The organism is Balneatrix alpica DSM 16621, assembly GCF_000619885.1.
Classification (GTDB): domain Bacteria; phylum Pseudomonadota; class Gammaproteobacteria; order Pseudomonadales; family Balneatricaceae; genus Balneatrix; species Balneatrix alpica.
Genome location: NZ_JHUZ01000001.1, coordinates 1 through 57,258, shown reverse-complemented (window position 1 = coordinate 57,258; position 57,258 = coordinate 1). Strand labels below are relative to the sequence as shown.

At 51.2% G+C, this 57,258-nt stretch carries 47 protein-coding genes and 1 tRNA gene; 19 read left to right on the top strand and 29 right to left on the bottom strand.

Going from position 1 to position 57,258, the window contains the following annotated elements:
* Window positions 1-482 precede the first annotated feature (482 nt).
* The 5 genes from Q334_RS0100240 to Q334_RS0100220 all read right to left on the bottom strand — a co-directional run bounded on the left by Q334_RS0100240 (window position 483) and on the right by Q334_RS0100220 (window position 4,218).
* A tRNA-Ser gene (locus tag Q334_RS0100240) sits at window positions 483-572 on the bottom strand.
* A 50-nt stretch (window positions 573-622) separates the two neighbouring features.
* Entirely contained in the window at window positions 623-1,534 is a 912-nt protein-coding gene (locus tag Q334_RS0100235) for a DMT family transporter (protein ID WP_081414281.1), read from the bottom strand.
* A gap of 81 nt (window positions 1,535-1,615) precedes the next feature.
* Window positions 1,616-3,256 (bottom strand): chaperonin GroEL, encoded by a 1,641-nt coding sequence (groL, locus tag Q334_RS0100230; RefSeq protein ID WP_027311450.1) that lies wholly within the window; start codon window positions 3,254-3,256, stop codon window positions 1,616-1,618.
* A gap of 55 nt (window positions 3,257-3,311) precedes the next feature.
* On the bottom strand, window positions 3,312-3,599 hold the full coding sequence (locus tag Q334_RS0100225; RefSeq protein ID WP_027311449.1) for a co-chaperone GroES: 288 nt from the start codon (window positions 3,597-3,599) through the stop codon (window positions 3,312-3,314).
* A 127-nt stretch (window positions 3,600-3,726) separates the two neighbouring features.
* Window positions 3,727-4,218, bottom strand: coding sequence for an FxsA family protein (locus Q334_RS0100220; RefSeq protein WP_027311448.1), 492 nt, complete (start codon window positions 4,216-4,218; stop codon window positions 3,727-3,729).
* 187 nt (window positions 4,219-4,405) lie between these two features.
* Here Q334_RS0100220 and Q334_RS0100215 point away from each other — a divergent pair, with 187 nt between their 5' ends.
* On the top strand, window positions 4,406-5,167 hold the full coding sequence (locus tag Q334_RS0100215) for an SDR family oxidoreductase (RefSeq protein WP_027311447.1): 762 nt from the start codon (window positions 4,406-4,408) through the stop codon (window positions 5,165-5,167).
* A 50-nt stretch (window positions 5,168-5,217) separates the two neighbouring features.
* Here the strand turns inward: Q334_RS0100215 and Q334_RS0100210 are convergent, their stop codons facing one another.
* Both Q334_RS0100210 and Q334_RS0100205 read right to left on the bottom strand, forming a co-directional pair.
* Window positions 5,218-6,465: an AmpG family muropeptide MFS transporter gene (locus Q334_RS0100210; RefSeq protein WP_027311446.1), complete on the bottom strand. Its 1,248-nt coding sequence runs from the start codon at window positions 6,463-6,465 to the stop codon at window positions 5,218-5,220.
* A gap of 91 nt (window positions 6,466-6,556) precedes the next feature.
* A complete protein-coding gene (locus tag Q334_RS0100205) occupies window positions 6,557-7,042 on the bottom strand; it encodes a YajQ family cyclic di-GMP-binding protein (protein ID WP_027311445.1) in 486 nt (161 codons plus the stop codon).
* 57 nt (window positions 7,043-7,099) lie between these two features.
* On the opposite strand from Q334_RS0100205, the gene Q334_RS17430 reads away from it, so the two are divergent.
* Window positions 7,100-8,020: a ketopantoate reductase family protein gene (locus Q334_RS17430; RefSeq protein ID WP_081414280.1), complete on the top strand. Its 921-nt coding sequence runs from the start codon at window positions 7,100-7,102 to the stop codon at window positions 8,018-8,020.
* Window positions 8,021-8,158: 138 nt separating this feature from the next.
* On the opposite strand, the gene Q334_RS0100190 is transcribed toward Q334_RS17430, so the two are convergent.
* The gene (locus Q334_RS0100190; protein WP_027311444.1) at window positions 8,159-9,052 is read right to left on the bottom strand and encodes a hypothetical protein; all 894 of its coding nucleotides are present in this window, start codon (window positions 9,050-9,052) and stop codon (window positions 8,159-8,161) included.
* Window positions 9,053-9,115: 63 nt separating this feature from the next.
* Here Q334_RS0100190 and Q334_RS0100185 point away from each other — a divergent pair, with 63 nt between their 5' ends.
* From Q334_RS0100185 to tdh, 3 genes are all read left to right on the top strand, one after another.
* Window positions 9,116-10,408, top strand: coding sequence for a hypothetical protein (locus Q334_RS0100185; protein ID WP_051527397.1), 1,293 nt, complete (start codon window positions 9,116-9,118; stop codon window positions 10,406-10,408).
* A gap of 118 nt (window positions 10,409-10,526) precedes the next feature.
* Window positions 10,527-11,717: a glycine C-acetyltransferase gene (locus Q334_RS0100180; RefSeq protein ID WP_027311442.1), complete on the top strand. Its 1,191-nt coding sequence runs from the start codon at window positions 10,527-10,529 to the stop codon at window positions 11,715-11,717.
* Between the two features lie 9 nt (window positions 11,718-11,726).
* Window positions 11,727-12,752, top strand: a complete 1,026-nt coding sequence (gene tdh, locus Q334_RS0100175; RefSeq protein ID WP_027311441.1) for an L-threonine 3-dehydrogenase — start codon at window positions 11,727-11,729, stop codon at window positions 12,750-12,752.
* A gap of 38 nt (window positions 12,753-12,790) precedes the next feature.
* On the opposite strand, the gene Q334_RS0100170 is transcribed toward tdh, so the two are convergent.
* The 4 genes from Q334_RS0100170 to pdhR all read right to left on the bottom strand — a co-directional run bounded on the left by Q334_RS0100170 (window position 12,791) and on the right by pdhR (window position 19,877).
* Window positions 12,791-14,176 (bottom strand): aminotransferase-like domain-containing protein, encoded by a 1,386-nt coding sequence (locus Q334_RS0100170; protein WP_035460424.1) that lies wholly within the window; start codon window positions 14,174-14,176, stop codon window positions 12,791-12,793.
* A gap of 78 nt (window positions 14,177-14,254) precedes the next feature.
* The gene (aceF, locus tag Q334_RS0100165) at window positions 14,255-16,186 is read right to left on the bottom strand and encodes a dihydrolipoyllysine-residue acetyltransferase (protein WP_027311439.1); all 1,932 of its coding nucleotides are present in this window, start codon (window positions 16,184-16,186) and stop codon (window positions 14,255-14,257) included.
* A 24-nt stretch (window positions 16,187-16,210) separates the two neighbouring features.
* Window positions 16,211-18,898 carry a pyruvate dehydrogenase (acetyl-transferring), homodimeric type gene (aceE, locus tag Q334_RS0100160; protein WP_051527396.1) on the bottom strand — a complete coding sequence of 896 codons (2,688 nt, stop codon included), beginning with the start codon at window positions 18,896-18,898 and terminating at the stop codon, window positions 16,211-16,213.
* Window positions 18,899-19,085: 187 nt separating this feature from the next.
* Window positions 19,086-19,877 (bottom strand): pyruvate dehydrogenase complex transcriptional repressor PdhR, encoded by a 792-nt coding sequence (pdhR, locus tag Q334_RS17425; protein WP_035460434.1) that lies wholly within the window; start codon window positions 19,875-19,877, stop codon window positions 19,086-19,088.
* A gap of 347 nt (window positions 19,878-20,224) precedes the next feature.
* Between pdhR and Q334_RS0100150 the strand changes: the two genes are divergently transcribed.
* The 10 genes from Q334_RS0100150 to Q334_RS17415 all read left to right on the top strand — a co-directional run bounded on the left by Q334_RS0100150 (window position 20,225) and on the right by Q334_RS17415 (window position 33,205).
* Window positions 20,225-21,298 (top strand): TRAP transporter substrate-binding protein, encoded by a 1,074-nt coding sequence (locus Q334_RS0100150; RefSeq protein WP_027311437.1) that lies wholly within the window; start codon window positions 20,225-20,227, stop codon window positions 21,296-21,298.
* Window positions 21,299-21,381: 83 nt separating this feature from the next.
* Window positions 21,382-21,912, top strand: a complete 531-nt coding sequence (locus Q334_RS0100145; protein WP_027311436.1) for a TRAP transporter small permease subunit — start codon at window positions 21,382-21,384, stop codon at window positions 21,910-21,912.
* Between the two features lie 3 nt (window positions 21,913-21,915).
* Window positions 21,916-23,304, top strand: a complete 1,389-nt coding sequence (locus tag Q334_RS0100140; RefSeq protein WP_027311435.1) for a TRAP transporter large permease — start codon at window positions 21,916-21,918, stop codon at window positions 23,302-23,304.
* A gap of 232 nt (window positions 23,305-23,536) precedes the next feature.
* A complete protein-coding gene (locus tag Q334_RS0100135; protein ID WP_051527395.1) occupies window positions 23,537-26,362 on the top strand; it encodes an FAD-binding and (Fe-S)-binding domain-containing protein in 2,826 nt (941 codons plus the stop codon).
* 71 nt (window positions 26,363-26,433) lie between these two features.
* Window positions 26,434-28,323, top strand: a complete 1,890-nt coding sequence (locus Q334_RS17420) for a methyl-accepting chemotaxis protein (RefSeq protein ID WP_035460422.1) — start codon at window positions 26,434-26,436, stop codon at window positions 28,321-28,323.
* Window positions 28,320-28,796, top strand: coding sequence for a universal stress protein (locus Q334_RS0100125; protein ID WP_027311433.1), 477 nt, complete (start codon window positions 28,320-28,322; stop codon window positions 28,794-28,796). The genes Q334_RS17420 and Q334_RS0100125 overlap by 4 nt, the downstream gene beginning before the upstream one ends.
* An 80-nt stretch (window positions 28,797-28,876) precedes the next feature.
* A complete protein-coding gene (locus Q334_RS0100120; RefSeq protein ID WP_027311432.1) occupies window positions 28,877-29,758 on the top strand; it encodes an AEC family transporter in 882 nt (293 codons plus the stop codon).
* A gap of 68 nt (window positions 29,759-29,826) precedes the next feature.
* Window positions 29,827-30,294, top strand: coding sequence for a hypothetical protein (locus tag Q334_RS0100115; protein ID WP_027311431.1), 468 nt, complete (start codon window positions 29,827-29,829; stop codon window positions 30,292-30,294).
* A gap of 98 nt (window positions 30,295-30,392) precedes the next feature.
* The gene (locus Q334_RS0100110; RefSeq protein ID WP_027311430.1) at window positions 30,393-31,415 is read left to right on the top strand and encodes a Fe(3+) ABC transporter substrate-binding protein; all 1,023 of its coding nucleotides are present in this window, start codon (window positions 30,393-30,395) and stop codon (window positions 31,413-31,415) included.
* A gap of 98 nt (window positions 31,416-31,513) precedes the next feature.
* Entirely contained in the window at window positions 31,514-33,205 is a 1,692-nt protein-coding gene (locus tag Q334_RS17415) for an ABC transporter permease (protein WP_051527394.1), read from the top strand.
* Between the two features lie 99 nt (window positions 33,206-33,304).
* Here the strand turns inward: Q334_RS17415 and Q334_RS17410 are convergent, their stop codons facing one another.
* Window positions 33,305-34,348 carry an ABC transporter ATP-binding protein gene (locus tag Q334_RS17410; RefSeq protein WP_035460420.1) on the bottom strand — a complete coding sequence of 348 codons (1,044 nt, stop codon included), beginning with the start codon at window positions 34,346-34,348 and terminating at the stop codon, window positions 33,305-33,307.
* 80 nt (window positions 34,349-34,428) lie between these two features.
* Entirely contained in the window at window positions 34,429-35,004 is a 576-nt protein-coding gene (ampD, locus tag Q334_RS0100095) for a 1,6-anhydro-N-acetylmuramyl-L-alanine amidase AmpD (protein WP_027311429.1), read from the bottom strand.
* Window positions 35,005-35,085: 81 nt separating this feature from the next.
* On the opposite strand from ampD, the gene nadC reads away from it, so the two are divergent.
* Window positions 35,086-35,913, top strand: a complete 828-nt coding sequence (gene nadC / locus Q334_RS0100090; protein ID WP_027311428.1) for a carboxylating nicotinate-nucleotide diphosphorylase — start codon at window positions 35,086-35,088, stop codon at window positions 35,911-35,913.
* Window positions 35,914-35,999: 86 nt separating this feature from the next.
* On the opposite strand, the gene Q334_RS0100085 is transcribed toward nadC, so the two are convergent.
* Window positions 36,000-36,338 carry a hypothetical protein gene (locus Q334_RS0100085; RefSeq protein WP_027311427.1) on the bottom strand — a complete coding sequence of 113 codons (339 nt, stop codon included), beginning with the start codon at window positions 36,336-36,338 and terminating at the stop codon, window positions 36,000-36,002.
* Between the two features lie 220 nt (window positions 36,339-36,558).
* Here Q334_RS0100085 and Q334_RS0100080 point away from each other — a divergent pair, with 220 nt between their 5' ends.
* Window positions 36,559-36,915 carry a phasin family protein gene (locus tag Q334_RS0100080; protein WP_027311426.1) on the top strand — a complete coding sequence of 119 codons (357 nt, stop codon included), beginning with the start codon at window positions 36,559-36,561 and terminating at the stop codon, window positions 36,913-36,915.
* A 333-nt stretch (window positions 36,916-37,248) separates the two neighbouring features.
* Here the strand turns inward: Q334_RS0100080 and Q334_RS19735 are convergent, their stop codons facing one another.
* The 8 genes from Q334_RS19735 to Q334_RS0100040 form a co-directional block, all read right to left on the bottom strand.
* Window positions 37,249-37,971 carry an HAD family hydrolase gene (locus tag Q334_RS19735; protein ID WP_027311425.1) on the bottom strand — a complete coding sequence of 241 codons (723 nt, stop codon included), beginning with the start codon at window positions 37,969-37,971 and terminating at the stop codon, window positions 37,249-37,251.
* Window positions 37,949-38,965 carry a diphosphomevalonate decarboxylase gene (gene mvaD / locus Q334_RS0100070; protein WP_035460418.1) on the bottom strand — a complete coding sequence of 339 codons (1,017 nt, stop codon included), beginning with the start codon at window positions 38,963-38,965 and terminating at the stop codon, window positions 37,949-37,951. The genes Q334_RS19735 and mvaD overlap by 23 nt, the downstream gene beginning before the upstream one ends.
* Window positions 38,952-39,836 carry a mevalonate kinase family protein gene (locus Q334_RS0100065; RefSeq protein ID WP_162157407.1) on the bottom strand — a complete coding sequence of 295 codons (885 nt, stop codon included), beginning with the start codon at window positions 39,834-39,836 and terminating at the stop codon, window positions 38,952-38,954. Before Q334_RS0100065 ends, mvaD begins: the two co-directional genes overlap by 14 nt.
* 22 nt (window positions 39,837-39,858) lie before the next feature.
* The gene (gene mvk / locus Q334_RS0100060; RefSeq protein WP_027311422.1) at window positions 39,859-40,854 is read right to left on the bottom strand and encodes a mevalonate kinase; all 996 of its coding nucleotides are present in this window, start codon (window positions 40,852-40,854) and stop codon (window positions 39,859-39,861) included.
* Complete coding sequence (locus Q334_RS0100055; RefSeq protein WP_027311421.1) at window positions 40,854-42,023, bottom strand: hydroxymethylglutaryl-CoA synthase; 1,170 nt, start codon at window positions 42,021-42,023, stop codon at window positions 40,854-40,856. The genes mvk and Q334_RS0100055 overlap by 1 nt, the downstream gene beginning before the upstream one ends.
* 8 nt (window positions 42,024-42,031) lie before the next feature.
* Window positions 42,032-43,063, bottom strand: coding sequence for a type 2 isopentenyl-diphosphate Delta-isomerase (gene fni, locus Q334_RS0100050; protein WP_027311420.1), 1,032 nt, complete (start codon window positions 43,061-43,063; stop codon window positions 42,032-42,034).
* Window positions 43,060-44,100, bottom strand: coding sequence for a hydroxymethylglutaryl-CoA reductase (locus tag Q334_RS0100045; protein WP_027311419.1), 1,041 nt, complete (start codon window positions 44,098-44,100; stop codon window positions 43,060-43,062). The genes fni and Q334_RS0100045 overlap by 4 nt, the downstream gene beginning before the upstream one ends.
* 128 nt (window positions 44,101-44,228) lie before the next feature.
* On the bottom strand, window positions 44,229-44,570 hold the full coding sequence (locus Q334_RS0100040; RefSeq protein ID WP_027311418.1) for a hypothetical protein: 342 nt from the start codon (window positions 44,568-44,570) through the stop codon (window positions 44,229-44,231).
* A 161-nt stretch (window positions 44,571-44,731) separates the two neighbouring features.
* Between Q334_RS0100040 and Q334_RS0100035 the strand changes: the two genes are divergently transcribed.
* Together Q334_RS0100035 and Q334_RS0100030 are read left to right on the top strand one after the other, a co-directional pair.
* Window positions 44,732-46,039, top strand: a complete 1,308-nt coding sequence (locus tag Q334_RS0100035; RefSeq protein WP_081414275.1) for a L,D-transpeptidase family protein — start codon at window positions 44,732-44,734, stop codon at window positions 46,037-46,039.
* Window positions 46,036-47,502 (top strand): M14/M99 family metallopeptidase, encoded by a 1,467-nt coding sequence (locus Q334_RS0100030; RefSeq protein ID WP_027311416.1) that lies wholly within the window; start codon window positions 46,036-46,038, stop codon window positions 47,500-47,502. The genes Q334_RS0100035 and Q334_RS0100030 overlap by 4 nt, the downstream gene beginning before the upstream one ends.
* A 63-nt stretch (window positions 47,503-47,565) precedes the next feature.
* Here the strand turns inward: Q334_RS0100030 and Q334_RS17400 are convergent, their stop codons facing one another.
* The 6 genes from Q334_RS17400 to Q334_RS0100005 form a co-directional block, all read right to left on the bottom strand.
* Window positions 47,566-49,248, bottom strand: coding sequence for a TolC family outer membrane protein (locus Q334_RS17400; protein WP_051527391.1), 1,683 nt, complete (start codon window positions 49,246-49,248; stop codon window positions 47,566-47,568).
* 11 nt (window positions 49,249-49,259) lie between these two features.
* Window positions 49,260-49,778 carry a response regulator transcription factor gene (locus Q334_RS17395; protein ID WP_051527390.1) on the bottom strand — a complete coding sequence of 173 codons (519 nt, stop codon included), beginning with the start codon at window positions 49,776-49,778 and terminating at the stop codon, window positions 49,260-49,262.
* 92 nt (window positions 49,779-49,870) lie between these two features.
* On the bottom strand, window positions 49,871-51,196 hold the full coding sequence (locus tag Q334_RS0100015; protein WP_027311415.1) for an HlyD family type I secretion periplasmic adaptor subunit: 1,326 nt from the start codon (window positions 51,194-51,196) through the stop codon (window positions 49,871-49,873).
* A 1-nt stretch (window position 51,197) separates the two neighbouring features.
* Entirely contained in the window at window positions 51,198-52,592 is a 1,395-nt protein-coding gene (locus Q334_RS17390; protein ID WP_245593638.1) for an ATP-binding cassette domain-containing protein, read from the bottom strand.
* Between the two features lie 19 nt (window positions 52,593-52,611).
* Window positions 52,612-53,349: a type I secretion system permease/ATPase gene (locus Q334_RS20495; protein WP_211249465.1), complete on the bottom strand. Its 738-nt coding sequence runs from the start codon at window positions 53,347-53,349 to the stop codon at window positions 52,612-52,614.
* A 215-nt stretch (window positions 53,350-53,564) separates the two neighbouring features.
* Window positions 53,565-57,258 (bottom strand): Ig-like domain-containing protein (locus Q334_RS0100005; protein ID WP_027311414.1); only part of this gene is annotated, 3,694 nt, incomplete at its 5' end.

The following is a 57,258-nucleotide window of genomic DNA, read 5'->3' as shown; positions in this document are numbered from 1 at the left end:
CGTTCAATCTGAGCCATGATCAAACTCTTCAGTTTAAATCATTCGACACTGGAATAAGTGTCTAAGCTTGGCTCAAAGACGCAATAATCAATTACTGAAATAATTCAATGAATTGAGGTATTTGTCTCTGAATATCTTTGGTGATACCAGGACAAACGCCCACACGAATTACCTGATCAAATTTTTAAAGAGCATCGAAACGAGGCGCACATCTTACCAGCCTCGATCCTGTTGTCAAGCACCGTTTTTGGCAGTGCTGAGTGATTCGAGAAACCAGGATCACTCTCTTAGCCTGACTGCTCTCGCTGATCACTTCAGACTCTTAAGAATCAAAAAAGTGTTTATTTATCAGTGAGTTATCAGTGCTAAGTTTTCAACCGGAGCCAACATCGCCGTTGGTGGAGGCGCATTATAGAGATCAGAAAAACTTCGTCAACTCTTTTTTGCCTCTCATTTTCAACGATCTTTAGGATGGTTGAAAATGGCGGAGAGTGAGGGATTCGAACCCTCGATAGAGTTTCCCCTATACACCCTTAGCAGGGGTGCGCCTTCAGCCTCTCGGCCAACTCTCCACAAGGCGCGCTACTTTATCAGTCTTTCAGATAAAAGCAAGACTAATCAACTAATTGGGCGTTTTCGTTGCTTTTACTCTCTTCGGCATTCCCAACCACAAGCTAGCAAGAATTACTCCGCCGCCCACCCAATGATACCAACGCATTAATTCACCCAGCAGCAGAATAGACACCAATACCGCCGCTACTGGTATCATAGCTGTGAACAGTCCCGCATACTGCGCAGGAACATCACGCACCCCCGAATACCACAGCACAAGGGAAATAACGCTAGCCGTTAAGCTGTAATAGATCATCCAGCCCCACATTTCTGCCGAAACGGCCAATAGATTGCTTAGCGTTATTTCACCCCAGGCCAGAGGCAAGAAGAGCAAAAAACCCAGCAAGTTGACTGCTAAGGCCATTTTCAACGGAGATAAACGATTACTTAGCTTCTTTGCAAAGATGGTATAGAGGGCTTCACCTGCAACCGCGATCAGAATCAAGCTATTGCCTAGTAAGGGCGCACTACTCTGCTCGCTACCATTCACTTGAGAGTTAAGGATAAGAGTCCCCACAATTGCCAGGACAATTGCTAGGACAATTTTTCCACGCAACACTTCACGCAGTAGTAGCCACGAAAAAATTGCCACCATCGCAGGCAACGTACTCGTCAAGATCCCCGCATTAATTGCCGAGGTGTACTGTACGCCGTACAACATACACAGGTGAAAAACAAACACCCCAAAAAAGGCCTGTAAGAATAAGCTGGCGTGCTCGCCTCTCGTCAAGCTCCAGTGCCGTGAATCAAATAAAAAAACCAACGGTAAGAGCGTTAGTACAGCAATCGCAAAACGCAAAATTGAAAACAAAAAGATACTGACTTCTGCGATGATGACTTTACCAAGAGCGACATTGGCACCGACCATCGCCATTGCTGTCATCAGCTTAAGCACAGCCCATCCTTTACGCTTAGCTTCCACAACCCTTCCTTACTGAAATGCATGCAAAAAAGAACCCTGCCGAAGCAGGGTTCTTTTACAACAAAGCTAGATAGCTCAGGCTTACATCATGCCCATGCCACCCATACCGCCCATGCCACCCATATCAGGTGCAGCAGGCTTCTCTTCAGGGATTTCAGCAACCATTGCTTCAGTAGTAATCATCAGACCAGCAACAGAAGCAGCCGCCTGCAGAGCAGAACGGGTTACCTTGGCAGGATCCAGGATGCCCATTTCGATCATATCGCCATACTCACCAGTAGCCGCGTTATAACCGAAATTGCCTTCACCCTGCTTGATCTTATCAACTACAACAGAGGCTTCATCACCTGCGTTAGCAACGATCTGACGCAGAGGCGCTTCCATCGCACGCAGAGCCAGCTGAATACCGATAGTTTGATCGTGGTTAGCACCTTCTAGACCTGCAACAGTGCTCAGCGCACGGATCAGCGCCACACCACCACCAGGTACTACACCCTCTTCAACGGCCGCACGAGTAGCATGCAGAGCATCTTCTACACGAGCTTTCTTCTCTTTCATTTCAACTTCAGAAGCGGCGCCTACTTTAATAACTGCCACACCACCAGCCAGCTTGGCCACACGCTCTTGCAGTTTTTCTTTGTCGTAGTCGCTAGTAGATTGCTCAATTTCACGACGAATTTGCTCAACACGCGCTTTGATATCATCAGCGCTGCCAGCACCATCAACAATAGTGGTTTCTTCTTTGGTCAGCGTTACGCGCTTAGCAGTACCCAGGTGCTCCAGAGTAGTAGTATCCAGAGACAGACCTACTTCTTCAGAGATCACGGTACCACCAGTCAGGATAGCGATATCCTGCAGCATTGCCTTACGACGATCACCAAAGCCAGGCGCTTTAGCAGCAGCCACTTTGATAATGCCACGCATATTGTTCACAACCAGGGTCGCCAGAGCTTCGCCTTCAACATCTTCAGCGATAATCAGCAGGGGCTTACCTGCCTTCGCTACACCTTCCAGCACGGGCAGCAGGTCACGGATGTTGGAGATCTTCTTGTCCACCAGCAGGATGTAAGGACTATCCAGCTCAGCAGACATATTTTCCTGGTTGTTGATGAAGTAAGGAGACAGGTAGCCGCGGTCAAACTGCATACCCTCAACAACATCCAGCTCGTTCTCGAAACTGTTACCTTCCTCAACAGTGATCACACCTTCTTTGCCTACCTTTTCCATCGCACGCGCGATGATTTCACCGATAGACTCGTCACCGTTAGCAGAAATAGTACCAACCTGCGCAATGGCTTTAGTATCAGTGCAGGGCTTGGCCAGGGTCTTCAGCTGCTCAACTACCGCTGCAGCGGCTTTGTCGATACCACGCTTCAGATCCATCGGGTTCATGCCTGCAGCCACAGACTTCAAACCTTCATTAACAATTGCCTGTGCCAACACAGTAGCAGTGGTAGTACCGTCACCCGCGTTGTCATTCGCTTGGGACGCTACTTCTTTAACCATTTGCGCACCCATGTTCTCGAACTTATCTTTCAGCTCGATCTCTTTGGCAACAGATACGCCATCCTTAGTGACAGTAGGAGCACCAAAGGACTTGTCCAAAACAACGTTACGGCCCTTAGGACCCAGAGTCACCTTAACGGCATCTGCCAGGATATTAACGCCCGCCTGCATCTTGGCGCGGGCAGATTGACCGAATTTAACTTCTTTAGCTGCCATAGTGATTAATCCTAAATCTGTCTTAACGTATTGAAATCAATGAGAGTGGCGACGTTTACTTCTCAATAACAGCGTAAATTTCGCTTTCTTTCAGAATCAGCAGCTCTTCACCATCAATTTTAACGGTGTTGCTGAAAGGCCCGAAAAGTACGATGTCACCAACTTTAACATCCAGAGATTGGAGCTCTCCATTCTCCAGACGACGGCCATTACCCACTGCAATTACTTCGCCCTGATTAGGCTTTTCCGCAGCGCTACCCGGCAGCACGATGCCACCTGCAGACTTGGTTTCTTCTTCTTTGCGGCGGACTACCACACGATCATGCAAAGGACGAATGTTCATGCTTTAGCTCTCCTGATAGACATCAACATAGTCTAACGTTTTTGACTTCCCGGAGTTTCACCGGAACCTTGGTTGCCAGCCAAGATGGGGACAGCCAAATACATTTCAACACCCAGCCACAAAAAAATTACTCTTTTCGTTCAAAATCACCCTCTAGGGTGTTTTGAGCATGAGGACGTGCTCGAATCTCTTCACGCCAAGACTCCGCTTGTGGCGCGGAAGCCGAGTCCTGCCCAAACGCATGACGCTGAGCAGAAGCGCCTCCCATCACTTTAACCCTTCTACTCAGCTGTCGAATCAATCCTTTTCGGATCCCTGGCAACATACAGAGCAACCCAAATGAGTCCGTCACTAGGCCTGGGGTCAACAACAATACTCCCCCCACTGCCAAGACAATGCCCTCTAACATCTCTTGAGCAGGGATCTCTCCATGGTGCAAACGTTGCTGTGCACGCAAGAGCGTATTAAGCCCCTGGGTACGAAGCATGTAAGCTCCCCAAATCGCAGTGAAAACAATAAGCCCAAGCGTTGGCCACAACCCCATCCACTGCCCAACCTGAATCAATAGGGCGATTTCAATAATGGGCATGGCGATAAATAGCGGTATAAGAATACGCATACATTCCGTCCTATAACTGACTCTCCCAGAATAAAAGATTGGTCTTTCAACGTCTGTTACAAATCCGCACCTCCGCCGTTACGTTTTAAGGCTTGGATTTAACCCAACCGCCCCATATGATGCACTGCACAATAACTAGAACTGGCGCTATTGATGTCGCTAACAACAAGATTACGGGAGACTTACTATGCAAGTGCACAATAACGTGATTGCCATAACTGGTGGTGCACAGGGGCTAGGTTTAGCCATTGCGGAACATCTTGCCCAACAGGGTGCTAAGTTAGCACTCATTGACTTAAATGCCGGCCAGTTGGAAGCTGCAAGTGCCAAACTGGCCGATTACCAAACTGAAATCCGCATTTATGCAGCCAATGTTGCCGATGAGGCTCAGGTTGAACAAACCTTTAATCAGATCCAACAGGACTTCGGTCAGCTGCACGCTCTTATCAATAATGCTGGCATCACACGTGATGGCATGTTCATCAAGGCAAAAGATGGGGTTGTCAGCCAGAAAATGTCACTTTCACAGTGGCAAAGCGTAATTGATGTAAATTTAACAGGCACCTTTCTCTGCGGCCGTGAGGCTGCTTGCAAGATGATTGAGAATGCTCAACCAGGATGCATTATCAACATCTCCAGCATCTCTCGCGCTGGCAACATAGGTCAAACAAACTATTCAGCGAGCAAGGCTGGGGTAGCCGCCATGACTGTTACCTGGGCCAAGGAGTTAGCGCGCTTTGGCATCCGCAGTGTTGCTATCGCTCCTGGTTTTATTGGTACTGACATGGTGCTCAGCATGAAGCCAGAGGCTTTGAGCAAGATTGAAGGAATGATTCCAGCAGGACGTTTAGGCACACCACAAGAAATTGCCCATACAGTGGCCTACCTGCTAGAAAATGATTATATGAATGGCCGTGTTATTGAAATGGATGGTGGTTTACGTTTGTAAGGGTATCAAGCTGGACTGATGACCTTTTAGTAATCAGTCCAGCTGCTGCACTATAGTTTTCGCTCAAGCTGCTGCCCCCAAGGGGCCACTTTGAGCAGTAGCAACATACCAGGCAACGCCAACACGGCACATAGAATAAAAAACCACGTCCAGCCTACTGCCTCAACAATGTATCCAGTGGTGGCGTTAGCAAAAGTACGAGGCAACGCAGATAGTGCGGTAAATAATGCAAACTGCGTTGCGGCAAACACAACGCTGGTTTCTCGCGCAATAAATGCTGTAAAGGCTGCGGTTCCTAAACCCACCCCCAAGTACTCCATACTAATCACAACTGCCAGCAGCCAAACATTTGCTCCTACTTCAGCTTGCAGAGCAAACCCTAAAATAGTGACCAGCTGCACTGCACCAAATATCCAAAGCGCTCGATTAATCCCCAATTTAAGCATCCACAACCCACCTAGAATCCCTCCAACAATTGAGGCCCACAAGGCTGAGGTTTTTGCAACAACACCTATTTCACTTAATGAGAAACCTAAATCAATATAGAACGGGGTAGAGAGTGCCGTAGCCATGTTATCACCCAGTTTATAGAGAAACATAAAGCTCAAAATAAGCAATGCAGCCTGCCAGTTGTTTCGAGTAAGAAACTCTCTAAAGGGTTCTACTACAGCCTGTCGCAACGTTCCCGGCACCTTAACTTGTTCATTAGGCTCCTTAACACATAAGGTCAAAGCAATCCCCAATCCCATAAAAGCTGCAATAATCATAAACACTTGATTCCAGGGCAAATGATCAGCCAAGATCAACCCCAGCGCACCAGGTACCAGCCCTGATACACGATACGCTTGTACATGAACCGAATTCCCCCACCCCAGCTCTTGCTCAGGTAGCAACTCACGTCGATATGCATCTAATACAATATCTTGACTAGCACTAAAAAAAGCCACTGCAAAAGCAACGTACGCAACAGACGCAATTGAATACTGAGGATTCAAAAATCCTATATAACCGATGGATAGTAACAAGCACAACTGGGTAATTAGCATCCACCCTCGGCGCCTCCCTAAAAAAGGAGGAATATATCTATCCATAACTGGAGACCAAATAAACTTCCATGTGTAAGGAAACGTCACCAGAGCAAATAGTCCTATTTCTTTAACACCAATTCCTTGCTTACTTAAAAATGCAGGTAGTAACTGAAACAAAACATACAGCGGCATACCCGAGGCAAAGCCAGTAAAAACACAAATTAAGGTTCGTTTATTAAATATTGTTTGCCAACGCTCACTGCCGAACATAAAGGCTACCCTTGACCTAACACCAAGATTGATACACTCATGGTTGCATATATAAAAAATGCGGGCATAACCCGCATTTCACTGACTACTATCAATCCCTAAAGTTAGTAAACTGCAAAGGCAGCTCAATGTCTTCAGCCGCACGCAACAACGCGATCACTTCCTGGAGGTCGTCGCGTTTTTTCCCCGTTACTCGAACTTGCTCGCCCTGCACTTGTGTCTGCACCTTTAATTTGGCGTCTTTAACCATTTTGCTGATTTTTTTCGCTAACGGCTGATCCAACCCCTGCTTCAACTTCACTGTCTGACGCGCACGTAAGTTAGCGACGACCACATCACCCACTTCCAAACAACGTACATCAATATTGCGCTTAACCAGCTTACTCTTAAGTACTTCCAGCATCTGTTGGAGCTGAAACTCCACCTCCGCCATTAACAGCACTTCTTCATCTTTCAGCTCAATATCAGAGTCCACCCCTTTGAAGTCATAGCGAGTGCTGATCTCACGCTTAGCTTGATCCACCGCATTGGTGACTTCATGCATATCTAACTCGGATACGATGTCAAAAGACGGCATACTAGTTTCCTTCGATACTATGGCTAAAAATTTTACGCATTCTACTGAATCCAGGATATGGCTCCAAATACCACACTATGGCCAATATTGGGCGCAGGCTCCATGGGCTGTTTATTAGCTTGCATGACTCCTCAACCTGCTAGCTTCTTGCTCCGCCCGGGGCAATCAGCTCCCAATCACATCATCTATACCAATGACCAACGAGAGCACCAGGTCACCTTAGGCTCCCTACCTGATCGGCATCCACCACTCTCCCATCTGATCCTGGCTTGCAAAACCTATGACACCCAAGCAGCGCTAGAGCCCTGGCTACCGATTATTGCGCCTGACTGTCAAATTCTTTGCCTACAAAATGGAATGGGGCATGAAGAGCGCATTCTTCCCTTACTCCCTAAGGCACAAATACTCTATGCCAGCATGACCCATGGGGCTTATCGCCTGGCTCCTTTTAGCGTTTTCCATGCAGGTCAAGGGCAATTACTATTTGGTAATGGACACCCTACGCCCTCTACACCCTGGCAACAGCTATGTAGTGAGCAATGGGCAATCCATTGGCGTGCTGATATTCACACCCTGCTCTGGCATAAGCTGGCTGTCAATGCCGTCATTAACCCCCTCACAGCCCTAAGCGGCGAAACGAATGGGCAGTTACTGCAGCAGCCCAGACTACAGGCCTGGCTCCTTCCTTTATGCCGGGAGATTGAAAGCGTGTTAATCACACTGAGCATTCCCCTTCCCCAGCAAGGTTTGCAACAGCTGGTTGGGCAGGTTGCCCAAGCCACCAGCGCAAATCGTTCATCCATGTTACAAGATCGACAAGCTAAACGAAGGACAGAAGTGGATGCTATTTTGGGTCACCTGTTACGCCAAGGACAACTGCATGGCCTGCAGCTACCGACATGCAGTTGGCTCGCACAGCAGTTACAGATATTACCTGCAGGAAAATTTTTAACGCCCTGGCCGCTGCCTCCCGGCTGATATGGATCAGTATTTTGCCTGACACTTCTTTGTAAGCTGAGTGCAGTCTAATCACTAAGAAGGAGAAGCATCATGGCGAAACACGGAGACAATCCACAAGGCTATCAGGAAACCATGTCCCCATGGGTGTGGATCCCGCTACTCCTGGTTGCCTTCATTCTCTGCTTGGCTCCCGCTTGGATTGCGATCGCTATGCTGTTCTAACCCAGCACTGTGTCTAGCTAAGCCGAACATGCGCTCCACACTGAGCAGGAGCGCATCCCCTCCCTCCTCAAAGTGTAAATAACCTGCTTCTAAGCTTGCCTCATCCGCGGGTAAAGGCTGTAGCTGCTCAGTGTGATACTCGGTAATTCCTTCAATTTGCTCCAGGCGTAACGCGAACCAGGGTTTAAGGCCGTCCTGGCTAAGATAAAGCAATACTGGGCGATCCAACTGACGAACATCATCTTGCAGATTATTTAATAAATGTTGGCAAAACTGTAAGTGAGTACGTTTAAGCAGGCGCCATTCAAACTCCAAGGCAGACAGCTGCTGCCCCTGGCGCAAGCTATCCAACTTGACCACATGCTCACCCAATTCGATTACTGCCTGCTGTAATGGCTGCCAATTTAACTCTATGTGGCCCGTTGCCTGCTGCCACCCCTGAATCAACTGCCCTAGTCTAGGTAATGGCAACGGTTGGTTGCCTTTCAGCTGTTGCTCTAGCTCTTGTCCATATTCCCGCAGCGTAGCCTGGGCGGCGCCAAGCTGTTCAGTCAAGGTCGACAGGGTTACACTGTCGCCACGCGCAAGTATGCACGCACTGTCATAGACTTTGACAGCCACGGAGCGAAAGTAAACATAGCCCAACAATGCCGCACCGCCCTGACCCAGCTGTACCTTGGGTAAATCATCGGCGATCGACAACACATAGCTCACATCAATCGCATAGCGATGGCGCCCTAAACGGAAAGTCAGCACTCGTTGGTTTTCCAGGGATGCTGCTTTGCCCAGATTGCGAGCCCGCGAGGCTCCGGTGGCTGCTTGACTCATAAAAGATGTCCGCTCCTTTGTCTGGGGCAAGTATAGAGTATCGGCCAGGGATTATCGTTGATCATGCGGAGTCTGTTCTACCCTCTTGTCACCTCTCCCCACGCACGTCAGCATGCCCTAGGGTGGCTGCTGGCTCTCATGTGGTTAGGCTACCTTGCCAGCCTCTTCACCTCCCTTAGCCTCTGGCCAAGCATTATTCTGGCTTGGCTAGCGCTCTGCCTAAGCTGGCCTTGGCTTGCCAAAAATAATCAACGCCAGAGCCTCATATTAGCCCTCATTGGCTTAGGCTGTACCCTCTGGGCTTACCAGCGTGGCGCCGTGCTAGAGCCCGCCAAATTGCTGGGTAATTACGTCCCACTCCTTTCTATGCTTGTGGCCGTCAGTTTCTTACGCCTACTCGGCAGTCAACGCCCACACCATAGCCCAGAGGGAGCCCGCGCCCTGCTAAGCACCTACACAGCGGTGCACCTACTAGGGGCCATCCTCAACTTATCCATTCTGGTGATTATGGGTGACCGGATGCAGAAACAAGGCCGTTTAACTCCTCTACAAGGGGTAGTACTCAGCCGCGGCTTTGCACTTGCCGCTTTTTGGTCGCCTTTCTTTGTAGCCATGGGGGTAGCCTTAGTTGCGGCTCCGGGTATGAACCTATGGCAGGTACTACCGGTAGGTGTCCTGATGGCCCTCGTGGCCACACTACTGAGCTATCTGCAGCTGAAAGACCACGCTCAAACCTTTAGTGGCTATCCACTGAGCCCCCGCCATTTACTGTTACCTTTTAGCTTGGCGACCTTGGTGCTGATACTGCATCACTTCTTTCCAGAGTGGTCTGTCATTCTGATTATTACCTGCCTGGCACCTGCACTGGCCCTGTGCTATGTCGGTTTACGTTATCGTTCTCTACAACCTATGCAGGAGCATCTACACAGCAATCTGGGAAAGATGGGGAGTGAGCTAGGCCTTTTTCTCGCCGCAGGCTTGCTTACAACAGGTATGAACATGCTCAGCCAAAGTGGCTTATTACGCTTACCCTTAACCACCTTTGGCGCCTGGGAGGCAGGACTGATCTTCCCGTTATGTCTGGTACTAGCTTGGCTAGGGGTTCATGCCATGATTACCATTGCTATTTTGAGCCCGCTGCTACTCCCCCTTCAACCAGACCCTAACTTACTAGGCATGCTATTCCTCGGCATCTGGGCGCTAGGCTCCAGCTCTTCACCGCTATCGGGCATGAATATGATGCTAGCCAGCCGTTATGCCCTCTCCGGACGGGCGCTCTGGCGGGCCAACGCACCTTTCGCTTTATTGCTCTGGCCCCTGTTCTGGCTGCTTCTTTGGCTCTATGAACAGCTGTAATAGCTGACACTCTCAGCAACTGGCGAACAAACTGTTATGGCAAATTAAGAAAAAACTGTATCTACTCAATAACAGTTGTCGCCAGTAGAGTGAAAGCAAGCCGTTAGGAGTACGCTGTATGAACGATGCTTTCTACACTCATATCCAACAACAAATCACCGACATCCAAGCCGCTGGACTCTATAAACAAGAGCGAGCTATCACCACTGCCCAGGATGCCGCCATTCAAACCAATCAAAGCGGCCGAGTGATTAACCTCTGTGCCAACAATTATCTTGGCCTTGCCAACCATCCTGTCCTCATCCAAGCAGCCCAACAGGCCCTGAGCGAATATGGCTATGGCATGGCCTCGGTGCGCTTTATTTGTGGCACCCAAAGCCTGCATCAACAGCTTGAGCAGGCGCTAAGCCAATTTTTGGGGATGGAAGACACTATCCTCTACTCCTCCTGTTTTGATGCCAATGGCGGGTTATTTGAAACCCTGCTGGGACCTGAAGATGCTGTTATTTCCGATAGTTTGAACCATGCCAGCATCATCGACGGCATTCGTCTGTGTAAAGCCCAGCGTTTTCGTTATGCCAACAACGATCTGGCTGATCTGGAGCACCAGCTGCAGGCGGCACAAAACTGTCGCTTCCGCTTGATCGCCACCGATGGTGTCTTTTCCATGGATGGCATCATTGCCAACCTCAAGGGTATTTGTGACTTGGCCGAACGTTATGATGCCCTGGTGATGGTGGATGACTCCCACGCGGTCGGTTTTCTCGGTGAACAAGGCCGTGGCAGTCATGAATACTGCCAAGTGATGGGTCGTGTCGATATTCTTACCGGTACCCTGGGTAAAGCCTTAGGGGGCGCATCCGGTGGCTATATCAGCGCTCGCAAGCCTGTTGTCGAACTCCTACGCCAACGCTCACGGCCTTATCTGTTTTCCAATAGCCTCGCACCAATGATCACCGCAGCCTCTCTGGCAGCATTACAGCTGCTGGAACAAGGAGAAGATCTGCGCCGTCAGCTTAAGATCAATACCCAATACTTTCGCCAGGGATTAGCTGCACTTGGCTTCACCCTCGTACCGGGAGAGCATCCTATTATTCCGGTGATGCTCGGCGATGTCGTGTTAGCCCAACAGATGGCGGAACAGCTGTTAGCCGAAGGTATTTATGTTGTAGGCTTCTCCTACCCTGTTGTTCCTAAAGGCCAAGCGCGCATCCGCACCCAGATGTCCGCAGCACTCAACCGAGAACAGCTTGATCAGGCCCTGGCCGCCTTTGCTAAGGTTGGCCGCCAACTCAAGGTCATCAACTAAGGAATTGCGATGAAAACCCTGGCGAAACTCCATGCTGCTCCTGGTCTCTGGTTACATGATGCACCGCTGCCAGAACTGGGGAATAACGACATCCTGATCAAAATTCGCAAAACCGCGATCTGTGGCACCGATATGCATATCTGGCACTGGGATGAATGGGCGCAAAAAACTATTCCTGTTCCTATGCATGTGGGCCATGAATATGTCGGTACGGTAGCAGCACTTGGCAATGATGTTACGGGCTTCCAACTGGGAGATCGTGTATCGGGCGAGGGGCACATCACCTGCGGCCTTTGTCGTAATTGTCGCGCTGGCAAGCGCCATCTGTGTCGTGAGACCTTGGGAGTCGGCGTAAACCGGCCAGGGGCTTTTGCCGAATATTTAGTTATTCCTGCCGAGAATGCTTTTAAGCTGCCGGATAATGTCTCCGATGATTTAGCCGCTATTCTCGACCCGCTGGGTAACGCTGCTCATACAGCGCTCTCTTTTGACTTGGTCGGCGAGGATGTACTCATTACCGGCGCAGGCCCCATTGGCATTATGGCGGCCGCTATCTGCCGCCATGTCGGCGCCCGCCACGTGGTAATCACCGACGTCAACCCCTACCGCCTCAGCCTGGCGGAAAAAATGGGGGCCACTCGGGCAGTGAATGTCAGCACCACGCGCCTGCCTGATGTTATGCAAGCATTAGGAATGACCGAAGGCTTTGATGTTGGCCTGGAGATGTCAGGCGTCCCTGCTGCTTTTCGCGACATGCTGCACCACATGAATCATGGTGGCAAAATCGCCATGCTCGGCATTCCCTCCCAGGAAATGGCTATTGACTGGAGTGAGGTCATCTTCAAGGGGCTGGTTATCAAGGGTATCTATGGTCGGGAAATGTTTGAAACCTGGTACAAAATGGTGGCCATGTTACAGAGCGGGCTCGACTTAAGCCCAATCATCACCCACCACTTCCCAGTGAACGAATTTGAGCAAGGCTTTGCAGTGATGGGCTCCGGCCAATCCGGCAAAGTCATTCTGGACTGGGAGTAAGCGCCAATACGGCCCACTCAGTCGCACTGGGTGGGCAATCACAATACCTGTTGCAATGCTCTGGCAAACTCAGGCCATTGGGGCGTCTTGACCGCCACACTCAAACGTAAACAGTGCTGAAAATGCTCGGTACCCGAAAACAAATGCCCTGGCATCACACTGACCCCTTGCTCCAAGAGACGCTGATACACCTGCATTGCATCCTGCGCTGAAGCAAGCTGCAACCACAGCAAAAAACCACCACGAGGCAATTGCCAATGCACAGGTAAATGTTCTGCTGCCAAGGCCTCCCCAGCAGCTTGCATTTGCTGGCGATAACTACGACGAATGCGTCTTAAATGACGATCATACTCACCACGAGCAAGGTATTCGGCGATAACCCGCTGCGATAGCGCATGCCCCGCTAGAGCGGTTACCGTAAACAAACGCTGTAAAGTCGCTTGAAAGCGTCCTGCCACCAACCATCCCACCCGGAAACCAGGGGCAAGAGTCTTAGAAAACGCACTGCAATACAGTACCCACCCCTCTCTATCCCAACTTTTTAGTGGACGAGGACGGCGACTACCATGGGTAAGATCGCCATAGGTATCATCTTCAATCAACGGAATCTGTGCTGCACTTATCAACGCCACTAAACGTGCTTTAGCTTCATCCGGCATCAGACTGCCGCTTGGATTGGAAAAGTTAGCGGACACCACACAGGCTTTCACTGGCCACTGGCCCAAGGCTCGCGCGAGCGCCTCCACATCTAACCCATCCTGGGGATGACAGGGAATTTCCAAGGCTCGTAGTCCCAATGCCTCAATCGCCTGGAGTAAGCCATGATAGGCAGGGGACTCAATCGCTATAATGTCACCAGGCTTAGCAAGCGCCCGCAAGCAAAGGCTCAATGCCTCCTGGCACCCCTGGGTAATCAGCACATCCTCTTTATCAATCTGACAGCCCACCAACTGCATACGCTGGCTGATCTGGCGACGCAGCTCCTCATCTCCCGGCGCAAAGGCATAGTCCGTTAATAAAGAAGGTTGCTCACGTAAGCAGCGAGCACTAATACGCTTTAATGCATCCAAGGGCAAATAACAGGGTTCGGGTACCGCTGCCCCCAAATGCATTAACCCAGGCTGATGTGACTGCTGCAATACTCGACTAATCAGTGCATAACGCTCCACAGCAGCTGGAGCAGGCTCCGTTTGCTGTTGGATTTTAGGCAATGACAATGAGCGGGCACGTACGTAATAACCAGAGCGAGGCCTGGCCTCAATCAGCCCTTGCGCTTCTAATAGCCCTAAAGCTGCCAGGGCAGTACTGAAGCTGACCTGCCATTCTTGATGCAAGCGCCTGACAGAGGGCAATCGCTCCCCCTCTACATAAGCTCCAGACTGAATTGCTTTAGCCAAACGCTCGGCCACTTGTTGATAGAGCACCCTTTCCTCCCTTCCCCCATATGAAAAAGGCCGCTCCAAGGAGCGGCCAACTTCAGGCAAAGCGTGGGTCTTTACCTATTAGAGCAACATACGGCGTACGTCACTTAACACACTGGTGATGTAGGTCAGGAAACGACCAGCATCAGCACCGTTAATCGCACGGTGGTCATAAGACAGGCACAGTGGCAGCATCGTACGCGGCTCAAACTCCTTACCATTCCAACGTGGCTTCACATCAGCACGAGATACCCCCAGAATCGCTACCTCAGGGGTATTCACGATAGGAGTAAAACCAGTACCACCGATGGCACCCAGGCTGGAAATAGTAAAGCATGCGCCCTGCATTTCGGCTGGCTTAAGCTTCTTCTCCTGCGCCTTCTTGGCCAACTCATTGGCCTCGCGAGACAGTTCATACAGGCTCTTTTTATCCGCATCACGGATAACAGGCACCACCAGACCAGCAGGCGTATCAACCGCCAAACCAATGTGTACATACTTCTTGTAGACGATGTGTTCACCATCGGCATGCAGAGAAGCATTGAACTTCTGGTTGGCCTTCAAAGCCAAAGCACAGGCCTTGATCAGGAAAGGCAGCGGAGTCAGCTTAACGCCAGCTTTTTCAGCTTCAGCCTTCACTTCTTTACGGAAAACTTCCAGATCAGTGATATCGGCATCATCAAACTGAGTCACATGAGGCACATTCAACCAGGCACGGCTCATGTTAAAGGCCGTGACCTTGTGAATTTTGCTCATCGGCTGCAGCTCAATTTCACCAAATTGGCTGAAATCGATCTCCGGAACCTGCGGAATCCCGGCTCCAGCAGCAACCGCCGCACCTTCACTGGCACGTGGCTTAGCCAATTCCTGCTTAACGAAGCTCTGCACATCCTCTTTAAGGATACGACCACGGGGGCCGGTCGGGGTAACCTTGGTCAGGTCAACACCAAACTCACGTGCAATCATACGCACCGCAGGGCCCGCGTGAACCTTCACTCCTGCTACGCCGGTAGCAGCGGCAGGAGCCGCAACAGGAGCACTGGCCGCAGGAGCCGCAGCACTCGCAACAGGAGCGGCGGCAGGCACAGGTGCCGCACTGCCAGCTACTTCCAATTCCAGGATCAGGTCACCTTCAGAAACCTTAGCCCCTTCTTTCAGAGCGACAGACTTCACAACCCCGGCCTTAGGTGCAGGCACTTCCATTGAAGCCTTATCAGTCTCCAATACGATCAGGGAATCACCTTCCTCAATCTGCTGGCCGACTTTGACACAGACTTCAATTACATCAACGCCTTCACTACCACCGATGTCAGGCACCTTCACAGTCTCCACCCCACCCGCGACAGGTGCGGGGACGGGAGCTGTAACGGGGGCAGATGCGGCAGCAGGGGCTGATTCCGCTTTGGCAGTGGACTCAATGGGTGTTGCCTGAGCAGGACCAGAAGCGACTTCCAGCTCAAGAATCACATCACCTTCCGAGACTTTCGCCCCTTCAGCGATCGCAATGGATTTCACTACACCACCTTTGGGTGCAGGTACTTCCATCGAAGCCTTGTCAGATTCCAGCACCAGCAGAGAGTCCCCTTCTGCTACGGTTTGCCCGACCTTAACGCACACTTCAATTACGTCAACGCCTTCACTACCGCCAATATCTGGCACCTTCACTACTTCGGTTGCGACGCCGCCGGCAGCAGCCGGTGCTGGCGCAGCAGGAGCAGGAGCAGGAGCAGGAGCAGGAGCAGCAACCTCTGCCTCAGGTGTCGCTGCAACAGCGCCCGCCACCTCTAACTCGACAATCAGGGTTCCTTCAGCCGCCTTGTCACCCTCTTTAACAAGCACCGCTTTAACTGTGCCAGCCATAGGTGAGGGAACATCCATTGAAGCCTTATCAGACTCCAACACAATCAGGGAATCCCCTTCGCCGACTTGGTCACCGACCTTGACGCAGATTTCAATTACATCGACTTCATCGCTGGTGCCGATATCCGGCACTTTAATCATTTCTGTAGTCATGGAATGTCCTCAGAGTCCGTCGGCTTAAACAGTTACCGGATTGGGCTTGTTCGGGTTAATGCCAAACATCTTAATCGCCCGGGACACTTCGCTTACATCGATGCGCCCTTCTTCTGCCAAGGCTTTCAGCGCTGCCACAGTTACGAAGTAACGATCCACTTCGAAGAAGTGACGCAGCTTCTGACGGGTATCGCTACGACCAAAGCCGTCAGTACCCAGCACACGGTAACGGTGCGGCACAAACTCACGCAACTGATCAGCATACAGCTTCATGTAGTCGGTAGAAGCCACAACTGGGCCGTCGAACTTCTGCAGGCACTCAGTAACATAAGGCACTTTAACCGGTTCTTCCGGATGCAACAGATTCCAACGCTGGCAATCCAATGCCTCACGGCGCAGCTCGTTGATACTGGTCGCACTCCAAATATGAGACTCCACCCCAAAGTGTTCGCGCAGCAACTCAGCTGCTGCCTCAACTTCACGCAGAATGGCGCCAGAGCCCATCAGCTGCACGCTCAGTTTGGCATCTGCCTTTCCTTCGGATAGCAGGTACATCCCTTTAATGATGCCTTCCTCAGCACCAGCAGGCATTTCAGGATGCGGGTAGTTCTCGTTCATCGTGGTGATGTAGTAGAACTTGTTCTCTTTATCATGGAACATCCGCTTGATGCCGTCCTGAATGATCACCGCCAGCTCATAGCTATAGGTAGGATCATAGGTCACACAGTTCGGAATAGTTGAAGCCAAAATGTGGCTATGGCCATCCTGGTGCTGCAAACCTTCACCATTCAGAGTGGTACGGCCAGACGTTGCCCCAATCAGGAAACCACGCGCCTGCATATCCCCTGCTGCCCATGCCAGGTCACCAATACGCTGAAAACCAAACATGGAATAATAGATATAGAAGGGAATCATCGGGCAATTGAAGTTGCTGTACGCTGTCGCACACGCCATCCAGGCCGCCATCGCGCCCGCTTCGTTAATCCCTTCTTCCAGGATCTGACCGTCTTTGGACTCTTTATAGAACATGATCTGATCACGATCATGCGGGGTATAACGCTGACCAGCAGAGGAATAAATCCCCAACTGACGGAACATCCCCTCCATCCCGAAGGTACGCGCCTCGTCAGGTACGATAGGTACAATACGAGGACCAATGTTCTTATCTTTCACCAGGGTGGAAAGAATACGAACAAACGCCATGGTGCTGGAAATTTCCCGATCACCCGAGCTCTTCAGCTGTGCAGACAAAGCATCCAGTGGCGGTGTTTCCAACGCCTCAAAATCTTTGCGACGGACAGGATAGAAACCACCCAAGCTGGCGCGACGCTCCAGCATATACTTCATTTCAGCGCTATCAGGCGCCGGACGATAGTAGGGCACTGACTCTAATTGCTCATCGGTCAGCGGGATATTGAAACGATCACGGAAGATCTTCAAATCTTCCAGCTGCACTTTCTTCAGAGAGTGCGTATCGTTTTTCGCCTCACCAGATTTACCCGTGCCGTAACCTTTAACTGTTTGAGCCAGAATAACGGTAGGCTGACCTTTATGATTCACCGCCGCATGATAGGCTGCATAAACCTTGTAGGGGTCATGGCCACCACGGTTAAGGTTCATAATGTCCTGATCAGACAAGTCATTGACCATGTCCTTCAGCTCAGGATATTTACCGAAGAAATGCTCGCGAGTATAACCACCGCCATTAGCCTTGTAGTTTTGTAGCTCGCCATCAACCACTTCATTCATACGCTTCTGCAACAAGCCTTGCTGATCACGCTCAAACAGCGGATCCCAATGACGGCCCCAGAGCACCTTGATCACGTTCCAGCCAGCACCACGGAAGATGCCTTCCAGCTCTTGTACGATCTTACCGTTACCCCGCACCGGTCCATCCAGGCGCTGCAGGTTACAGTTGATGACGAAAATTAGGTTCTCCAGCTGTTCACGACCAGCCAGAGAGATCGCCCCCAGGGTTTCTGGCTCATCACACTCACCATCTCCCAGGAATGCCCATACTTTGCGGTCGCCACGCTTGGCCAGGCCACGGGCAGACATGTAACGCATGATATGTGCTTGGTAAATCGCTTGAATCGGTCCCAAGCCCATGGAAACGGTTGGGAACTGCCAGAAGTCCGGCATTAACCAGGGGTGAGGATAAGAGGAGAGACCGTTACCATCTACTTCGCGACGGAAGTTATCCAACTGTTCTTCCGTCAGACGCCCTTCCAGATAAGCACGGGCATAAATTCCCGGTGAAATATGGCCCTGGAAGAACACCATGTCAGCTTCTTGCTCGCCTTCATTGCCACGGAAGAAGTAGTTAAAGCCGATGTCATACAGTGTGGCTGAAGAGGAGAAGGAGGAAATGTGACCACCTAATCCTTCATTATTGTTGTTGGCACGCATAACCATCGCCATGGCGTTCCAACGAATGAAGGAGCGGATACGACGCTCCATAAACAGGTCACCCGGCATCCGGGCTTCATCACGCGGCGAAATAGTGTTGACATAAGGAGTGGTTAAACCACCGACTCCATCAACCCCCATTTCACGGGCACGCTGCCCTAGCTGACCTAATAAAAACTTAGCGCGATCCTTACCTTCGTTATTGGCGACTGAGCCTAACGCATCAAGCCATTCTTGGGTTTCAATTGGATCGATATCATCAATAAAGTCTTGCACTATGAATTCCCCACGTTGAATTCTCATTCCTGACATCTCTGTATATTTGCTACAAAGACGCTCCCTATTGTGCATTGCAACAGGCGTATGGTTGTTATTTTTGTAGTAATACTACAAAAGCGGACTACAAAAATCCACTTTCGACTCAAGCAGATGGCATCCTCCCATGCAAATAGGAAGGATTCATGACAACAACAAGCTAAAACTCGTTGATTTACGAAGACTCCGGCTTCTCAGTGTCCGGTGTCGTAAAGAGTTCAGCACGGCGCAGGGATCGTTGCAAGCGGGTTTTTTCTTTACCGTACTCCAGCAACACATCCTCAACATAGGCTAGATGATCGTGAGCCGCCCGTCTGGCCTGCTCTGGATTGCCCTGACAAATCGCTTCCAACAACAGACCATGCTGGTCGTGAATGCGGTTACGATAGTCTGGCTTAGGGTAGATTTGGCTGAGGTTGCCAAAAATGTGTTTCCGCAATAAAGCGAACAATGCCCTCATGGTGTGTAGCAGCACCATATTGTGGGCAGCTTCAGCAATGGCCAGGTGGAAATCCACATCCGCTTCCACCTCTTTCTCAAACTGCTTACCCGCATGATAAAGCTGTAGCGCCTGATACTTACGCTTGAGGTTTTCTCGGTCGGCATCGGTACTGCGTAGTGCGGCATAGTACGCAGAGACCCCCTCTAACGCATGCCGAAACTCCAAAAGGTCGTACTGTGCTTCTGGATGATTAGCAAATAACTCTAACAATGGATCGGAGAATGAACTTCCCAGATTCTCTACTACGTAAGTGCCGCCTCCTTGGCGACTATAGAGCAACCCTTTCGCCACTAACTTTTGCACAGCCTCTCGCAATGAGGGGCGAGATACGTCAAACTCCTTTGCCAGCTCTCGCTCAGGCGGCAAACGCTGCCCGGGCTTCAGCGCACCATCTAAAATCATGGACTCTAACTGCACCATGATGACGTCCGACAGCTTTGGCTGCTTTACCCGCTGATACCCCATAGCCGACATTTACCTCTGCAAAAAAGAACATTGGTAATACCAATCAATTCTTTGCCACTATAGTGAGCCCAGCCCCCTAGGGTCAACCTTCACGCCCTCATAGCCAGCCCTTTTTCTTCACATCATTAGACCAAAGTCTATTTATAAATTCTAAAGCCCCTACTAGGGTTGACAGTATTCATCCTCACGAGTAGCTTAAAAAACAGTCATAGGGTAATTGGTATTACCAATATTCAAACCCATTGATCAACTGGCTGCCCCAAGAAAGCCTGCTAGACTCCAAAGGCAGCCCCTTCGGACTCTCCGAAGACCGACTATAAAAATAAACCTACTCCTGAGGGAAAGGCATGAAGCAATTCACTAAAACCGCAGTCACTGCGGCGATCCTGACTGCATCCATCGCATCTGTTTCCACCTCCGCTTTTGCTGCTGAGAAAGTACTACTCAAGACCCCTGTGGCCTTTGGTACCAACTTGCCTGCGTTGGGCTCCCCCATTCTGGGAGTAGCCGATAACCTGGATAAGCTGAGTGGCGGCACCATTAAGATGAAGGTCTATGAGCCTGGTAAATTGGTTGCTCCACCCGAAATTCTGGATGCTGTATCAACCGGCAAGGTCAATGCTGGTTATGCCACTGCCGGCTACTGGCAAGGCAAAATGCCTGCGGCCGCCCTTTTCTCCGCCATCCCCTTCGGTCCTGAAGCGGGTGAATACCTAGCATGGTTGTTCCACGGCAACGGTCTGAGCCTGTATCAGGAAATGTATGACCGCGCCGGCTACAACGTACACACTGTTCCCTGTGCTATTTCTCCTCCCGAAACTTCCGGCTGGTTTACCAAGCCCATCGAAACGCCTGAAGACTTGAAAGGTCTGAACATGCGCTTCTTTGGCCTGGGCGCTAAGGTCATGGAAAAAATGGGGGTAGGTACCGTTCAGCTGCCTGGCGGGGAAATCTTTGGCGCTCTGGAGAAAGGCGCGATCGACGCCACCGAATTCTCTCTACCTCAGGTTGACCAAACGTTGGGCTTGCACAAAATCGCCAAGTACAACTATTTCCCTGGCTGGCATCAGCAAGCCACAGTCTTTGAACTGCTGATCAACAAAGACACCTGGAACAAAATGGACGATCAGCAAAAGACTGTAGTCGAGGTTACCTGTAAAGCCTCTCTGCTAGATTCCTATGCAGAAGGCGAAGCCAAACAGTTCCCGGTACTGGCTGACTCAAAAGAGAAAGGCGTCGAGATCCGTTACTGGAACGACACCATGCTGACTGCCTTCAAAACCGCATGGGACGAGGTAGTGGTTGAACAGACCCAAGATGAGTTCTTCAAGAAAGTATGGGATGACATGAGCGGCTTCCGCTCTGGTTACGACCTCTGGGAGGCTAACGCCTACCTGCCCCGCAATCGTAACACCAACTAAGGCCTTATATTTGGTCTGACCAATCAGGCACCTCCCGGGGTGCCTGATTTGCCAATACCCGTAGTATTCAGAGGGACCCCATCGTGACCCCTACCCAAGAACAAGCCCAACCCAGGGTTGCTATTGCTGATGCTATTGATGGATTTATCCGTCGTAGTGGCCTCTGTATTGCCTGGGTCTACGTCCTCCTGGTGGCTGTTATTGTGCTCCAGGTTACTTTGCGCAAAGGATTTTCCAGCGGGTTAATCGCGCTGGAAGAACTGCAATGGCACCTCTACGCCATAGGGGTGATGTTTGGCATGGCCTATGCCCAAGTCACTGACTCTCATGTCCGTGTCGATTTGCTCTACAGCAACTTCCGTCAACGTACGAAACGTATTGTGGAAATCTTTGCCATCGTTGTCTTCGCTTTGCCCTTTTTATATGTGGTCTTCGATCACAGTCTCGATTTCGTGGCGGACTCTTGGCGCATTGATGAGCGCTCCAGCGCTCCCTCCGGCCTGCCCTATCGCTGGGCAATTAAAGCGGTGATGCCGGTTAGCGTGGCCTATTTAGCACTGGCGATGGTGTCACGTTTGATTCGTGAAGTTGTACTGCTCAAGCGCGGAGAATAATCGATGGAAGCCAATGAAATCCTCGTAATAGGGATGTTCTTAAGTTTTATTGTTCTATTGTTTACCGGCATCCCCGTCGCCTGGATTTTGGGCGGAGTTGGGGTCATTTTTGCCGGCTTAGGCTATCTGTCGGATATCTACTTCGACACCATTACCGGTATTGACTACCTCACCCTGGGTCTGGTGGTTAACCGTCTCTACAAGATCATGGATAACTGGATTTTGGTGGCGCTGCCGATGTTCATCTTTATGGGCATCATGCTGGACAAGTCCGGCGTGGCAGAAAAACTGATGGAGTCCATGCAAGAACTCTTTGGCAAAGTCCGTGGTGGCCTTGCCATTACAGTCACCACCATCGGCATTATTCTCGCCGCTTCTACCGGCATTGTCGGTGCCTCTGTGGTGTTGCTGGCAGTGATGTCGCTCCCTGCCATGTTAGCGCAGGGCTACAGTCGTCCCTTGGCGCTTGGCACCATCGCCTCCGCTGGCACCCTGGGCATCTTAATCCCCCCCTCTATCATGCTGGTTATCATGGCGGATCAGCTGGCCTTATCGGTTGGTGATCTGTTTATGGGGGCGGTGATTCCTGGGCTCATGCTGGGGGCCTTCTACATTATTTATATTGCCGGAGTCGGTATCGTTTCGCCCAAATCCGCGCCACTTCCCAAAGACGCCAAACCTGTCACCATTTGGACCGTACTCAAAGTCTTTAAGAGCACCCTGCCTACTTTGGCTTTGATCGTGATGGTACTAGGCTCAATCTTCGTTGGTATTGCCACTCCCACCGAGGCCTCAGGGGTAGGTGCACTTGGGGCTACTTTGTTGGCTTGGTACAACAAACGCCTGAACTTCGACGTTTTGAAAGATGTGATTAAAGGCTCCTTTAATACCACAGCTTATATCTTTGCCATCTTTATCGGTGCCACTTGCTTCTCCCTGGTTATGCGTGAACTGGGAGGTGACGAGCTGATCGAGTCCTTCCTTACCGGCTTACCCTTTGGCACCTACGGCATTATTGCCTTTATTCTCGGGGTGATTTTCATACTCGGCTTCTTCCTTGACTGGATTGAAATCACACTGATCGTCCTCCCCTTGCTGGCGCCTGTCGTTAAAGCCTTGGGAATCGATATTGATGGCTATGGGGTAGTCGATAACCCTGAGTTGGTGTGGTTTGTCATGCTGGTGGCCATGACCCTGCAGACCTCTTTCCTCACTCCTCCGGTAGGCTTCTCATTGTTCTACCTAAAGGGAGTCTGCCCTCCCACTATCAAACTGGTAGAAATCTATAAGGGTGTCATTCCCTTCATCATCATCCAGCTGATTGCTTTGTTGCTGTTGGTGGTGTGGCCTGATTTGGTCGTTTGGTTACCTGCGCAAACCTATGCCAAGTAGCCCTTGAGGGGGATTAACCCTCCCCCTTTTTTCTTCAGGCGGGCGCGGCCACTGCGCCCGCCACTCCAACCCTGTACGCAGGCTCCAGGACAAGGATTCACTGGCGCAATAACAGCAACAATAACAGCAGCGCAGGGAAACGGCTGGCCGCACAGTGCGTCCACCCAGACTGACCTATAGCAATGTGATGACAACATAAAGCTATTTGAGCTTTAACTGTGAGAAGACATCGATGAAACCCCAATACCGTGCCTGCCACCAAGCCCTGGCCGCTGTGATTCCGGCTGAGCGTTTGTTCGACGATCCCTTGCACAATTTGGCTTATGGAACCGATGCCAGTTTCTATCGCTTAATTCCACAGATAATTGTCAGAATCGAGTCCGTGCAGGAGCTGCAACAGGTACTAGCCATTACCCATCAGTTTGGCCTGCCTGTCACCTTCCGCGCAGCAGGAACCAGCCTCTCGGGACAAGCGATTACGGACTCCATCCTGATTTTGCTAGGCGACAACTGGAAGGGGCACCGCATCCATGAACAGGGAGCACGCATCAGCCTGCAACCTGGTGTCATTGGCGCCCAGGCAAATAAGTATTTAGCGCCCTTTAAGAAAAAAATCGGCCCCGATCCTGCGTCGATTAATGCCGCCATGATTGGGGGGATCGCTGCCAACAATGCCAGCGGTATGTGCTGTGGCACCGCACACAATTCCTATCGCACCCTCGACAGCATGAAGCTCGTCCTGGCTGATGGTACCTACCTCGACACAGCGGATCAGCAAAGTCGTCAAGCGTTTGCCGTATCCCATGCAGCCCTATTGCAGCACCTGAACCAGTTAGCGCAACAAACCCGCAATAATGAAGCCTTGGCAGCGCGTATTCGTCATAAATACCGCCTCAAAAACACCACTGGCTATGCACTCAACGCCCTGGTGGACTATAGCGACCCTATCGATATTCTCCAGCACTTGATGATTGGCTCCGAAGGCACCTTGGGCTTTATCGCTGAGATCACCTACAAGACCGTCGATGAACATCCTCACAAAGCCTCAGCGCTGATCTTTTTCGATAACCTGGAGGCCACCTGCCAAGCTGTAGCCGTCTTGAAAAACACCCCTGTGTCTGCTGTCGAGCTGATGGATCGGGCAGGCTTAGCCTCTGTGGCCAGCAAGCCCGGCATGCCTGCCTTTGTCAGCGAGCTAGGGGAGGACGCCGCTGCCTTACTGGTCGAAACCCGCGCCCCGGATGCCAGCACACTCTGGCAACAAGTCGAGCAGATCAGCCAAACATTGGCGGATGCTCAGCTAACCCCCATCGAGCCCATTCAGTTTAGTGACCAAGCCTCTGTTTATAATCAATATTGGGCGATTCGTAAGGGACTATTCCCTGCCGTGGGTGCTGTCCGCCTTACGGGAACCACCGTGATTATTGAAGATGTGGCCTTCCCAGTGCCCCGTCTGGCTGAAGCAGTACAGGATTTGCACCAACTATTTATTAAATGGCACTACCATGAAGCGCTGATTTTCGGACACGCGCTAGAGGGCAATCTGCACTTTGTCTTCACCCAGAGCTTCGATACCCAGGCCGAAGTGGATCGCTATGAAGGATTGATGGAAGACGTCGCCACCCTGGTAGTGGATAAATACGATGGCTCACTCAAAGCCGAACACGGCACTGGCCGCAATATGGCTCCCTTTGTCGAAAAAGAATGGGGAACAGAAGGCTACGCCCTGATGCAGCAGATCAAGCAATTACTTGATCCGCAAAACCTGCTCAACCCCGGCGTGATTCTCAATGCTAACCCTCGGGTGCACCTGGAAAACCTGAAACCCCTGCCCCCCGCCGAGGAGCTGGTCGACAAGTGCATTGAGTGTGGCTTTTGTGAGCCCAGCTGCCCTTCCCGCGCCCTGACCTTAAGCCCACGCCAACGCATTGTAATCTGGCGCGAAATAGCCCGGTTGAAGCGCAGTGGTGAAGACCCCGCTCGTTTAGCCCAATTAGAACAAGAATACCGCTACCAAGGCACAGACACCTGTGCCGCCTGCGGCCTGTGCTCCACCGCCTGTCCGGTCGGTATCAATACCGGTGACCTGACCCGCTTGATCCGCTCACGCCAGAATGCCGCCCACCAAGGCAAAGCCCAATGGTGCGCAGAGCACTTTGCCGGCCTGACCCGCGCCACCCGCTTAACCTTGCGCAGTGCCCACTTTGCCCGGCGCCTGCTAGGCGATAAAAGCATGAGTGTCGGCGCTCGCTTACTCAAGCGGATGACAGCCGGCATGATTGGTTACTGGAGCCCCAGCATGCCCACCGCCGTCAGCTACCAGCCACGCTCTGATGTGGCAGCACCGGGACGCACGGTCGTGTACTTCCCCAGCTGCGCTACGCGCAACCTTGGTCCCAGTGCCCAAAGCAGTAATCCAGAGTCCTTGCTGGAGCAAACGGAGCGCTTGATCCATAAAGCCGGCTATCGCCTGCTATACCCTGACAACCTTGCCGCGCTTTGTTGTGGCATGCCCTTTGAAAGCAAAGGCATGTTTGAGCAAGCCGAGCAAAAACGCCAGGAAGTCACCGCCGCCTTACTGACAGCCTCCAACTACGGCGAATACCCTATTTTGTTGGATACCAGTCCCTGTGCATTACGCATGCTCAGCCAGCTTGATGTACGCCTGAAGCTGTATGACCCGATCGCCTTTGTCCACGATGTGCTCGCCCCTGAATTAGAATTCAGCCCTGTTGAGGAGCCAGTCATGCTGCATATTACCTGTAGCGCTACTCGCATGGGGGTCGCAGACAAGCTGGTTAATATTGCCAAGCGTTGTGCCAAACAGGTGGTGATTCCAGAACATATCAGCTGCTGTGGTTTTGCCGGTGACAAGGGGTTCTCCACCCCAGAACTGAATGCCTCAGCACTGCGCCATCTTGCCGCCCAGGTACCCAGCGGCTGCCATGAAGGCTTCTCCACCAGCCGTACCTGCGAAATAGGCCTCAGTCATCACAGCCAGGTGGATTACAAATCGATTTTCTACTTGGTAGATCGCTGTAGCAAAGCTAAAAAATAGCACTAACTAATCAGCGCCCGGCCTAGCCGGGCATGCATGAGGTTAATAACAACAATAACAGGGGTTGTCCTATGCAAATTGAGATGGCTTTCAAACGTAAACTGTTTTTGATCGTGTTCATTGCCCTACTAGGAGTGGGGCTCTCCACACTGGTTACCCTCTGGAGTAGCACTGCCCAGAGCCAGTCCGCCACGGTGCTTAACTGGTATGCCAGCAGTGGCGAATCACTGCTCAATCTACGCCTGGATTTGCTCAGTCAAGAAGCTAAGGCACGCCAGCGTCAAGCCGATGAGTTGATAGCAGAACTGCAAAGCTGGAGCCAACAGCAGCAACAGCAACTGGGCCAGCTGCAACAGCAAAGCCCTTCAACCATACTCGCAGGACAGCTACAACAGTTGCAGCAACAGCTGCAAAATTACCAACTCAGCTTCGAGCAGCAACTGGCCGCCCGCAGTCAACTGGGTATGAGCGGTGGAGGCCAACGTCAGCAGGTGGAGCAACAAGCGGCAGCCTTAGAAGAAAAGGCCTCAATTTTCAGTATGCTCGCCGCTCGCTTTACCGAAGTACGCAAGCTGGAAAAAGACTATTTATTGGAGTTCAACCCCGCTACCGGCCAAGCCTTACAAGAAGCCATGCAAGGTTTTATTGAACATGTGAAAGAAATGGATTTTCTGGATCACTTCGGCGACAGCATTCCCTTGTATCAGCAATCCCTTGCCAAACTCACTGAACAAGCCGCAGCCCTCAACCAAGCCAACCAACATCTGCAAAGCACACGTCAGACCCTGTTAGATCAAATCGCAGCTAGCCGTTCATTATTACAGGAACAACTACTACCACCGGCCCGCCTCGCCGCCGAAACAGCTAGCCAGCGCGCACGCCAGGCTAGCATCGGCGTCAACGCCGCCGTCGCCGTGCTCGTCACCTTACTGATTATCTGGATTGGCCAGGGAGTACGTCGAGATGTCCATATTTTGCTCAGAGGCTTAGGAGAGGTCAGTCAGGGCAACCTGCAATACCGTCTCAAGCTGCCTAGTCATCAGGATCAGTTCACCCAAATGCGTCAAGCTGTTAACCAAATGAGTGAAGACTTAGGTTCGCTGGTTGAACAGGTCGTACAGGTCACTCAGCGTTTGCAGACGCAAACCCACCAGGTGACCGAGCTGTCGGATCGAATGGCGCAAGAAAATAGCCAAATTAGCAATCAAACGAACTCATTGGCCTCCGCCACAGAGGAAATCTCCGCGACAGTTGAGCATGTCAGCAGTACGACTCATAACCTCACTGAAGTGGCCGCTGAAGCCCTGAGCGTTGCGCACAATGGCGGTAAAGTCATTGCTCAGGCGCTTGATGGATTGGGGGGCATTACCGAAACCGTCGATAACACCAACCGCTGCTTGCAAGAGCTCGGCACCCAATCAGAGCGCATCGACACGGTGATCGATATGATCAACGGCCTAGCCAGTCAAACCAATCTACTCGCCCTGAATGCCGCCATTGAGGCAGCCCGCGCCGGTGAGGCAGGCCGTGGTTTTGCTGTGGTCGCCGATGAAGTCCGCAACCTCGCTGCCAAAACGGTACAGGCTACTGAGGAAATCACCCACATCGTGCACAGTCTGCAAGATCAAACCAAGGCCGCACAACAGGCTATTAATGTGGGCTTGGAGCAGGTGCAGCGCGTTCGGACCCTCGGCACTGAAGCCACCCAGGCGGTGCGGGAGATCCAGCAGCGCTCGCAATCCACCCGGGATGCCGGTGATCAAATTAGCCAGGCGGTGGCAGAAGTAGCCACTACCACCCGCAGTATGGCCGCCAATATGGAAGGCATTGCCCATGCCCTGGCCGAAAACCGTCAGCGCTATGGCGAGCTAGTCAAGGTTGTGCATGCGGTGGATCAGCAGACCCATACTCTCAGCACCCTCACTGCTAAATTCCAATTAACGCTCAAGGAGCAATCATGAGCGCCCCCGCGATTAAAACCCTGGTCTACGCCACCTCTTTGGGCAAGCATACCCGCCCTGTTTTTCGCCATGCCGTCAGCCTGGCCAAGCTCTATAATGCGCGCATTATCATGCTGCACGCCATCGAGCCCATGGCTGAGCTTGGCAAGGAGATGATTCGTGCCTATGTCGACGAAAAGACCCTACAACGCATCCACGATGAAGGCATTCAGGATATTCAGCAGACCATGCTGCAACGGGTAAAAACCTTCTGTGAAGAAGAGCTGGATGCACTTCCTGGCATAATTGAGTTGGATATTGAACCTGTAGTCGTCGAAGGGAATCATACCGATGCCATTCTCAATACCGCCAAGCGCTATCAAGCAGACTTGATCGTGATGGGAGCACAGAATAAAAGCGGTCATCATAGCCACACTACGCAACAGGTCACGCGCTATGCCCAGGTTCCTGTGTTAGTGGTGCCTACCGAATAGTTACCTTAGCCTAGGTTCCCCTAGTACTATCGCCTAGGGGCACTCTTTTTTACTCGACTGGAACGGACGCCGGAGGCAGCATGTTTGAGCGTATCGCCCTCACCGTAGTACCCGTGGCCGCAGTGGTGTTGGTTGGCTTTTTATATGGCCGTGCACGCAAGCCCGACTTAAGGGTGGCCAATCAGCTCAATATGGAGTTGTTTGTTCCTGCACTGCTAGTCAGTGTACTGGCTGGCAAGAACTTTGAATTGAGTGCCTATGCTGGACTCTCCCTCGGCGCCAGCTTAGTCGTGCTGGGCTCGGGGCTGTTATTACTGCCCCTCTGCCTACTCCCCAGTATCCGCTTTAAAACCTTTATCCCACCGATGATGTTTAATAACACCGGCAACATGGGTATTCCCCTGCTAGTGTTAGCCTTCGGCGAACAAGCCCTACCGGCAGCCATCGTTTTATTCATTATCGAAATGATCTGGCACTTTACCCTGGGGATTTACCTGCTTGATCCTCGTACTTCCCCCTGGCAGCTATTACGCATGTCTATCATTCAAGCCACCTTGATTGGTTTAGTGTTTAGCTTTGCCGGTTGGCAGCTTCCCCCCTTAATTGCTACCCCCTTGGATATGCTGGGACAAATTGCCGTGCCCCTGATGCTGTTCACCTTGGGAGTACGCCTGACCAGCGTCAACCTCAGTGACTGGAAAATTGGCCTTCTCGGGGCGATTGCCTGCCCGGCCTCAGGTATTGCCCTCGCTTGGAGCTACCAGTGGTTATGGCCATTACCCGCTGAACATTTCCACTACCTACTGGTGTTTGGTGCCCTCCCTCCTGCCGTACTCAACTACATGCTGGCCGAGCAATATCAGCAGGAACCCGGCAAAGTGGCCTCCATTGTGATGATGGGGAATCTGGGCAGCCTTATCGTTATTCCTCTGACCTTGGCTTGGATTCTACATACGGGCTAGTCATCAATTGATAATAATTATTAATTGCATTAATATCCTCTCCCTATTCACAGGCTAGGTAGAGGGATATGGCCAGTATCGCCGATGAAGGTATTTTCCATTATCACCTGCAACAGGGTCACCAAGCCCTGATTGCTTGCCAATACCCCCAAGCTCGAGACCACTACGAACAGGCCTATCAAGCCGCCTTTCGTCTTTTCTATGCCAAAGATTATCCGTGCCAAAAAATTGAGCCTGTCGCCGCCTATGCGCAAAGCTGCTTGGCCTTAGCACGCTACTATCACACCCTGGAAGATATTCAAGCTCAGGAAGATTACCTGCTGCAGGCACATGAAAGCTTAATGGCCGCCAGTACCGACTATGACCGCTCCGCAGCCTTTCGCCGCCAATGCTTTGACTGGTTACAGCAAACACTACACTTATTACTCGCCTTCTACGGCCCGGGACAACAAGCGGAAGCACAAGCCAACTTAATTAGTAACCTGGAAGTTTTAACCTGCTATTTCGCTCCTGACTTACATCAAGCTTCTGGCTAAAAAAGTAAAGACGGAATTGACATCGTACAAATAATAAGAATAATTCGCAGTCATTCATTAAAATGATTATCAACAACACACTCATCGAAGGAAGCAACATGCGAGCTCTGAAGTCCCTGACCCTGGCAGTATTAGTAGGCAGCGCCTCCACTGCTATGGCCGCAGAAGAAGTCAATGTGTATTCCTACCGCGCCCCTTTCCTGATCCAACCCATGTTTGACAGTTTCAGCAAAGAAACCGGTATCAAGGTCAACGTGGTCTACGCTGACAAAGGCCTGATTGAGCGTTTGGAAAGCGAAGGCGCTAACAGCCCTGCCGACCTGATCATGAGTGTGGACATTGGCATGGTCAACGACGTAAAGGTCAAAGGCCTGGCCCAAGCAGTTGAGAGCGAAACCATCGCTGCTAACATCCCTGCCCAATTCCGTGATCCTGACAATCAGTGGTTTGGTCTGACTACCCGTGCCCGTATTGTTTACGCTTCCAAAGAGCGAGTAAAAGAAGGCGAAATCACTTCCTATGAAGATCTGGCCGATCCCAAGTGGCAGGGTCGTATCTGTACTCGCAGCGGTAAGCACACCTACAACCTGGGCCTGATTGCATCCATGATCGAGCACCACGGTGAAGCCGAAGCCGAACAATGGCTGACCGCACTGAAGTCTAACCTGGCGCGCAAGCCTGAAGGTAATGACCGTGCACAGGTTAAAGCCATCAAAGAAGGACAGTGCGATCTGGCCATCGGAAACTCCTACTACTTCTTCAAGATGCTGACTAACAAAGAGAATCCTGAAGAAATCGAATGGGCTGAATCCGTCAACCTGGTATTCCCCAATCAGGCTGACCGCGGTACCCACATGAACATCTCTGGCGTATCCTTGACCAAACATGCGCCTAACAAAGACAACGCCATCAAACTGATGGAATTCCTCAGCGGTGAAGAAGCTCAGTACCTCTACGCCCAGGAAAACTACGAGTTCCCCGTACGTCCCGGCACTAAGCTCTCTGAACTGGTAGGCAAGCACATGGGCGAGTTCAAGAAAGACGACCTTTCCCTGGCACGCATTGCCGAACTGCGTGAAACCGCCTCCAAGCTGGTTGATAAAGTGGGCTTCGACAACTAAGTCTTGACCCGCCACAGGAAAACGGCAGCTTCGGCTGCCGTTTTTGTCTTTTTCCGTTATGCTAGCAACCCGCTTACGCAGTCTGAGTCGAATAAGGCATGAGAAGCCTGATTGCCCGTTTTACCCAAGCTTCATCTCATCGTGGCTGGCTAGTTAATGCCAGTATTGCCGCCGCCCTGGTCACACTGCCGGTGCTTTCAGTGTTCTGGCTGGCCCTGTTTCCCAGCAAAAACATCTGGCCCCATCTCATTGAAACCGTCCTACCCCACTACATCCTGACCACTCTTGGTTTGATGACAGGAGTCGGCATCCTGGCTGCCTCCATGGGTATTCTCTGTGCCTGGCTGGTCAGTACTTATCACTTTCCTGGACGCCGCTTATTCGAATGGGCGCTGTTGCTACCCTTGGCGATGCCAGCGTATGTCATTGCTTATGTCTACACCGATATTCTTGAATATGCGGGCCCTATTCAGGGGGCATTACGTGAGCTTTTTGGTTGGAAAACACCCCGCGACTATTGGTTCCCCCCTATTCGCAGTTTAGGGGGGGCCATCTGGATGCTGGGATTAGTTCTTTATCCCTATGTCTACATGCTCACCCGCGCCAGCTTTCTCGAGCAATCCCTCAATATTCGGGATGCCAGCCGCACCCTTGGCTGCTCCTCCTTACAAAGCTTTTGGCGCATTTCCTTACCCATGGCCCGCCCCGCTATTGCCGTTGGCTTAGCCTTGGTGCTGATGGAAACCCTGAATGATTTTGGCACCGTAGATTATTTTGCGGTCAAAACCCTTACCGCCGGCATCTATGACACCTGGCTTAATATGAGCAACCTTGGTGGTGCAGCTCAAATTGCCAGTTTAATGATGCTGTTTGTTGTGGTGCTTATCGTGCTGGAGCGTTATGCACGCCAACGCCAACGCCAGTTTCAACAAGGCGATCGCTTTAAAGCCCTACCGCTGACCGCACTGCGTGGCTGGCCTAAATGGCTTGCCACTCTGGCCTGCATCCTGCCTATTATTTTTGGCTTTCTCATTCCCCTGGCGATTTTACTGCGCTACGCCATCCGCAACTTCGAGAAAAGCTGGACGCCGGACTTTATCAACCACGCGCTACACAGCTTTGGTTTATCCATCACCGCCGCCCTGCTGTGCGTTTTACTGGGTTTGCTGATCACCTATGCCAAGCGCCTACATCAACACCCTTTACTAAACAGCCTGTCGCAAATTGCCACCCTGGGCTACGCCATGCCCAGCGCGGTGCTCGCCATCGGTGTAATGATCCCGTTCAGCACCTTTGATAACGCCTTAGACGCCTGGATGCGCCAGACTTTCAACGTTTCCACCGGATTGCTGCTGAGCGGCTCGTTGGTCGCAGTCCTCTTCGCTTATTCAGTGCGCTTTTTAGCCGTTGCCGCCGGCAGCCTGGAATCCAGCCTGGGCAAGATCACCCCCTCAATGGACATGGCTGCCCGCTCGCTAGGCCATAACAGTTTGACCACTCTTTACCGGGTTCACCTGCCCTTGATCAAAGGGGGATTACTCACCGGCATGCTGGTGGTGTTTGTCGACTGTATGAAGGAACTGCCCGCTACCTTAATCCTGCGTCCCTTTAACTTTGATACCCTGGCCACCCATGTTTACCAATATGCCTCCGATGAACGCCTGCCCGAAGCATCCTTAGCCGCCTTGCTAATTGTGTTGGTGGGGATTATTCCAGTCGCCCTGCTAAGTCGCACCATTGCCGCCACCCGGGAGCATCAAATCATTCAGCTACCCCATACTGGCAAGTAAGCAGACTCTGTCTTCAAGGATGGATAAGGTTATGGCGTGGGAAGAGAAAAGTAGAACGGGCAAGACAGCGATAAGCTCGTCTTGCCCTGAGCAGGACGCTTAAGCGGCAAAGGTCACCGCATGAGGGGGGCGCAGGCAAACCCGCACCCGAGCACCTTCATGCAGATCAATATGACTATCCAAGGCAGCACTTAACTGGCGACCATTCTCCAACCCTAGGGTATAGAGGGTTACCGTGCCTAGAAATTCCTTTTTCAACACCTGTGCCTCAACTTGCCCTTGCTGTCCCGGCACGATTTCATTCGGCCGGATAAATAGCTGTACCTGCTGCCCATCCTCATGGGCTACCGCCGCGCCATTGAGGGGAACAGGGCCAATCTCAGTATGCACCATGCCCTGCTCCACTCGGCCCGGAATAAACTCCCCCTTGCCAACAAAGGCGGCCACACGTGGATTAGCTGGGTGATAGTAGAGATTGTAGGGTGTGTCCCATTGCTGCAATCCGCCATCCGCCAGCACCCCGACATAGTCCGAGAAGGCAAAGGCCTCTTCTTGGTCATGGGTGACCAACACTGCAGAAATAGACTGCTGTTTGAGAATATCCCGCACTTCACGGGCCAGATGGCGACGCAGGTCGGTATCAAGATTGGAGAAAGGCTCATCCATCAGCAGCAACTCCGGCTCAGGGGCAAGTGCTCGGGCAAGTGCCACCCGTTGTTGTTGCCCGCCGGAAAGCTCATGGGGATATCGCTGTCCTAGGCCCTGCAGATGCACTAACTCCAACAGCGATTGCACCTTGGCACTCTGCTTCGCCTTAGGCCAACCACGTAAACCAAAGGCGATGTTATCCACCACATTCAGGTGAGGAAAGAGCGCATAGTCCTGAAACACCATTCCAATGCGCCGCTGCTCGGGAGCAACGAAGTGATCTGGCGCAGATAATAAGCGCTGATTGAGGCTGACCCGCCCCTGCAATACCGGATTAAAACCCGCCAAGGTACGCAGCACTGTGGTTTTACCACAGCCACTTGGCCCCAGCAGGCAGGCAATATTACCCTGCCCCAAACTGAAGCTGACATTCTCAACCACCGCCCGCTGCTGATAACCGCAGCTGAGGTGTTCTACTACCAGAATGTCGGTCATGCTTTACCTTCGCTCTTGTGCACTATTTGATAGTCGGGAGGAAATTATAAAAGCTAAGTATTCTCGTTAGCAAAAAATCCTCACGCTTCTTGACCCTTATCAAGCCTCGTAGCTAATGCTTGACGATAGCGCTGCCAATCAAAATAGGGGCCGGGATCGGTTTTGCGCCCCGGGGCAATATCCTCATGGCCACAGATATGCTCGGGCTTGAGCAACGGATAGTGACGCAATAGCAGAGTGGTCACCTCAAGCAGCTGCTCATACTGTGCGGAGGTAAAGGGTTCAAAGTCACACCCCTCTAACTCAATACCAATAGAGAAGTCATTACACTGAACACGCTGCCCATAGCACGACTGCCCGGCGTGCCAGGCCCGCTTATCAAAGGGGACAAACTGCACCAGCTCCCCATCTCGCCGAATCAGTAAATGTGCTGAAACCTGCAGATGTGCAATCTCAGCAAAAAAAGGATGCTCATCCGCATTCAAGCAATTAGTAAAAAGCTGCTCAATATAGGGACCACCATAGTTTCGAGGAGGCAAGCTTATGTTGTGAATCACCAGCAAGCTGACTTCTGCTGCTGGGCGTTCGTTGTAATTAGGCGAGGGCACCCGGCGACAGGGCTGCACCCAACCATTCTCCAGCGTAAGCAAAGACACTGTACAGGAACTCCATACCAGCATGGCTGCAACGGGGCTAGCTTGTTAAGATAGGCCCCTCTTTGGAGGTGCAAGCATATCATGACTCTACGATTGGACATTCACGCCTGCGTAGCACGGGCGTTAGCCGAAGACATCGGTGAAGGCGATATTACCGCCGCACTTATTCCCGCTGACAAACTCGCCAACGCTCAAGTAATTACCCGCGAGGCTGCCACTATCTGCGGGCGCCCCTATGTCGATGAGGTATTTCGCCAAGTTGATCCCCGCATCGAAATTAACTGGCTAGTGACAGAAGGCCAGCAAGTGAGCGCTAATGCGCCCTTATTTAACCTCAGCGGCCCAGCTCGCAGCCTGCTGACCGCCGAACGCAGTGCGTTAAACTTCTTGCAGACATTATCAGGCACCGCCACCCTGTGCCGGCGCTATGCCGATCTGGTGGCAGACTTGCCGGTAAAACTACTGGATACCCGCAAAACCTTACCGGGGCTACGTTTGGCACAAAAGTACGCTGTCACTCAAGGTGGCTGTTACAACCATCGCATCGGTTTATATGATGCTTATCTGATCAAAGAGAACCACATTATGGCCTGCGGCTCGATAGCGGCAGCCGTGGCAGAGGCCAAGCGCCTCGCCCCCGGTAAACCCGTCGAGGTCGAGGTGGAATCACTGGAAGAGCTGAATCAGGCTCTAACAGCAGGTAGCGACATTATTATGCTGGACAACTTCAGTCTGGACATGATGCGCGAAGGAGTCAGTTTTGCCCAAGGACGCGCCAAGCTAGAAGCCTCCGGCGGCGTGGATCAACACAGTCTGCGTGCCATCGCGGAAACAGGGGTCGACTTTATCTCCATCGGCGCACTGACCAAAGACTGTAAGTCCATTGATCTGTCGATGCGTTTTCAATAAATCAAGCACACTCATTGGTTCTGCCCCTGGAAATACCAGGGGCCGCCGCGGGTTTGCTAAGTCTTAGCAAACCATCCTTGGCTCCACTAACTTTCAGCCTGACAACGCACATAAGCCAGAGAATGCCAGTCTTCAGTGGCGGCAAACTTCACCACATCAACCACATCGATATAAATACGACCGATGCCCAGACGCTGACAAAGTTGGGTGGCAAAGCCCAAGGGATCAACCACTTGTTCCGGCACTACTCCCACCGCCAAGCGATCATCATTCCAGACATAAGAACGAATCAGCGGCTCAGCACCCAGGTGCTGCCCTGCCTGTTGCAACACCTCTGCACTTAACCTCGGCTTTTGCCATTCGATATAGAGAGTCACCAGCACCGAGGCTGCTATTAGTAAAAACATCAGTGCACGCTTATCCATACTCGTCCTTCATATTCCGGTTCTGTATTAGCAATGCCTTCATCATACCCTGCCAGATTAACTCCCCCATTACGACTAAGGGCGTATGCCCGATACTCAGATACTCGCTCCGAAAATGTTTTTTGCATTGCACAAAAAAATTATTTGACACCCCCCAATGGCTGGCTAAAATTCAATCAAAGACAAATTGTGCAACGCACAAAAAAACGAGGTGAGTAATATGTACAAGAGCATGATGGAAGATCTGAAGAAAACCTATCAGCCCCTGGTTGAGCTGAATGAAATTAACAAGCAAGTTTGGGAAAGCCTGTTCAAACAATCCAGCGAGTATTCACGCGAACTACTCAGCAACAGTCTGAGCCAAGTGAAAACCCTGGCGGCAAGCAAAGACATGTTCAGCCTGCTGGACAATCAAGCCGTGTTTGTTAAAAACCTGGATGCCTCCTTGGTATCCCTGGCACAAAAGCAAACCTCCACTTTACTGGAAGCCCGTGAGGCCTCCACTAAGGTGATGGACGAACTGGCTGACACCTACAGTAGCGCTCTGAAAAACTGGGGCAATCAGTTCAAATCCTAATTGAGTTGAACACTGGACAAGTCGAGCAATCGATGGGGCAGGAAGCCGGGGTACAAAGATCAGGTGTCGGGGCCCTCACTCACCACGCAGTGGCACCTGATCAACCACTCCCCGACAAGTCAGTCCTGCTGACTTTTCATTGATGAGGTCTCTAGCGCTTTACGTTCAAACCCACGGAGTTGGCAACACTTGTATGTTCTAGGCAGTGACGTAACGGAACAGTGGCAAAGGCAATGGGGATCGGCTCAGGAGGTGAGTTCCATACCGATCCGCAACTGTAGTGGAAGAGTTAGCTAACTCGCATATTGACCCGGCCCCCCGCCGGGTCCTTTTTTACGCAGGCGATAACAAGCGTTCAGCCAAATACCCAAGTTGCGGCCATATTTCATCGGCCCAGGGCAACAGCTCCGCCGTCCGACTCGGACCGGTTAACACTCCCACCGCCCGACCTGCGGCAAAAGTCTTTGCCATCTGTAAGTCACGTGGATGATCTCCCACTACCGCTACCTGATAAGGCTCTACTTGGGCCTGCTGTGCCACCTGTGCAAGCATTGCCACATCAGGCTTGGCTGCCAACCCCTGATCACTCCCCAGGGCCCAATCCACCCAAGGGCTGATCTGCAGAGCTTGCACAGCCTGTTCAGCAAAATACTGACTATCTGAGGTCAGTAAAGCTACCTTCACCCCTCGTGCTTGCACTGCCTGTAACAACGAGGGCAACGGACAAGGGGGTCGTAGCGTCTGCAAATAATGTTGTGCGAAGAAAGCATCGGTCTGTTGCTGTAGCTGCGCCAACGTCATGGTCGGCAACACCTGTTGCCAGCAAGCTAAAATCTGTGTGGGTGTGGCATGCACCAAAGGAGAATCAGCGGCCAACTGCCCCTCCGCCGAGAAGCCACTGACCGCCAGGAGGGCAGCGAAGCATTGGGCATCCCCTCCACTTAGGTGGCGTAGCACACCAAAGTACAACGGCGTCCAGGTGGGATAAAAGTCGACTAACGTGCCGTCTTTATCCAGCACCAGTAGTTTGATTTCAGACCAGGGGGTTGGGACCATCGCCCGGAATCACTACCTGCAGCTGCGGAAACAATGCCTGTACCTGCGGCTGCTGCTGTTGGCTAAAAATCAACTTTAGATTGGGCCCTGCATCCATGGTGAAATACAGCGCCAAGCCCTCAGCCCGCGCCTGCCAAACCTGCTGCATGGCTGCTACCGACTCAGGTAGCCAATATAATAACGGCGGCCAGGTGGCAATCATGGTGGCATGCATACTCAAGGCATTATGTTCAGCAGTTTCACCAAGCAACTTCAAATCCCGCTCGGCAAAGGCTTGCTTAAGTAAACGAAGATCACGCGCCGCCTGAGCCGGCCACTGCTGGTACAGCAAGCAGGTATCGGTTGTACGGTTCATGCCTGCTCTGGAGTCAACTTTCTTTTCCTCCTGAGTCAGAGCCAACACCCCCAGGCGCAGCTCTGGCCAATGCCATTGCAAAGGCTCCGCATAGGAGTCCAACCCATCCTCTCGTTCACCGGCATGCCACTCCACCAAGCCTTGGAACAAAGAACGGCACGCACTGCCACTGCCCAAACGGGCCATAGCGGAGAGATGGCTATAGGGTAGCTGCAAGCCATATAAGCGGGATAACGCCAGCGTCAAGGCTGCAAAGCCCGAGGCGGAAGAAGCCAACCCTGCCGCAGTTGGAATAGTATTGCGGGTGTCGACCACCAATGCCTGTCCTTGGGGCCCGCGGAACAGATCAATAAATTGACTGACTTTCGTAGCAAAGCGACTGTCCGCTGCCAACCGCCGCCCATTCAGAATGACCTGATCTTCCTTCGCCTCTGCAACCCGTACCTGAGTATGGGTACCCAGTTCACCTAAGCTAAGCGACAGACTGGCATTCATCGGTAGATTAAGCGCCGCTTGGCGCTTACCCCAATATTTGCACAGGGCAATATTACTAGGCGCAAAGGCACTCGCCTGGGACTGTTGTGGTTGTAGTGCCTGCTGCTGCAAATACAGCGCGGCAGCCTGCTCAATGGCAATCATCAACACTCACTCCCTTCTGACTCAAACGAACTGGGATGCTGAGATACTCAGCACTCCTGTGTTCGGCGCCGATCGCTAAAACCGAGTCCCCTAACCCTGAGCCTGATATTTTGGCCCCGAGCACGCCTGACAACCCTCGCAAGCGATATACCATGGCGGCCAAGGTCGCATCACAGACACCCAATGTATCCAGCAAGCCATGCTGGTGATTCATATAGTGCCCCAGTGCATACCAGTCCTGTTGCAGACAAGCCTGCACCGCTAATTCGGTGGTGCTGCCCATTAACTCATATAACTGCTTTAACCATTGAGGATGGCTCTGATGGGTTTGGCGTACCCATTCAATCACCTGAGGTGTGGGGGTTTTATAACCTGCATACCAGAGCGACAGGGGGCAATCTAAAGGCAAAGACTCAACCTGATAGCCAAGCGGTTGGTAGGCAAGTAAGCCACCATAACAACTTGCCGCTAAATCCGATCCAGACCCCCGTCCCTGCACCTGCAGCACCACTTGATGTGCCTCACGTAACAGCTGTGGCGGAGACAACTCCTGCCCCTGTAATACAGCCAGCGCCTGTAAGCAGGCCAAGGTGACCGCCGCCGATGATCCCAAGCCAACCTGATGACTAAAGTCAGAATGGATATGCAGGGCAACCCCATGCTGCAACTGACGTTGCTGCACAGCGGCTAAGATAAAACGAAAAGATGGATCGGGCTGAAGCTGAGAGAGGGGCTGCTGATAGTGCCCCAATTGAGAGTGAATCTGTAGTTCTGGCTGCGGGAGTAGCCGCGCCTTCACTTGCACTCGTTGATCCACGGCTAAGACCAGTGCACGCTGCCCATGTAGTACAGCGTGCTCACCCATTAGCATTAAACTTCCAGGGGCTGAAACCTCAACCTGCTGCCACATGGGCGCCATCCTGCTCGCCTTGTAATGCAGTGCAGCGATACCCTGCTGCCAACGCCAAATCGCTCGGATCAACGCCATAGACCAGTACGGCACCGGCTTGATCTCCTCGGATAGCCCCCGCACCACATACCTTGGCAGCCCCACCCTTCGCTTCTAGCTGACGGATAAACTGCTGCACCGGTGCCGGCACGACGCCAATTTGCTCAAGCAAACGCTGATTAGCACTGATGGCGCTTATAATCCCGGCCTGATCGTGTTCAAGCAGTGCCTGCCGTAATCCCTGGGTGACCTGACTGAATGTTTGCCACAGGCTGGAATCAGCAAATTGCTGACGCACCTGGCTAACACACTCCCCTGTTGAGCATTGGGGCTGTCCACTATGAACAAGCCACCAGGGTCCTTGTAACGGCGCCAAGGTTTCAACTTGATCCTGATGCAAATACAACACCCCACCCTGGACTACCGTGGTAGCGTCAATCGCACTGCCACGCCCATGCTGCAATCGCTCAACAAAGCGTGTCAACGCAATCAACTGTGAGGCATCCATCGGTTCGCCATAGAATTGCGCCAAGGCACTGGCTACGGCCGCAATAGTTGCCGCCGAGGAGCCTAATCCAGCACCAATAGGAATGGCCGAATCCAGCTCAATTTTGACCCCTTGCCGGCTGTCAGGTTGGAGCCACTGTGCTGCCAGATAAAAAAACAGCTGACGACCACTTTCCAGGACATCCTGAATTTCCAGCTCACCATCAAGAAAGGCTTCATGGGCATCATCCAGATCTGCCTGCATATCCAGGCAATCCAAGATACTTAAACGCTGTTCAATACCATCTAACAACAAGACCACTTCAGGCTTCGGCAGCTCACTAACCCGCACCTGAGCACGGGGGCTTACCGCAGCGGCTAGGGCTGGAGCGCCATACACCACTGCATGCTCACCACTTAAAATCAACTTTGCTGGAGCGCTGGCGCTAATCATCATACGGCCTGGTAAATTCGCTTATGTTGGTTAATCGCAGCCAGACGGAAAGGACCTGTGGTTTCCGCAGCGATGTTATGTTCTTGTCCATCCACCGGATTGGGATAGGCGTACAGGCGACGATAGGTTTGATAATCCACCTGCTGACGATTAGCCAACAATTGCTGATGCTCGTGTTTGCGCAACCACTGCTGATATCCCGGCACAACCCGGCCTGCATAAAACTCTGCCACGCACCCTGATCCATAGCTGAAAAAGCCAATCAACTTCTCACTGATATCTTCACGGGCATTTTCCAGCAAAGAAGCCAAACCAATGTACATTGAAGCCGTGTAGCTATTACCGATGCGCTTGTTGTATTGCAGGGTGTCTGTAATCTGTGCTTCTGCTTCTGCTGCAGTCAACTCAGCGCTTTCCAATTTCAGCAGATGAGCATGAGCCTTCTGTGCCATCCGAGTAAAGGGCAGGTGATAGCAGAAAAAAGCAAATTCACGCAGAGAGCGCCCGCCTTGCTGGCGATAGTGCTGCCACGCCGATTTAAGGGACTTCAAATAAATTTTGGTGGAATACTTACCATCCACTAATGCGGTAGAGCGATAGTTGGGACGCCAGAAGTCCATCACATCCTCGGTGTGCAAACCAGACAGTGGTTCTATTTCAACCAAGCGAGGATTAGCGGCAATCAATAAAGCCACGGCTCCGCAGCCCTGGGTTGGCTCACCGGACGAATCAAGGTCATAACGGGCAATGTCAGAGGCAATTACCAGCACCCGCTGCTGTGGTTGGCGCGCAACTAAAGCACAAGCCATCTGGATTGCGGCGGTAGCGCTATAGCAAGCCTGCTTCAGCTCCACCACCCGGCAGGTCGCTGGCAAGCCCAGCAATTGGTGAGCAAACACCCCGGCAGACTTCGACTGATCAATGCCGCTTTCAGTGGCAAATAACAGGGTGCTAATCGATTCCGGCTGCTCCAACTGACGAACGATAGGCAAGGCCGCAGCGGCCCCCATCGTGACAACATCCTCATCAGGCGCAGGCATGCCCATTTGTTCCTGGCCAATACCAACGTAGTACTTCTCTACATCAATATTGTGCACCTCGGCCAACGTGCGCAGGTCCAGGTAATAGTTGGAGGTGTAAAAACTAATATCGTCAATGCCAACCTTCATAGAGGGACTCAATTCCTATTACCCGTCCAGAACAGCTCATCACGCAGATACAGCTGCTCCACATTAGTTATACCCAGCAAAAACATTGCCGTCACAAACTCACGCTTAATGGATTCTATGACCCTAATTACCGCTTCAGGCGACTCCATGGCCGGGCGCAGAAATGGCGCCGCCATCCCACACACCGAGCCGCCGAGTATAACAGATTTGACCATATCGATACCGCTGCGAATTCCCCCACTGGCGAGAAACACAGCCTTGCCCTGATAAGGGCGTAATTGTTGCAATGCCAGCGGCGTAGGCAAGCCCCAATCCTGAAAAGCCAAGCCCAAATCACCCTGTTGACAACGATGGTGCTCAATCCGGCTCCAGGAAGTACCACCACTACCCGCCACATCGAAATAGCGCACTCCGGCTGCCAAGCCTAGCTCAACATCCGCAGCCGATAAGCCACATCCTACTTCTTTCAAGATTAGCGGGCAGCTCAACTGCGGGGCCAGCGTCTGTATTTTGCCAGCCAAACCTGCAAATTGCGTATCCCCCTCTGGTTGTATCGCTTCCTGCAAGGGGTTGAGATGCAGATAAAGCGCATCCGCATCCAATACGCTGACTGCCTCTTCACACTCCGCCAGGCCAAAGCCCTTATTCAGTTGCACCGCACCGATGTTGGCAAGCAGGGGCACACTCGGTGCCAGCGTACGTAGCGCAAAGCTCGCTCGTGCCTGGGGGTGGGTAAACATCACCCGCTGTGATCCTACTCCCATCGCTACGCCAGTCGCCTCGGCAGCCAACGCCAGATTACGATTAATCGTTAGCAACAGAGCGTGATCTCCACCCGTCATGGAAGAAATCAATAGAGGAAAGCTCAGGCGTTTACCGAGAAACTCGATCGATGGATCAACATCAGCCAAGTCGATTTCAGGCAACGCGCGGTGGCGCAAGCGTAACTGATCAAAGTAGGCGCCCTGACGATCCGTTGCTGGGTCTTGTTCGATGACACGAATATGCTCCAGCTTACGGTCATTAGTTTGCTCGCTCATCCGCGCTCCAACTGTAAGTGAGCCTGCATCAGTTCGCCCGGATTAGTCTGGGCTGCCAGCAATGACAACTCTCCACAGAGCACCGTGGCTGCACAGATCACCGCTAAACGCTGAGCATTGGCACCAGGCTCGCGCTCTTCACGACACCCCAGCTGGCGCAGGTTGTCCTCGACAAAATCAAGCCCTTTACCATTGCCGACGGTACCCACGATCAGATTAGGTAGATTACAAGCAAAATAGAGATCGCCATCACGTACTTCAGCTTGTGTCACCCCTTGCGAGCCTTCCACAATATTCGCCGCGTCCTGCCCCGTCGCCAAGTAGAAAGCCAATAGCATATTGGCGTAGTGGGCATTAGCAGAGCGCAACCCACCGGCGAGCAAGGTTCCTAGCAGGTTTTTCTTAATATTCAGATCCACGACTTTTTCTGGCGTGGTTTTTAGCCGTCGTGCACAGAGCTCACGGGGAATCAGAATTTCCGCCACCACATTTTTACCGCGACCAAGAATGCCGTTTACTGCGGTGGCCTTTTTATCTGAACAATAATTGCCGGAGATGGAGCCATAGCTCAGCTGGGGATACTGTTGCAATAACCAGCGGATCAAATGATCAGCTGCATTGGTTACCATGTTATGTCCAGAAGCATCGCCGGTACGGAACTCCAGACGCAAAAATAATAAGTTACCGGCAATTTGGTGATGAATATCAATTAACTTGGCAAAACGACTGCTTTGTCCAACCACCGCCTGCATTTCCTGCTGGCGAGTCAGAATAGACTGCAAAGCCAATAACGCATCACCAGCGTGGGCCGCTTCTAACAGAATGGAACGGCTCATGCGTTCATCAATCAGAGTCGCGCGAATACCCTGCTCACACAGCATGGATACACGCGCACCACGACCGACAGAAGGCCACAACGGGCTTTCATAGGTCGCAAGAGGAACCGACACGGACTCCTCCATAATATTTCCACTGATTTTAACTGGCCCAACCCAACGCATGGGCACAGGCGCAGAGGCAATTTTATGAGCTTTCATAGTTTGCTTAGTCAGCTACAAAAAAGGGTTGCCTTCGCAACCCCTTGATAATTCTCCAAGACAAACAATGCCTTGCGCAAAATAAGGTGCGGCAATTTTAGCGATGCCCCCTGGCAAATGCAATCTGCCTAAAGCGGTAGGGAATCCTCATCATCTCCGCCCAAAATGCCGCCTTTGTTTTTCAATACGGTACGAATACGTTTGCGGCTCACCAGTTTTTTCTGAGCTTCACTGGGAAGCTCGGTAAACATCAACACGCCTTTATCGATCAATAAATCGATGACATCCTCCAGTACTCGCTGCAGCTCTAAGTCTGACTGACGCAGCAACCTTTGGGTTGAGTCCACATCTTGATGCAAAAAAGACTTTAACTCAGGAGAGTCAGGATCAATTTGCTCATTGGCCTGCGACTGAGCAGTCGCATAAACCGCTACAATTGCGCCGCTGGCATCCCTTTCAACATAAGGCATAACTCGCCCCTCCCCTTGCGTTTAGTGCCCACGATACCCGCCACCCAAGCTTAACGCAACTGACTGCAACTGCACGGAGTTTGCAGCCAGGAACAGGGCCTAGGTAGAATGGCCGATCTGTATTTTTGACTTATAAAAATAGGTACGGGGTTTGTTCACCTATGGCATTCGGATTCGTCACATCAGCACCCATCAGCGCAGGTCAGTCTAAGCGACTATTAAGCACTTCTTTAGCCACAGCGCTATTCAGCTTTAGCAGTTTGAGCTGGGCACAAAGCGATGCCTCTATACCGGCCCACATTTTTACCAGGGATGCAGAAAATCGCACCTCTATCTTGGTGGATAAAAAAGGCAAAACCGCCTATCTGATTGACTTTCAAAATGACATGCCAACTCTGAGCCGTCGCTATGACAACTTATTATTTGGCGAAAATGATGGCGATAAAGAGTATGAAGGTGACAAGCGCACCCCGGAAGGGGTTTACCGCATCACTCACTTTATCCCGGGCGAAACGCTCCCCCCTCTTTATGGCACAGGGGCTTTTCCTATCGACTACCCCAATCCCCTGGATAGAATCGAAGGTCGTAATGGCAGCGGCATTTGGCTGCATGGCAAAGATGACAATGATCCCAGCAAGAATGTCACCCTCGGCTGCGTTGCCTTTGACAATACAGAAATTACTGAACTCAACGGCATGATCGGCAAAGGCACTAATGTGGTCATTGCTCCTAAAGCAGATTTCCTTACTCCAGAAGCCTACGCCAAAGAGCGCGACAAAATTCTGCAAGAGCTCGACACCTTTATTACCTCCTGGGAAGGCGGTGATATTGATACCTTAGCCAGTATGCTCCACCCTGCCTTTCAAGGACCGGGGGGTATCAAACGGCAAGCCTGGCTAGAACGCAAACGTCGCCTAGCAGAGCTCTACCCAGAAAAGCGTATTGCTACCAATAACGTGTATGCCTACCGTGAAGACGGTGACCAAGTCGTCTATGACTTCGAACAGCTTTATTGTGCCAGCAACCTAGTTTCTCTTGACCATAAACGCTTGTTCTTTAAACGTGACAACGATCGCCTGCGCCTGGTTGCTGAAGATATTACCGAGCAAGCTACTGCCCCCTTCGTAAATCGCAGTATTGAGCAGTTCGTCAATTCCTGGCTCAGCTCCTGGAATGCCGGCAATGTTGATGCCTATGTGGGCCACTATGGCAATGACTTTACCGATGAGCGTGGACGGGACTTGTTAGCCTGGACACTCTATAAAAAAGGCATTTTCCAAGAGCGCCCCAATCAGCGTATTACCATAGAAAACCTACAAATTTCACCCATTCAAGGCAACCAGTACCAGATCCGCTTTAAACAGGATTATCGCAGCCAAAGCTATGCCGACCTGGGCATGAAGACGCTCATTATTCGAGGCTGTCCTGGTGAATATCAAATTATGGCGGAGCGCTGGTCAGCCCTATGAAACTCTTTTCCCTGATAAGTCTGGCTACGCTGCTACTGGCCAGTAACGCCGTTTGGAGTGCCCCCGGCACCCAACACCAAATCTTTTTTGAAGGCTCCGATTACGAGCTGAATGTTTATCATGTCAAAGGCCGCCAGCCAGGTAAAACCCTGCTGATTATTGGTGGTATCCAGGGTGATGAGCCTGGCGCCTACCTCTCGGCTGACCTTTATCCTGATCTGATGCTAAAACAAGGCAACCTGATCGTGGTTCCCCGTGCCAATCTCAAATCCGTTATCCTCGGTGAGCGTGGCCCCGATGGCGACATGAATCGACAATTTCACGATGAAGCCGAACCCGGCCCAATGACCGAAGTGGTTAGCAAACTGAAAGAGCTCATGGGCCAGGCTGACCTTTTCCTACACCTTCATGATGGCTGGGGTTTTCACTCACCCACATATATCAATGAGCAGCGCAATCCCCAGCGTTATGGTCAATCTCTGATCGTTGATACCGAGCAATTTCAATGTGATAACGGCCAAACCCTACCGCTAGGGGAACTGGCTCGCACCGTTCTTAAACAAGTCAATCAAGGAATTGATAATCAGGATCATCACCTTACCTTCTTCAATACCCGTACCGCGGATCCTGATACGCCCTACACCGCTATGCGCAAAACGGCCACCTATTACGCCATGCGCCAACATTGCTTACCGGCATTCGGAGTAGAGGCCTCAAAAAACTTACCCTCCACCGAACTCAAAGTGCTGTATCACAACCTGGTAATTAATGAGTTTATGCAGCAGTTAGGGATCGTGCCTGAAACGCCACGCATTCTAGTTTCAACACCTCGTATTCAGTTTGCTGAGCTAGAAGTCAATGGTGAATCACGCATTGTTAAACCTGGCGATACCCTCATCGTCGATAAAGGTGCCAATCTCAAAGTGCGTCACATCAGTAGCGATTACCAACGAGGTATTACCTGCGATGTACTCGATCACGGTGGGCTCAATGATGGCAAACATGAACTGGTTATTGAAAAAGACACCCGCCTACTCTTTCGCAAAGAAAGTGCTGAAATTGCCTCTATTGGCATTCGCGTTCGTGAAGCCAGCCCCCAGGCAGGCGCAGTGCTAACACCGGCGGCTCTACCCAGCGGTCGCGTGTTCCTAATCAGCCTCAACAATACCTGGAAACTGCTGCCTGCCGGCGCCACGCTACCCCTGGGCAAAAGTGACAGCCTCCGCCTCATTAGCAGTTTCGAAGCGGGAGGAGCTTATGAAGAGCCTAAGCTTAACTTTAAGGGGTGGGTATCACATCCAGGTGATAATTCAGGTGACGATCGCGGCCATGAAATCATCCCCAAACGCACCGAATTCCTGGCTAAATACTCCATCGATGGCAAGGGCAGCATTTATCCGGTAACCGCAGTCAACAAGGATGGCGAAGAAATCGCCCGCATCCTGATCAAGCTGACTCCTTGACCAGCACCCTAAAAGCAAACAGCGGGCCGCAACCCGCTGTTTGTATTTAGAGCAACCTATCTGTTAAAGCACATTCTCTTCAACAATCTTCCACTCACCATTCTCTTTCTGTAGGCGCAGTTGTTTGGTAACGACATCACTATAATGATTTGCCTTATAGCTCTGAGTGAAGCTTACTGTCGCCATCGTATCCACCACTGCTACCGCAGGCTCAGTGATATCTACTTGAATCCACTGAGGTGAACTGACTGCTTTACGACGTTGTGCTTGCCAAACATCTACACTGCCCTTGCTCGGTTTAAACTCAGACGAATACTGCGCTAGATAACCATCAATATCCTGACCAGCCCAAGCCTGACGCCAGCTTTCAATCGCCGCCATCACTTCCTGGTAATCCGCTGAAGCATCAACAGGTTGAGCCTCAACAGGGTCAGACACATAAGCTGTACTTGCCGTGAAAGACTGATCATCCATACTGGCTAACAACTTACTGGATGCCGCTAGGATACGATATTGGGCCAAACGATAGGCCGCCTGTGCTCCGAGCAGGTTATTGCGGGCTTCAAAGAGTTCATTTTCAGAGTCCAGCAAATCCAATAAGGAACGCTGACCAATATTAAACTGCTGCTTATAAAGCTCACGGGTTTGCTGGGCAGAACCTACTTGGCGGTCCAAGTAATTAACCTGCTCCCCTAAAAGCTCATAGGCGGACCAAGCTAGCTGCATCGTTTCTGTCACTTCGCGATGGGTTTGATCCCGAATGGCTTTGGCTTTGCTCAACTGCTCACGCGCCTGCTGCTGACGAGAGCGATCAGCCCCACCATTAAAGATGTTGTAATTCAGACGTACCATTGCCTCCCAGTCGGAGTTACGCCCTTCATTACCATCAAGGTTTTTATCCAGGCTGGTTTTCGCCTCAAAAGTCACCCGCGGCATAAACAAACTATTACGAGTTTCTATTTGCGCTTGAGCTTCGCCAATGTCGGAGGTCGCAGCCTTCAGGATGGCATTATTCTCTAAAGCCATTTCTACCGCCGCATCGATCGATGCTGGTAATAAAGCTGAGTTAAAGTCAGGGAAACTCACTTCGTCTGCAGCCTGCCCTACCATTAACTGATAACGGGCTTCAACATCCTTAAGATTATTACGTGCTGCAATCGTATTGGATTGAGCCAATGCTAACCGGCTTTCCGCCTGGGCTAACTCAGCTTGGGAGGCAATACCGGATTGGCGCCGGATCTGAATCTGATCATAGATGCTCTGGTGCTTCGTCAGATTTTCTTCCGCTAGGCGCAGCAACTCACGCTCGCGATAAACATCTAGATAGGCCCGAGCAACTTCTAACCCTACCCGTTCTGTTTCACCCGCCAACATCCATGCTGCCGCATCAGCACGCGCTTCTTGCCGCGCCACCTCTGCCTGAGTGCCAAAGCCATCAAACAACACTTGTGTTAAAGCCAACTCTGACTCACGGCGAGTCAGGGTCTTATTAATACTTTGCCCTGCCCGATCCTTAGTGTGCTCTCGACCAATCCCCATCCGCAAATCCAGGCTGGGTAAGTATCCTGCACGTGCTTCTTTGACTGCTTGCTCAAAGGTTTGTTTATCGAAGCGCGCCTGCTCTACCAAGGGGCTGCTTTGCACAGCCTCCTTTACAACTTCCGGTAAAGGCTTGGCCCACACTGTTGCCGACCCCGCCACCGCTAGGGCAATCAAGGTCTGGGAAAAACGTTTGCCGCTGCTCATACCACCACCTGTTAATTTATCTGTCTTCTTCTTTCGTTGACATACAAGGCTAAAGATAGCCTATCTTTCACCCCCAGTTTGCGATACAGCTGGCTTAACTGGTTTTTCACTGTTTGCTCAGAGAGATTCAGCTCACTGGCAATTTGCTGATTGCTCATGCCATTAGCGACACAAGCAACTAATAAATCTTCCCGCTCATTCAAGTCGCCCTGCACAGCGACAGGTTTGTCACTCTGCAACCCAGGCACCTTAGCCAAATGTTTGACCATCTCGGTGATCAATGCCTCTCCCAGCCAAACCTGCCCCATGCGTACTGTTTGGCCTGCTTGCTGTAACACCTCTGCCCGAGCATGGGCGTTTAAATAACCCCGCGCTCCCTGCATTGTCACCATCAAGCCTTGATCCAGCTGAGGAATATTACTCAAGACTAATAACTTCGCATGAGCGAAACGCTGCTGAATACTGGGCAGCAACCTGTCCAAATCCTGGTTCGCATGTAACCAAATCAGTTCAGGCTCTACTTCAGGCATCCGCTCCTCCGCCCATACCAACTCATTAGGAGCCAAAGCTGACGAAAGGCGCAGGTATAAGCTTCTGCTATGACTAAGCAGTAAATCCATGATTATCGCTCTCGTAAGGCGGTTTCTTTGGCCCGATAAACTGGCTTCAGTAAGTAGTCGAGCACGGTCTTTTTACCGGTCATAATGTCCACCGTCACCACCATCCCAGGGATAATAGGCAGAGGTTTTTCCTCTGAGCCCAAGTGAGTTGCTTTAGTGGCCAAACGCACCATGTAAAAATCTTCTCTAGTTTGCTCATCATGGACAGTATCAGGACTGATATGGGTCAGTTCCGCTTCCAAACCTCCATAAATGGCAAAGTCATAAGCCGAGAAGCGCACCACTGCTTGCTGCCCAGGGTGCAAATAGGCGATATCGGAAGGCTTAATCTTCGCCTCCACAATCAGCAAATCTTTAATAGGCACTAATTCAATCAGGCTCATGCCAGGCTGAACCACCCCTCCACGGGTATTCACCAGCAGCCGTTGTACACGGCCATCTACCGGCGCCCGTACCGCCGTACGCTTTACCTGATCATCCAGTGCCTTTAATAGTTCAGATAAGCTTTTATGCTCCGTTGAGGTTTCCGTCAGTTCAGCCCTTGCTTCACGGCGGAAGTTAATCTGTGCTTCGGAACGCTTTTGCTTTGCTTCTTCTATCGCTGCCTGCAATCTTGGAATGGTGATACGCAAGCTACTGAGCTCACCACGGATATCGTTAACCTCACGTTCTAAACGCAGCAACTCAACTTCCGATACTACCCCCGACTTGGCTAAGGGGCGCGTCATGGTTAACTCACGCTCAACTAAGTTAAGGCCACGCTGCACCTGAGCCTCTCGGCTTTTTGACTCATCTAGCTCTCGTTCGCGCTGACGAATCTGCGACTCCAAGATACCGATTTGCTCTTGCAACGAGCGTAAGCGTATTTGGTACAGGCTATATTCCTGACGAAGATAAGGATTATTTGTTTCAGCCGTAATATCAGGGGCAAACTCTTTACCCTCTGCCTCCGCTTGTAGACGTGCTATTTTGGCTTCTAAAGCCAAAAAACGTTGCTGATTTTCTTCAAAGGAAGCATTGAAGCGGGTGTCATCAATACGTAGTAACACCTGCCCAGCGGTCACCATCTCCCCTTCTTTCACGAGGATCTCCGAGACAATCCCCCCCTCTAGATTCTGTACGACCTGCAGTTGGTTAGAAGGAATCACCTTGCCCGTCCCTCGGGTAATTTCATCCAATTCGGCCCAATAAGCCCAAGTAATCACCACTAACAGCATGGCAATAATCAGCCAAAACAAGCCACGCCAACGTTGTACTTGCTGGTTATAAAGTGCTTCTTTAAGGTCAGCTGCAAAGGCTAAATCCTGATCACTCATACGTTCTTTCATCTCAGGACACCTTCAACCGGCCTTGTTTTAAAGCTTCTAGCACTGCTTCTTTTGGTCCATCTGCCACAATACGTCCTTGATGCACGACAATCAGACGATTCACCAGTGTTAATAATGAGGCTTTATGTGTCACCAAAATCAGGGTTTTACCTTGACTCCACTCCTGTAAGCGCTGTTTAAAACGCTCCTCAGTACTAAAGTCCATTGAATTGGTTGGCTCATCCAACAACAGCACATTCGGCTTGTGAATCAACGCCCTCGCAATACCAATACATTGACGCTGCCCACCCGATAACCCTTCACCACGCTCGCCGATCATCATGTCAAAACCACGCGGGTGTTGATTAGCAAAGTCGGTTACTCCACTTAAGTCTGCCGCCTGCAAGATGGCCTCATCATCCGCCAGAGGTGCCCCTAGCAGCAGGTTTTCTTTCAAACTACCGGAAAACAGCACAACATCCTGAGGCACATAACCAATATGCGAACGCAAATCGGACAAACTCAGTTGTTTAACGTCAATATCATCCAAACGAATCGAGCCCGATTCAGGTGCATATAAGCCCAACACCAACTTACTAATAGTGGATTTACCCGAGCCTATCTTGCCAATTATTCCGACATGTTCACCGGCATTAATTTTGACACTGACTTTTTCCAGCGCATTCATCTCTTGCCCCGGATACTTAAAAGTCACCTCTTTAAACTCGATATTGCCATTAAACGTCTGCCGCTGAACATATTGACGCTTGGCATCTCGCTCAACCGGACGTGCCATAATATCGTTCAGGCCTTTTAGAGCTAATGCAGTCTGTTGATAGGAGGCTAATAGGCCTGCGGCCTGAGCCATGGGAGCTATGGCTCGACTTGTTAAAATCACACATGCAATCAAGCCCCCCATACTCAGCTCTTGTTCTGCGATCAGGTACACCCCAACCACAACGGTAGCAATAGATGCAATTTGCTGAATAATGGCCGATACATGAGCAATGGAGACCGTCCAGTTCTTTAACTTAATCCCCCATTTACCCGCGTAGGCAACAGCATTTTCCCATTTTCTCTGCGCCCAATACTCTGCACCTAATACTCGCAGTGTTTCCATCCCCGCCAGGGACTCAATCAATACGGCATTTTTCTGCGCGCTCGCACCATAAACATGCTCCACCGACTTCATAATCGGTAGGGTTGCGATATAGCTGTAAATAAACAGCAGAGGCATAGCGATAATCGGCACCCACATCATCGGCAAACCAATCCAAGCGATGGTGATTAAAGCAAGGATGGCAAAGGGAAAATCAATCAAGGTCACCATCGTCGCCGATGTAAAGAAGTTCCGTACTGAGTCAAACTCTTTTAGATTAGAAGCGTAACTACCTATCGATGTAGGTTTCACCTCCATGCGTAAATTTAGAGTTTGCTCAAACAGTCGGGAAGATAAAATAATATCGATTTTTTTTGCCCGTTACTTCCAGATAATAGGCCCGTAGCGACTTTAAAATAAAATCGAGCACATAAGCCACACCTATCCCTATTGCTAACACCCAGAGTGTTTCAAATGCCTGATTAGGCACCACTCTGTCGTAAACATTCATAGTAAATAAAGGACTAAGTAGGGCCAGTAGGTTAATAAAGAAACTGGCAATAAGCACATCACGAAAGATGGGTAAAAACTTAGTTAAGGTTCCCCAAAACCAATGTTCATTCTTAGCATGATGAATATCTTTATTTGTAGGATCCGGCTTATATTCTGGCTTAACCAATACAACAAAGCCGCTGTGGCGCTGACTAAGTTCAGCCAAAGGCAGGCGGGTCTTAGCATCACCTAACTCCGGCAGAATCACTTCCGCCTGATCGCCTTCTAACGTCAGGAGGATACAGGCTCCTCCTCCTTGCAGCAGGAGTACACAAGGAAGCAATAACGAAGACAGTTGAGTTAAAGGACGCTCCGCCAGCTTACTGGATAAGCCTACGCGGGAAAGCGCCCTTTCAATTAAGCTAGGCGTTAAGCGATTATCGGCCAAAGGCAGTCCTGCGACCAATTGCTCAGCCGTCACAGAAATCCCCAAGAGCTTGCACTGAATTAGCAAAGCAGACAGCAATTCATCTTCTTGTCGCCCACCGCCATTTACTTTACTTAACAATTCAGCATCATCCATTACATACACCCCTAGCTATGGCGACCCAAGACTATGCAAAAAAACGTTATACATCAACCAATAAGGGGTTGTTTTAACTATTTTGCTTTAATTTCAGCAGATATTGCTTATTTCAAATCCCTCAGCACAACAAAAAATCACACAAAACAAACAGTACAAAAACAATAAAGCCCGCAAAGATGCGGGCTTTATTAGCGGCTGAATAACTCAATACTTTACTGATCGACGATCAACTGCCCCTTACTAAGCAGGTCATTGATGATGTCTTGATCAGAACCCGACAAGCTCACTCCTTTGAGGGTAATGACCTGATCTTCCACAGCCGCCACATTGGAGGCAGCACCGTTGATCTGCCCTTTACTGCTAACATGAACGAGGGTATCGCTACCAGATTGTTCAAAGTGCAGGTATTGGGTCAAGTTACCGCTATTCTCACCTTGCAACAGATCACGCAGGTCTAGCACGTCTTTTTCGGCCGTAGTGCTCTTGAAATCAAGCACTTGGTCATGGGCTGGAGCACCCGCACTGCCCTGATCACCATCCAACCAGCGGAAGGTATCAATGCCCTTACCGCCATGCAGAATGTCATTACCTTTGCCACCGATAAGAATGTCATTACCACCCTGACCAAAGATGATGTCATCACCCTCTCCACCAGTCAGAATGTCATTACCACCACGATCCTCATTACCTTTCAAGGCATTGTAGTTGGTGGTGATGTAGTCTTTCAGCTGCTGTTGAGAGGGAGCGGCACCTCCATTCACTGCATGTTTTAAGTACTCAACCAGGCCTTTAAAGCCCATACCATCATGACTACCCGCACTATAGGACACGCCATTGTCGGTCCAGGACAGGTGATCGGTGTTGATGCTATCACCGAAGATGATGTCCGCACCGGCTCCACCAGTCAGGGTATCGTCGCCATAGGGTAAGGGGTTGGATTGCAAGAAAGCATTCTGCAATGCCAGGCTCAACTCCGACGCAGAGCTGATAATCTGCGGATTACCATAGGGCACATTCGTCATACCATTGTAGGTAGTAGTACCGGCAATACTCGTATTGTCGAAGTACTTCATATTGTTGACGTCATTTCCTGAGCCAATGCCAATGGCATGCAGATTGATGTTATTAGCACCACTAAAGCTGCCCGTTCCCTTCATCATGCTGGAAGCGGCTTTAATCGCTTCTGTCATCGACTCCGTAGTACTACCTGAGGCCACAGAACCATCCGAGTCCTTCAAATAGCGATTAGGCGCCCCATCGGTAATAAAGAAGGCATTATTCACAAAGTTCGCCGCACCATTACTGCCGGCATCAACAACCGATTTCAACCAAGCGGAGCCTGACGTCAGACCAGCATCATAGTTAGTCCATCCATCCGCAGTCATATTGTTGATGACATTCTGGATCGTGCTGGCATTGCTATTATTCAGGTTAGTCACATTGACATTCTGCACTATCCCTGTCGAGAAAGTGACCAGCTGAATATTCACCACACCTTCATGGGCTTTAAGCTGGTTCAGCAGATTAGTCAGCGACTGCTTCATCGTCGCCATCTGGCTACTCATACTGCCCGAAACATCAACCATCAGAGAGATGTTGTAATTCTTGGCTGGCACCAGCAGCACACTGGAGCCCGCTGGATCACCGATCAGCACATCATTACCACCGCCACTAACTTTAGTATTACCGTCAGTAGTACCAACATAGAGGCTGTCAACACCCGTATTAATCAGCAGATTAGCGGTATCCTGATCGCCATCTGCATCCTTCATGGTGTAGGTAAAGCTTTCCTGAGCAGCCCCTTCGCTAACAGTGTATTTAAACTCAGCTATGCGGAACTCTTCATTGGTATTACCAGCATCTAAGCTCACTACCATATAGGTGAAGGCTTTAGTCATACTTGGCCAGAAGACAATATTATTACCATTGCCTGTCTCAACCCCTTCAGAGCGCGTGCCTGACTCCAGGAAGTTACCGTTGCTGTCGAAGGTCTTCCAGATAATGGGGTCACCATCATTGGCATTGATAAGCTTGATCGAGACATTAGAAGCCCCCTCATCAAACTTCACCACCAAAGCTTCTGTCTGCCCTTGTTTGTTACGCTCAATCGGGTTGCTATTACCACCCGTACCGACACCGATACCTGCCGTTTCAGTAATGGCTGCCTGGAAAGTAGTGTTATTTAGCTTAGCTAAATCCAAACCACCACCCGCTGTCAGGTAGCTCGCTCCCAAACCAAAGCCGTACATATTGACGCCATTGGTACCGTTAGCCGTACCGGCGGTAAAGGTCTTCTCAAACGCTGCTTGATCAGAGGTGTAGGTGTAAGAGCCATCACGATTCACTGTGATAACGCCATATTGGGTGTCAATGGTCAGAGTGTTCTGCCCATTGGCAAAGGTATACACCGTACCCTTATGGCTAACACTCAGAACCTGTCCTGCGGTATCCACAATAATGTCGTTGGCAAGCACATTACCAGTAACCTGCTTACCGATACGGACAAAAGCTGAATCATCCAGTGCATCAGGATTGGTATCACTTACCTTAATCGTTGCCTTGGTCCAGGAGGCCGTCGCCAAGCCATCGGAAGCCTGATAATAGAAGGCATCCTCAATGACATCGCTACTGCTGTGATTCAATACGGGGGCTTTATAGGAGAAAGTACCATCAGCATTGATGGTTACCGTACCGCCCAGGGCCGTGGTCAGTGTTGCTGCGCCATTGACAATAGTCGCAGTACCACCATTGGTCTGAGAGACTGCCGCCACCTTCAAAGCTCCGCCATGGTCGGCAGAATCATTTGTCAGCACACTGGCTTGATTGGTAGTACTACCCTCAATCACCGCATAGTTATCCGCTGCCACATTAAAGTCCGTCACCGGCGTAACATGGAGGAATACTGTCGCGGTATCACGGTTGCCATGACCATCATCGATGGTGTAGTCAAACTGCGCAGGGCCGTGGTAGTTAGCCGCCGGGGTAAAGACAACCTTGTTCCCCACCAACTGCACCGTACCATTCTGCGGGTTACTGACACTCACTACGGTCAAGCTATCACCATCAGGATCACTGTCATTGGCCAGAATGGCCGCAACAGGGATATCCAGCGCCGTATCTTCTGGCGTCACCAGGGAGCGGAAGGCCTGAGTGCCATCAAAAACTTGGTAGCCATTATTGCCCTGCTGAATTTCCGCCTTGAACTGATAATACCCACCTTGCTCCCAGTAAACGACTTCCAACTTGTGATAGCCGCCTTCAGCAATAGTAAAAGCGCTATGAGTGGTAGTGGTCGGTGATTGGTTTTTATTCACCTCTGCAACCACTTTGCCATCTATCAAAATGCTGTAGCCATCATCCGACGCAATCCGGAAATTATAAGTACCGGGATCAAGCTTAACGTAACCATGCATGTGGATGATGGCATCCGACGAATCTGCCGGATCATTCGACAAACTGGCAGCATCGTGATCCAAGAAGGACTGCAGGTTAGTCCCCATCCCCAGGCTACCGCTACCCAGTTTGTAATCGAGCTTGGTTGCGGTGAAGGTCGCACTAGGGTTATGCGTATCAATAAAGTTACGAACTTGAGTCACATTAGACAGGTTCGAACCGTCTGGCCCTTCACGGTAACTAAAGAAGGAAGCATGCAGACCGGACAGACCATAATCATCCACCGCTACAGGAGGATGGTCGTCATCCAAAATGGTACCTGTGCCGGAAGCGTTATAGTTCGTGCCGTTCGAATTGAGGGTCGCATTCAGGGTGAAGTTTTCAGTAGGTTCAATTTTGCCATCCTCTACCGTAGACACCCGTACCAGCACTTGGCTGACGCCAGCACTGAGGGTCAGGGCACTGCTGTAGGCGGTCCAGTTGGCACCACCGTCGGTGCTGACTTCGAAGGCG

Coding starts and splice junctions, on each gene's coding strand:
- Q334_RS0100115 (WP_027311431.1), top strand. CDS start 29,827: ATGGCCAGTATCGCCGATGAAGGTATTTTCCATTATCACCTGCAACAG.
- Q334_RS0100205 (WP_027311445.1), bottom strand. CDS start 7,042: ATGCCGTCTTTTGACATCGTATCCGAGTTAGATATGCATGAAGTCACC.
- Q334_RS17395 (WP_051527390.1), bottom strand. CDS start 49,778: ATGCCTGAAGTAGAGCCTGAACTGATTTGGTTACATGCGAACCAGGAT.
- Q334_RS20495 (WP_211249465.1), bottom strand. CDS start 53,349: ATGGATGATGCTGAATTGTTAAGTAAAGTAAATGGCGGTGGGCGACAA.
- pdhR (WP_035460434.1), bottom strand. CDS start 19,877: ATGGGGTATCAGCGGGTAAAGCAGCCAAAGCTGTCGGACGTCATCATG.
- mvk (WP_027311422.1), bottom strand. CDS start 40,854: ATGATTAGCGCCAGCGCTCCAGCAAAGTTGATTTTAAGTGGTGAGCAT.
- Q334_RS0100040 (WP_027311418.1), bottom strand. CDS start 44,570: ATGCCTTATGTTGAAAGGGATGCCAGCGGCGCAATTGTAGCGGTTTAT.
- Q334_RS0100190 (WP_027311444.1), bottom strand. CDS start 9,052: ATGAGTCAAGCAGCCACCGGAGCCTCGCGGGCTCGCAATCTGGGCAAA.
- Q334_RS0100080 (WP_027311426.1), top strand. CDS start 36,559: ATGTACAAGAGCATGATGGAAGATCTGAAGAAAACCTATCAGCCCCTG.
- groL (WP_027311450.1), bottom strand. CDS start 3,256: ATGGCAGCTAAAGAAGTTAAATTCGGTCAATCTGCCCGCGCCAAGATG.
- Q334_RS0100140 (WP_027311435.1), top strand. CDS start 21,916: ATGGAAGCCAATGAAATCCTCGTAATAGGGATGTTCTTAAGTTTTATT.
- Q334_RS17420 (WP_035460422.1), top strand. CDS start 26,434: ATGCAAATTGAGATGGCTTTCAAACGTAAACTGTTTTTGATCGTGTTC.
- fni (WP_027311420.1), bottom strand. CDS start 43,063: ATGAGCGAGCAAACTAATGACCGTAAGCTGGAGCATATTCGTGTCATC.
- nadC (WP_027311428.1), top strand. CDS start 35,086: ATGACTCTACGATTGGACATTCACGCCTGCGTAGCACGGGCGTTAGCC.
- Q334_RS0100125 (WP_027311433.1), top strand. CDS start 28,320: ATGAGCGCCCCCGCGATTAAAACCCTGGTCTACGCCACCTCTTTGGGC.
- Q334_RS0100065 (WP_162157407.1), bottom strand. CDS start 39,836: ATGCTAATGGGTGAGCACGCTGTACTACATGGGCAGCGTGCACTGGTC.
- Q334_RS17400 (WP_051527391.1), bottom strand. CDS start 49,248: ATGAGCAGCGGCAAACGTTTTTCCCAGACCTTGATTGCCCTAGCGGTG.
- Q334_RS0100110 (WP_027311430.1), top strand. CDS start 30,393: ATGCGAGCTCTGAAGTCCCTGACCCTGGCAGTATTAGTAGGCAGCGCC.
- Q334_RS0100015 (WP_027311415.1), bottom strand. CDS start 51,196: ATGAAAGAACGTATGAGTGATCAGGATTTAGCCTTTGCAGCTGACCTT.
- aceF (WP_027311439.1), bottom strand. CDS start 16,186: ATGACTACAGAAATGATTAAAGTGCCGGATATCGGCACCAGCGATGAA.
- Q334_RS0100085 (WP_027311427.1), bottom strand. CDS start 36,338: ATGGATAAGCGTGCACTGATGTTTTTACTAATAGCAGCCTCGGTGCTG.
- aceE (WP_051527396.1), bottom strand. CDS start 18,898: ATGAGAATTCAACGTGGGGAATTCATAGTGCAAGACTTTATTGATGAT.
- Q334_RS0100220 (WP_027311448.1), bottom strand. CDS start 4,218: ATGCGTATTCTTATACCGCTATTTATCGCCATGCCCATTATTGAAATC.
- Q334_RS0100035 (WP_081414275.1), top strand. CDS start 44,732: ATGGCATTCGGATTCGTCACATCAGCACCCATCAGCGCAGGTCAGTCT.
- Q334_RS0100030 (WP_027311416.1), top strand. CDS start 46,036: ATGAAACTCTTTTCCCTGATAAGTCTGGCTACGCTGCTACTGGCCAGT.
- Q334_RS0100185 (WP_051527397.1), top strand. CDS start 9,116: ATGCGGAGTCTGTTCTACCCTCTTGTCACCTCTCCCCACGCACGTCAG.
- Q334_RS0100150 (WP_027311437.1), top strand. CDS start 20,225: ATGAAGCAATTCACTAAAACCGCAGTCACTGCGGCGATCCTGACTGCA.
- Q334_RS0100135 (WP_051527395.1), top strand. CDS start 23,537: ATGAAACCCCAATACCGTGCCTGCCACCAAGCCCTGGCCGCTGTGATT.
- Q334_RS19735 (WP_027311425.1), bottom strand. CDS start 37,971: ATGGTCCCAACCCCCTGGTCTGAAATCAAACTACTGGTGCTGGATAAA.
- Q334_RS17415 (WP_051527394.1), top strand. CDS start 31,514: ATGAGAAGCCTGATTGCCCGTTTTACCCAAGCTTCATCTCATCGTGGC.
- Q334_RS0100215 (WP_027311447.1), top strand. CDS start 4,406: ATGCAAGTGCACAATAACGTGATTGCCATAACTGGTGGTGCACAGGGG.
- Q334_RS17430 (WP_081414280.1), top strand. CDS start 7,100: ATGGCTCCAAATACCACACTATGGCCAATATTGGGCGCAGGCTCCATG.
- Q334_RS0100210 (WP_027311446.1), bottom strand. CDS start 6,465: ATGTTCGGCAGTGAGCGTTGGCAAACAATATTTAATAAACGAACCTTA.
- tdh (WP_027311441.1), top strand. CDS start 11,727: ATGAAAACCCTGGCGAAACTCCATGCTGCTCCTGGTCTCTGGTTACAT.
- Q334_RS0100120 (WP_027311432.1), top strand. CDS start 28,877: ATGTTTGAGCGTATCGCCCTCACCGTAGTACCCGTGGCCGCAGTGGTG.
- Q334_RS17410 (WP_035460420.1), bottom strand. CDS start 34,348: ATGACCGACATTCTGGTAGTAGAACACCTCAGCTGCGGTTATCAGCAG.
- Q334_RS0100045 (WP_027311419.1), bottom strand. CDS start 44,100: ATGAAAGCTCATAAAATTGCCTCTGCGCCTGTGCCCATGCGTTGGGTT.
- Q334_RS0100225 (WP_027311449.1), bottom strand. CDS start 3,599: ATGAACATTCGTCCTTTGCATGATCGTGTGGTAGTCCGCCGCAAAGAA.
- Q334_RS0100055 (WP_027311421.1), bottom strand. CDS start 42,023: ATGAAGGTTGGCATTGACGATATTAGTTTTTACACCTCCAACTATTAC.
- mvaD (WP_035460418.1), bottom strand. CDS start 38,965: ATGATTGCCATTGAGCAGGCTGCCGCGCTGTATTTGCAGCAGCAGGCA.
- Q334_RS0100180 (WP_027311442.1), top strand. CDS start 10,527: ATGAACGATGCTTTCTACACTCATATCCAACAACAAATCACCGACATC.
- Q334_RS17390 (WP_245593638.1), bottom strand. CDS start 52,592: ATGGAGGTGAAACCTACATCGATAGGTAGTTACGCTTCTAATCTAAAA.